53 protein-coding genes and 3 pseudogenes (1 of these 56 cut by a window edge) are annotated in these 57,034 nt (G+C 70.0%); 45 read left to right on the forward strand and 11 right to left on the reverse strand.

What is annotated here, in order from left to right:
- The 7 genes from AC07D6_RS30850 to AC07D6_RS30880 form a co-directional block, all read left to right on the forward strand.
- A partial coding sequence (locus AC07D6_RS30850) for a glycoside hydrolase family 15 protein (protein ID WP_479049875.1) occupies positions 1-404 on the forward strand: 404 nt, incomplete at its 5' end.
- Positions 405-517: 113 nt separating this feature from the next.
- Complete coding sequence (locus tag AC07D6_RS30855; protein WP_479049877.1) at positions 518-898, forward strand: hypothetical protein; 381 nt, start codon at positions 518-520, stop codon at positions 896-898.
- A gap of 141 nt (positions 899-1,039) precedes the next feature.
- Positions 1,040-1,954 (forward strand): endonuclease/exonuclease/phosphatase family protein, encoded by a 915-nt coding sequence (locus AC07D6_RS30860; RefSeq protein WP_479049879.1) that lies wholly within the window; start codon positions 1,040-1,042, stop codon positions 1,952-1,954.
- Positions 1,955-1,996: 42 nt separating this feature from the next.
- Positions 1,997-3,325, forward strand: coding sequence for an MFS transporter (locus tag AC07D6_RS30865; RefSeq protein ID WP_479049881.1), 1,329 nt, complete (start codon positions 1,997-1,999; stop codon positions 3,323-3,325).
- 98 nt (positions 3,326-3,423) lie between these two features.
- On the forward strand, positions 3,424-4,050 hold the full coding sequence (locus AC07D6_RS30870; RefSeq protein WP_479049883.1) for a helix-turn-helix transcriptional regulator: 627 nt from the start codon (positions 3,424-3,426) through the stop codon (positions 4,048-4,050).
- A gap of 271 nt (positions 4,051-4,321) precedes the next feature.
- The gene (locus tag AC07D6_RS30875) at positions 4,322-5,065 is read left to right on the forward strand and encodes a helix-turn-helix transcriptional regulator (RefSeq protein ID WP_479049885.1); all 744 of its coding nucleotides are present in this window, start codon (positions 4,322-4,324) and stop codon (positions 5,063-5,065) included.
- 157 nt (positions 5,066-5,222) lie between these two features.
- Positions 5,223-5,861 (forward strand): SMI1/KNR4 family protein, encoded by a 639-nt coding sequence (locus AC07D6_RS30880; protein WP_479049887.1) that lies wholly within the window; start codon positions 5,223-5,225, stop codon positions 5,859-5,861.
- Positions 5,862-6,046: 185 nt separating this feature from the next.
- Here the strand turns inward: AC07D6_RS30880 and AC07D6_RS30885 are convergent, their stop codons facing one another.
- Both AC07D6_RS30885 and AC07D6_RS30890 read right to left on the reverse strand, forming a co-directional pair.
- On the reverse strand, positions 6,047-6,475 hold the full coding sequence (locus AC07D6_RS30885; RefSeq protein ID WP_479049889.1) for a hypothetical protein: 429 nt from the start codon (positions 6,473-6,475) through the stop codon (positions 6,047-6,049).
- 416 nt (positions 6,476-6,891) lie between these two features.
- Complete coding sequence (locus AC07D6_RS30890; RefSeq protein WP_479049891.1) at positions 6,892-7,218, reverse strand: hypothetical protein; 327 nt, start codon at positions 7,216-7,218, stop codon at positions 6,892-6,894.
- A 112-nt stretch (positions 7,219-7,330) separates the two neighbouring features.
- On the opposite strand from AC07D6_RS30890, the gene AC07D6_RS30895 reads away from it, so the two are divergent.
- Positions 7,331-7,633: a hypothetical protein gene (locus tag AC07D6_RS30895; protein ID WP_479049989.1), complete on the forward strand. Its 303-nt coding sequence runs from the start codon at positions 7,331-7,333 to the stop codon at positions 7,631-7,633.
- 39 nt (positions 7,634-7,672) lie between these two features.
- On the forward strand, positions 7,673-8,068 hold the full coding sequence (locus tag AC07D6_RS30900; RefSeq protein ID WP_479049893.1) for a hypothetical protein: 396 nt from the start codon (positions 7,673-7,675) through the stop codon (positions 8,066-8,068).
- Between the two features lie 807 nt (positions 8,069-8,875).
- On the opposite strand, the gene AC07D6_RS30905 is transcribed toward AC07D6_RS30900, so the two are convergent.
- Together AC07D6_RS30905 and AC07D6_RS30910 are read right to left on the reverse strand one after the other, a co-directional pair.
- On the reverse strand, positions 8,876-9,760 hold the full coding sequence (locus AC07D6_RS30905) for a glycosyltransferase family 2 protein (protein ID WP_479049895.1): 885 nt from the start codon (positions 9,758-9,760) through the stop codon (positions 8,876-8,878).
- Entirely contained in the window at positions 9,757-11,109 is a 1,353-nt protein-coding gene (locus AC07D6_RS30910) for a tetratricopeptide repeat protein (protein WP_479049897.1), read from the reverse strand. Before AC07D6_RS30910 ends, AC07D6_RS30905 begins: the two co-directional genes overlap by 4 nt.
- Positions 11,110-11,541: 432 nt before the next feature.
- Between AC07D6_RS30910 and AC07D6_RS30915 the strand changes: the two genes are divergently transcribed.
- The 8 genes from AC07D6_RS30915 (at position 11,542) to AC07D6_RS30950 (ending at position 19,952) form a co-directional block, all read left to right on the forward strand.
- Complete coding sequence (locus AC07D6_RS30915) at positions 11,542-12,006, forward strand: rRNA adenine N-6-methyltransferase family protein (protein WP_479049899.1); 465 nt, start codon at positions 11,542-11,544, stop codon at positions 12,004-12,006.
- Positions 12,007-12,026: 20 nt separating this feature from the next.
- Positions 12,027-13,250: a class I SAM-dependent methyltransferase gene (locus AC07D6_RS30920; RefSeq protein ID WP_479049901.1), complete on the forward strand. Its 1,224-nt coding sequence runs from the start codon at positions 12,027-12,029 to the stop codon at positions 13,248-13,250.
- A gap of 83 nt (positions 13,251-13,333) precedes the next feature.
- Positions 13,334-14,050 carry a uracil-DNA glycosylase family protein gene (locus AC07D6_RS30925; protein ID WP_479049903.1) on the forward strand — a complete coding sequence of 239 codons (717 nt, stop codon included), beginning with the start codon at positions 13,334-13,336 and terminating at the stop codon, positions 14,048-14,050.
- Positions 14,051-14,144: 94 nt separating this feature from the next.
- Positions 14,145-14,921 carry a nucleoside 2-deoxyribosyltransferase gene (locus tag AC07D6_RS30930; RefSeq protein ID WP_479049905.1) on the forward strand — a complete coding sequence of 259 codons (777 nt, stop codon included), beginning with the start codon at positions 14,145-14,147 and terminating at the stop codon, positions 14,919-14,921.
- Between the two features lie 162 nt (positions 14,922-15,083).
- Positions 15,084-16,814 carry an AMP-binding protein gene (locus tag AC07D6_RS30935; RefSeq protein ID WP_479049907.1) on the forward strand — a complete coding sequence of 577 codons (1,731 nt, stop codon included), beginning with the start codon at positions 15,084-15,086 and terminating at the stop codon, positions 16,812-16,814.
- The gene (locus AC07D6_RS30940; RefSeq protein WP_479049909.1) at positions 16,811-17,944 is read left to right on the forward strand and encodes a beta-ketoacyl synthase N-terminal-like domain-containing protein; all 1,134 of its coding nucleotides are present in this window, start codon (positions 16,811-16,813) and stop codon (positions 17,942-17,944) included. Before AC07D6_RS30935 ends, AC07D6_RS30940 begins: the two co-directional genes overlap by 4 nt.
- A complete protein-coding gene (locus tag AC07D6_RS30945) occupies positions 17,941-18,909 on the forward strand; it encodes a beta-ketoacyl synthase N-terminal-like domain-containing protein (RefSeq protein ID WP_479049911.1) in 969 nt (322 codons plus the stop codon). The genes AC07D6_RS30940 and AC07D6_RS30945 overlap by 4 nt, the downstream gene beginning before the upstream one ends.
- A gap of 41 nt (positions 18,910-18,950) precedes the next feature.
- The gene (locus AC07D6_RS30950; RefSeq protein ID WP_479049913.1) at positions 18,951-19,952 is read left to right on the forward strand and encodes a thioesterase domain-containing protein; all 1,002 of its coding nucleotides are present in this window, start codon (positions 18,951-18,953) and stop codon (positions 19,950-19,952) included.
- 77 nt (positions 19,953-20,029) lie between these two features.
- Here AC07D6_RS30950 and AC07D6_RS30955 read toward each other — a convergent pair whose 3' ends face one another.
- Positions 20,030-20,419 (reverse strand): hypothetical protein, encoded by a 390-nt coding sequence (locus AC07D6_RS30955; protein ID WP_479049915.1) that lies wholly within the window; start codon positions 20,417-20,419, stop codon positions 20,030-20,032.
- 598 nt (positions 20,420-21,017) lie between these two features.
- Here AC07D6_RS30955 and AC07D6_RS30960 point away from each other — a divergent pair.
- From AC07D6_RS30960 to AC07D6_RS31020, 13 genes and pseudogenes are all read left to right on the forward strand, one after another.
- A complete protein-coding gene (locus AC07D6_RS30960) occupies positions 21,018-22,034 on the forward strand; it encodes a phosphotransferase enzyme family protein (protein WP_479049917.1) in 1,017 nt (338 codons plus the stop codon).
- Between the two features lie 517 nt (positions 22,035-22,551).
- Positions 22,552-24,570 (forward strand): ABC transporter ATP-binding protein, encoded by a 2,019-nt coding sequence (locus AC07D6_RS30965; RefSeq protein WP_479049919.1) that lies wholly within the window; start codon positions 22,552-22,554, stop codon positions 24,568-24,570.
- A gap of 41 nt (positions 24,571-24,611) precedes the next feature.
- Positions 24,612-25,211, forward strand: a pseudogene (locus AC07D6_RS30970) (phosphotransferase); the annotation flags it as partial.
- Between the two features lie 37 nt (positions 25,212-25,248).
- Positions 25,249-25,614: a hypothetical protein gene (locus AC07D6_RS30975; RefSeq protein WP_479049995.1), complete on the forward strand. Its 366-nt coding sequence runs from the start codon at positions 25,249-25,251 to the stop codon at positions 25,612-25,614.
- A gap of 86 nt (positions 25,615-25,700) precedes the next feature.
- Complete coding sequence (locus AC07D6_RS30980) at positions 25,701-27,176, forward strand: NUDIX domain-containing protein (RefSeq protein WP_479049921.1); 1,476 nt, start codon at positions 25,701-25,703, stop codon at positions 27,174-27,176.
- Positions 27,173-27,952, forward strand: a complete 780-nt coding sequence (locus tag AC07D6_RS30985; RefSeq protein ID WP_479049923.1) for a class I SAM-dependent methyltransferase — start codon at positions 27,173-27,175, stop codon at positions 27,950-27,952. The genes AC07D6_RS30980 and AC07D6_RS30985 overlap by 4 nt, the downstream gene beginning before the upstream one ends.
- Positions 27,953-28,050: 98 nt before the next feature.
- A pseudogene (locus AC07D6_RS30990) lies at positions 28,051-28,647 on the forward strand (MFS transporter); the annotation flags it as partial.
- Positions 28,648-28,774: 127 nt separating this feature from the next.
- Positions 28,775-29,260 (forward strand): MFS transporter, encoded by a 486-nt coding sequence (locus tag AC07D6_RS30995; protein WP_479049925.1) that lies wholly within the window; start codon positions 28,775-28,777, stop codon positions 29,258-29,260.
- Positions 29,250-30,500, forward strand: coding sequence for a protein-L-isoaspartate O-methyltransferase family protein (locus tag AC07D6_RS31000; RefSeq protein WP_479049927.1), 1,251 nt, complete (start codon positions 29,250-29,252; stop codon positions 30,498-30,500). The genes AC07D6_RS30995 and AC07D6_RS31000 overlap by 11 nt, the downstream gene beginning before the upstream one ends.
- Entirely contained in the window at positions 30,497-30,850 is a 354-nt protein-coding gene (locus AC07D6_RS31005) for a class I SAM-dependent methyltransferase (RefSeq protein ID WP_479049929.1), read from the forward strand. The genes AC07D6_RS31000 and AC07D6_RS31005 overlap by 4 nt, the downstream gene beginning before the upstream one ends.
- A gap of 153 nt (positions 30,851-31,003) precedes the next feature.
- On the forward strand, positions 31,004-31,300 hold the full coding sequence (locus AC07D6_RS31010) for a barstar family protein (RefSeq protein ID WP_479049931.1): 297 nt from the start codon (positions 31,004-31,006) through the stop codon (positions 31,298-31,300).
- A gap of 75 nt (positions 31,301-31,375) precedes the next feature.
- Positions 31,376-31,831, forward strand: a complete 456-nt coding sequence (locus tag AC07D6_RS31015; RefSeq protein WP_479049933.1) for a hypothetical protein — start codon at positions 31,376-31,378, stop codon at positions 31,829-31,831.
- A 72-nt stretch (positions 31,832-31,903) separates the two neighbouring features.
- Positions 31,904-32,737 (forward strand): transposase family protein, encoded by an 834-nt coding sequence (locus AC07D6_RS31020; protein ID WP_479049935.1) that lies wholly within the window; start codon positions 31,904-31,906, stop codon positions 32,735-32,737.
- A gap of 255 nt (positions 32,738-32,992) precedes the next feature.
- On the opposite strand, the gene AC07D6_RS31025 is transcribed toward AC07D6_RS31020, so the two are convergent.
- Positions 32,993-33,166, reverse strand: a complete 174-nt coding sequence (locus AC07D6_RS31025; RefSeq protein ID WP_479049937.1) for a hypothetical protein — start codon at positions 33,164-33,166, stop codon at positions 32,993-32,995.
- Between the two features lie 129 nt (positions 33,167-33,295).
- On the opposite strand from AC07D6_RS31025, the gene AC07D6_RS31030 reads away from it, so the two are divergent.
- Complete coding sequence (locus tag AC07D6_RS31030; RefSeq protein WP_479049939.1) at positions 33,296-34,060, forward strand: transposase family protein; 765 nt, start codon at positions 33,296-33,298, stop codon at positions 34,058-34,060.
- A 126-nt stretch (positions 34,061-34,186) separates the two neighbouring features.
- On the opposite strand, the gene AC07D6_RS31035 is transcribed toward AC07D6_RS31030, so the two are convergent.
- Both AC07D6_RS31035 and AC07D6_RS31040 read right to left on the reverse strand, forming a co-directional pair.
- Positions 34,187-34,420 (reverse strand): hypothetical protein, encoded by a 234-nt coding sequence (locus AC07D6_RS31035; protein WP_479049941.1) that lies wholly within the window; start codon positions 34,418-34,420, stop codon positions 34,187-34,189.
- 358 nt (positions 34,421-34,778) lie between these two features.
- Entirely contained in the window at positions 34,779-35,501 is a 723-nt protein-coding gene (locus AC07D6_RS31040) for a hypothetical protein (protein WP_479049943.1), read from the reverse strand.
- Positions 35,502-36,047: 546 nt separating this feature from the next.
- On the opposite strand from AC07D6_RS31040, the gene AC07D6_RS31045 reads away from it, so the two are divergent.
- From AC07D6_RS31045 to AC07D6_RS31055, 3 genes are read left to right on the forward strand one after another with little or no spacing between them, the layout of a single operon-like run.
- Complete coding sequence (locus AC07D6_RS31045) at positions 36,048-36,266, forward strand: hypothetical protein (RefSeq protein WP_479049945.1); 219 nt, start codon at positions 36,048-36,050, stop codon at positions 36,264-36,266.
- A complete protein-coding gene (locus AC07D6_RS31050; RefSeq protein WP_479049947.1) occupies positions 36,263-37,165 on the forward strand; it encodes a sigma-70 family RNA polymerase sigma factor in 903 nt (300 codons plus the stop codon). The genes AC07D6_RS31045 and AC07D6_RS31050 overlap by 4 nt, the downstream gene beginning before the upstream one ends.
- Complete coding sequence (locus tag AC07D6_RS31055) at positions 37,162-38,007, forward strand: hypothetical protein (protein ID WP_479049949.1); 846 nt, start codon at positions 37,162-37,164, stop codon at positions 38,005-38,007. The genes AC07D6_RS31050 and AC07D6_RS31055 overlap by 4 nt, the downstream gene beginning before the upstream one ends.
- Positions 38,008-38,079: 72 nt before the next feature.
- Here AC07D6_RS31055 and AC07D6_RS31060 read toward each other — a convergent pair whose 3' ends face one another.
- On the reverse strand, positions 38,080-38,520 hold the full coding sequence (locus AC07D6_RS31060; RefSeq protein WP_479049951.1) for a DUF6086 family protein: 441 nt from the start codon (positions 38,518-38,520) through the stop codon (positions 38,080-38,082).
- 386 nt (positions 38,521-38,906) lie between these two features.
- Between AC07D6_RS31060 and AC07D6_RS31065 the strand changes: the two genes are divergently transcribed.
- Positions 38,907-39,326: a hypothetical protein gene (locus AC07D6_RS31065; protein WP_479049953.1), complete on the forward strand. Its 420-nt coding sequence runs from the start codon at positions 38,907-38,909 to the stop codon at positions 39,324-39,326.
- 253 nt (positions 39,327-39,579) lie between these two features.
- Positions 39,580-40,224: a hypothetical protein gene (locus AC07D6_RS31070; RefSeq protein ID WP_479049955.1), complete on the forward strand. Its 645-nt coding sequence runs from the start codon at positions 39,580-39,582 to the stop codon at positions 40,222-40,224.
- Positions 40,225-40,885: 661 nt separating this feature from the next.
- Here the strand turns inward: AC07D6_RS31070 and AC07D6_RS31075 are convergent.
- Positions 40,886-41,206: a hypothetical protein gene (locus tag AC07D6_RS31075; protein ID WP_479049957.1), complete on the reverse strand. Its 321-nt coding sequence runs from the start codon at positions 41,204-41,206 to the stop codon at positions 40,886-40,888.
- 104 nt (positions 41,207-41,310) lie between these two features.
- On the opposite strand from AC07D6_RS31075, the gene AC07D6_RS31080 reads away from it, so the two are divergent.
- From AC07D6_RS31080 to AC07D6_RS31100, 5 genes and pseudogenes are all read left to right on the forward strand, one after another.
- Positions 41,311-41,826 carry a winged helix-turn-helix domain-containing protein gene (locus AC07D6_RS31080; protein ID WP_479049959.1) on the forward strand — a complete coding sequence of 172 codons (516 nt, stop codon included), beginning with the start codon at positions 41,311-41,313 and terminating at the stop codon, positions 41,824-41,826.
- Positions 41,823-42,398, forward strand: a complete 576-nt coding sequence (locus tag AC07D6_RS31085) for an IS630 family transposase (protein WP_479049961.1) — start codon at positions 41,823-41,825, stop codon at positions 42,396-42,398. Before AC07D6_RS31080 ends, AC07D6_RS31085 begins: the two co-directional genes overlap by 4 nt.
- 97 nt (positions 42,399-42,495) lie before the next feature.
- Complete coding sequence (locus AC07D6_RS31090; protein WP_479049991.1) at positions 42,496-43,617, forward strand: IS630 family transposase; 1,122 nt, start codon at positions 42,496-42,498, stop codon at positions 43,615-43,617.
- 54 nt (positions 43,618-43,671) lie between these two features.
- Positions 43,672-44,526, forward strand: coding sequence for a viomycin phosphotransferase (gene vph, locus AC07D6_RS31095; protein ID WP_479049963.1), 855 nt, complete (start codon positions 43,672-43,674; stop codon positions 44,524-44,526).
- Between the two features lie 294 nt (positions 44,527-44,820).
- Positions 44,821-45,003, forward strand: a pseudogene (locus AC07D6_RS31100) (CorA family divalent cation transporter); the annotation flags it as partial.
- Between the two features lie 352 nt (positions 45,004-45,355).
- Here AC07D6_RS31100 and AC07D6_RS31105 read toward each other — a convergent pair.
- Positions 45,356-52,762, reverse strand: coding sequence for an SDR family NAD(P)-dependent oxidoreductase (locus tag AC07D6_RS31105; RefSeq protein ID WP_479049965.1), 7,407 nt, complete (start codon positions 52,760-52,762; stop codon positions 45,356-45,358).
- 159 nt (positions 52,763-52,921) lie between these two features.
- Between AC07D6_RS31105 and AC07D6_RS31110 the strand changes: the two genes are divergently transcribed.
- The 4 genes in view from AC07D6_RS31110 to AC07D6_RS31125 are tightly spaced (each overlapping or abutting the next) and all read left to right on the forward strand, a layout consistent with a single transcriptional unit that may run on beyond the window.
- Positions 52,922-53,941 carry a 3-oxoacyl-ACP synthase III family protein gene (locus tag AC07D6_RS31110; RefSeq protein ID WP_479049967.1) on the forward strand — a complete coding sequence of 340 codons (1,020 nt, stop codon included), beginning with the start codon at positions 52,922-52,924 and terminating at the stop codon, positions 53,939-53,941.
- On the forward strand, positions 53,935-54,885 hold the full coding sequence (locus AC07D6_RS31115; RefSeq protein ID WP_479049969.1) for an alpha/beta fold hydrolase: 951 nt from the start codon (positions 53,935-53,937) through the stop codon (positions 54,883-54,885). The genes AC07D6_RS31110 and AC07D6_RS31115 overlap by 7 nt, the downstream gene beginning before the upstream one ends.
- Complete coding sequence (locus tag AC07D6_RS31120; RefSeq protein WP_479049971.1) at positions 54,876-56,453, forward strand: AMP-binding protein; 1,578 nt, start codon at positions 54,876-54,878, stop codon at positions 56,451-56,453. Before AC07D6_RS31115 ends, AC07D6_RS31120 begins: the two co-directional genes overlap by 10 nt.
- Positions 56,450-57,034 carry the 5' portion of an NAD-dependent epimerase/dehydratase family protein gene (locus tag AC07D6_RS31125; protein ID WP_479049973.1) on the forward strand. The gene runs 423 nt beyond the window's last position, so 585 of the gene's 1,008 nt are visible here — the first part of the coding sequence; it begins with the start codon at positions 56,450-56,452; the stop codon falls past the right edge of the window. Before AC07D6_RS31120 ends, AC07D6_RS31125 begins: the two co-directional genes overlap by 4 nt.

Here is a 57,034-nt window from a genome sequence, read left to right on the forward strand (position 1 = left end):
AGCTGTCCACCCCGGACGGCTTCATCCTGCGCTACCCGACGCAGGGCACCGACGAGGGCGTGGACGGCCTGCCCGGCGACGAGGGCGCCTTCCTGCTGTGTGCGTTCTGGCTCGTGGATACCCTGGCGATGATCGGCCGTACCGGCGAGGCCCACTCACTGTTCGACAGGCTTCTCGCCCTGCGCAACGACCTGGGGCTGCTCGCCGAGGAGTACGACCCTCGCACCGGCCGCCAGCTCGGGAATTACCCGCAGGCGTTCAGCCACATCGGGCTGATCCTCGCCGCCGTGCGGCTGGAGCAGGCAACCGCTCTGGCCGTGCCCGGGCAGCGCAGTGCGGAGCCGGACCTTCCCGCGGTCTGTCTGGACGCGGCGGCCGCCGGACGGACCGGGGACGAGCCGTGAGCAACGCGCGCGCCGGGAGGGGGTTGCATGCCGGTGCGCGGTGGCTGGCGGTGGCGGCCGGGTATACCCGGCCCTCACCGCGCCACCACCCCTGGGTGGAGTCCGGTGACCACATGCCCGCGGAGATACCCCTGGGCCGGGCCTTCCACGTCGTGCGGGTCCCTCTGGACGTGGGGCAGCGCGCCCTGCACTACCTGGAGGAGACCGGTCACAGAACCGGCCCGGTGATAGGACGCACTTTCCACGCGGACTTCCTGGTGCCCACCAGCATGGTCGACGGGCGGGACGTCCCCGGCGGCCTGCTCCTCACCGGCATCGACGCACCCCACACGATCGCCTGTCCGATGCCGGGCGGGCGTTTCCCGGGCCCGCCGCACTGGCTGGTGCAACCCGACGGCACAGGCCACGGCCTGACCAGGCCGGCGGATCTGGCCCAGGCCCTTCGCCACTCCCGCTACACGCACTCCTTCCTCCGCTCCCTGAAACACGGCTGACACCAGGCCCGTACCGGCCCCCTTTCCGCGATGACACGCCGGGGGCGGCAGGGCGCCCGGCCGCGGAAGGCCGCGGCCGGGCTGCCGAGAACAGGCCCGCCACGACGGGGGCACAACCACCACCATGAGAGGACAGCCCCAATGAGCCGCACCCACGACAACACCTTGACGCTGCTGTGCTGGAACTTCGAACGCAACGGCAAGGGAGACCCCACCCTGCGCCAACGCGCGTATGCCCTGCTCAAGAGCCTCGCTCCTGACGTGGTCTTCCGTCAGGAGCTCCCCGACGCGGAGGGTGGCGGCCGGCAGGTCTTCTACGAGATGGAAGAGGCACTGGGCCTGCGTGGCAAGCTCGGTCCGAAGTCGTGCACGGCCGTGTTCTATCACCCGGAGCGGTTCGGGGTCGTGCGGGACTGGGACGAGGGCCTCAGCCCGGCCTGGGTGCTGCCGCCCACCGCCCTGACCGTGCGCTACCGGGCGGCCGGCCCTACCGCGCTTCCGCTGATCCTGGTCTCCTACCACCTGGCCTACGCCAGCTCGACCCAGCGTCTGATCGAGGCCGAGTGGCTGACCACGTACGCCGACAAGGGCTGGCAGAGCAGCGGGCAGTGGACGACCCTCCCGGCGATCCTCGCCGGCGACGCCAACTCCTACCCCGAGCCGGGTGCGGTGGGTGAGCCGGCCCTGCCCGAGATGGAGGCGATCGCCAACCGCCCGCACCGCCTGCACCGCTCCTACCCGGCCGCGGACGCCACCCGCCGGATGGACACCCGGCCGGACGCCACGCTGCGCACCGCCGGGCTGGAGGATGTGGCCCGCTACTGGGCCGCCGCCCCGCACGGCGACCCGAGCACGCTGGCCCGCACGGTCAATCGCAGCCTCAGCCATGGCCCGGACAGCCGGATCGACCGGGCCTACCTCACCGGCGGCCTGCTCCCGGCCGTCACCGGCGTCGACGTCATCGAGGTCGACGAGGACCTGTCCGACCACCACATCGTGCGCATTACCCTCGACGGATCCTGCCTCGCCGACATCCTCACCAGCCGCGCCCGATAGCCGCGACGCCGACTGCGAGCCCTCAACCCGCGGGAACACCCCATGCCCTCATCCACTGATGCCCAGCCGCCCGGTGCCCTGCTGCGCCGCGACCGCTCCTTCCGGGCGTACTGGGCGGGCCAGGCCGTGAGCCTGGCGGGCTCCTCGCTGCACGCCGTCACCCTGCCGGTGATCGCCGTCGAAGCGCTTCGGGCCACCGCGGGGCAGGTCGCCGCGCTGGCCGTCTGCGCGTCGCTGCCCGCGTTTTTCCTCGCGTTGCCCGCCGGCGTCCTGTGCGACCGGCACCCGAAAAAGGTGATCATGGTGGTCACGGATCTGGCGGCCGCCGCGGTGGTCGCCGCGGTGCCGCTGTGCTGGGCCACCGGCGCGCTGTCGGTGCCGGTCTTGTACGCGGTGGTGTTCCTGCTGGGCGCCTTGACCGTGCTGCACCAGGCCGCCGCGATCGCGGCCGTGCCCGAGCTGGTGGAACCCGCGCTCCTACCGGCGGCGAACGCCCGCCTCTCGGCGGCGCTGTCGATATCCGGCTCCGCGGGCACGCACGGCGCCGCCCTGGTCATCGCCTGGGCCGGGGCGGTGACCACGCTGCTGCTGGACTGCCTGTCCTATCTCGTCAGCGCCTGGTGTGCCGCCCGGATCCGCCCGACCCCCCGGGGCCGTCCCCCGTCCGGGCCGCGCCGCCCGATGACCACCGAGGTCAGGGAAGGACTCTCCTACGTGATGCGCCATCGGCTGCTCAGGCCCCTGGTCCTGGCGCTCTCGGCAACCGGCTTCGGGTTCGGGATCATCGGCACGTACTGGGCCTACTACCTGCTCGTCCACCTCGATGCCGGCAGCACGGGCCTGGGGCTGGTGATGGGCGCGGCCGGCACCGGCGGCCTGCTCGGCGCCCTGGCCGCACCCCGGCTGGCACACCACTTCGGCCCCGGCCGCCTGATCCTGACCGGCTCCCTCACCTCCCTGGCCACCTGCATCCCGCTCCTGGCCGCCCCTCCCGGGCCGGTGTGGCTGGGCGTGCTCATCGTCTGCGAGGCCGTCTCAGCGGCGGTGGCCGCCGCGGCCGGGACCACCCAGCGCTCGGTGCGCCAGCAGGTGTGCCCGCCGCGCATACAGGCCCGAGCACAGCAGACGTCCCTCTGGCTGAATCTGGGGCTGCGGCCCTTCGCCGCCCTGACCGCCGGCGCCATCGCCACCGCCTTCGGAGTACGGGCGGCGCTCCTGACCGGGACCGTCCTTCTGGTGGTGCCGGTTGTGCTGCTGTGGGCCTCCCCGGTCAGGCACCTGACCACCCTGCCCGCCAGCGCTCCCCCACCTCCCGGGCAAGCCGCTGGTCGGCCGTCCTGCCTACGGAAAGGGGACAGCCCTGTCCGGTGAGCCTGCCCCCGCCACCGGCAACCCCGACCGGCCGGAGCGGCCGCCAGCCCCTCTATCCGCCTCGACCGCCTGACCTCTCGATCCACCAGGACCTGAAGATGACCACCCTGACCGCCGATCCCACCGCGCCCCTGTCCCCCGCGGCCGAACGTGTCGCCGCGCGCCTCGTCCACGGCGACAGCGACGCCTTGATCGCCGCGCGGCTGAACCTGTCGGTGCACGGCGTGAGAAGCCAGGTGCAGGCGGCACGCAAGCACCTGGGATGCCCGACCGGCGTCTCCCGAGCAGTACTCGCGCACGCGCTCCTCACCGCCCGGCATGTCGACCCGCCCGCGTGCGGCAGGCCGGCCCCGCACCTCACCGACACCGAACGGCGGCTTTTGCACGCCCTCACCCGGCACTCCCACAACGCCGACCTCGGCGCGGCCATCGGCGTCCCCGCCCGAGACATACGGGCAGACATCGGCGCCCTCCTGGCCACGGCGGGCGCGCACAACACCACCCATCTGGTGGGCCTCGCCCACACCTGGAAGCTCCTCGACGACCCCGCCCCCTGCCCGCCTCGCCCAAACCGAGCCGGCCCCGGTTCTGGGAGCCAGGCGGTGAAGGCGTCCACCACCACCCCTGCGGCCAGCACGTGGCGCAGCGGTGTGAGAGCGGCCGGACCGGCGTGCGAGGTACGTCCGCTCACCGCGCACAGCATCGTCCCGGTCTCAGCCCGATGAACCACCGCACTTCCCCTTGTCGTGCGATCGAGGGCACCGAACCACAGGAAGCGACCACACGATGACACAAGCACCGAGACGGTTTTCTCTTCGTCTGACCGATCCGCCCAGCCAGGGCTGGCCGCTCGCCACACCGGGCTCCGCGCGGCCGTGGATCCCGCGCTCCCGCACGGTCGCTGTCGCATGCGGCCGGTACTTCCACGCAGTCCGCGTGCGCGCCGACATCGCCGCGCCAGCCCTCCGGAGCCTTGGAAGCGGCACCGGGCCCGTCTTGGCCAACGACATCCTGCGTGCCTGGTGGTTCCTCCTGCCACTGGAGCAGATGCAGTACGAGTCGTGGGGCTCCGGGATCCGGGTGCTGCGCCCCGGCACGAGGATCGGCATCCCGCCCTTGCACATCACCGCCGGAAAGGACGTGCGCTGGGTGGTCGCACCGGGCCACGGCGACACCTCCCCCGACCAACTCCGCGAAGCCCTGACCACCGGGGGGACCCCTTCCCGCACCCCAGTCCGCCACGAGACCTGCCAATCCTCTCGCCCACAGCAGCACGGCAGCCCGCGCCCCCTCACCCCCGCGCAACTGCGCGTCGGCAGACACCTCCTGGCCGGGAACACCGATCACGAGACGGCTGCCGAGCTCGGCCTGTCCCTCACGACCGTCCGCGAGCACTTGGCGAACATCAGCGACCGGGCCGGCGGCACCACCCCCGCGGGCCGAGCCGCCGCCCTGCTCACCGGACGGCACCTGCCCGCCCCGTCGGCCGACACGCTCACCGTCCCCGAGTTCACCGCGCTCGACCTCGCGGTCCTGCGCGTGCTCGCCGAAATCTCCCCGAAGACAACCCTCCCCGAGGAACTGCGCCCCCAACGCGCCTTCAAGGCTCACGCTACCTGCCTGCGTCAGCAGGCCGGCGCCCGGACCGACGCCCACCTGGTGGGCCTGGCCTACGCCTGGGGCCTGCTGGAACCCGCGGCCCAGCTCACGCCCGCACAACACGAAAGGCAGCTCCCGTGATCGGTGGCCTGCGCGTCGTCTGTTGGAGCGTCGAGGAGAACTGTCCGCGTACGCATCGGAGTGCTCGGGCAGGCACGGATGAACGTGCTCAGCTCGACGTTCGGTAACGCGGGGGCTTGGAGGACTTCGGGATGCCATGGAGTGCGACAATCTGGCCGTGTCTGAGGAGTTGTCGCGCTGGTATCGAGGCCGCCTGGTCGTGGGGCCGTTCCGACCGTTCGAGGTCGGTGAAGTCGAAGGTCTCGAACGGGAGATCGGGCTGCCACTGCCGCGTTCCTACCGCTCGTTCCTGGAGACGGCGGGCGGGGGAAGCCTCACGTACTCGGTCCGATTGCCGGCCTGCGGGCCGGAGCCGTTCCAGAGTTTCGACGACCTCTATCAGCTCGGCCGTGACGACGATGGTCAATACGGCTGGGGCACCCTTCTGGGCGAGTACCGTCGCAGCCGTGATGGGCGGCTCGCCCATCAGGTCTCACTGGTCGGCCTTCTTCCGATCGCCCGCAACGGCGGGAGCGACACCCTGTTCCTGGACCTGAACCCGGCCACTCATGGCCAGCTCCATGCCTTCGTGCATGGCATCCCTCACCCCGGCTACCTGCCGAAGGGGGTCTTCACCAAAGTCGCTGACGACTTCGACGCCTACCTCGACAGCCTCGTCGTCGATCCGGACGTCGCCGAAGACACCTGGGCCGATGTCGTCGACCACGACGCCACCGACCCTTGGCGACAGACCGTCGAGGAATGGCTGGACAAGGAACTGCCGGGCTGGCGCGCCGAGCCGTGGGCGGCGGCCTGACCGCGCGGGCTGGGCGATTCCTCAAGCGACGTCGGTGTCGCGGCTGTACTGATCCGGCCGGAGGCCAAAGAAAGGCTCAGGCAGTCCGGGACTGCTCACGCGGCCGCGTGGCACTTGGACGTCGAGGGCTCGCGGGTGTCCGCAGGGCCGCTGGTGGCTCAGAGCGCCTTGCCCGGTTCGGCCCGTCAGTGGGCGTATTCCTTCTGGGTGAGGTCCACTGCCAGGCGCCAGCCGTTGCCGTCCGGTTCGAAGAGGAAGACGTGGGACGACACATACGGGATGGTTGGCCGCGGTTCGGCGCCGGAAGGGCTGGTGGTGTAGGGCGTGGTGAAGTTGCTGGCCCAGATCTTGGCCCGCTCGCCCTGCATCTTCACATGGTCCACGACGGCCTTCGCCTTCGCCTCGCCCCAGATGCGGCCCGCCGGCGCCGGGGTCTCCCGCCACGCCGGGGCCGTGTCGGCCGTGCGCTGGAAGATCGCCTCGGCGGCGACACGCAGCGACTCCCGCTCGGCCTGCTCCTTTTGCTCCTGCCGTTCCTGTACCGCGTACACGGCCGAACCGGCCGCGATGACGAGCGCGACCGCCCCTGACAACATCTTGTGGCTCTTGCGCATGGTTCCCCCTGTGTCGACCGGTGTCGGATCGCAGCGTAGCCGGGCAACATCGACCGAGCACTGTAGGTTCTCACACTCCGTGTCATCTTCTCCGTCGCGATGCCATCGGACTGGCCGAACTGGCATGGGATCGAGGATCACCACTCACTGCCACCACTCGTTCGGATGGCCTCGCTTCAGGTCCGGGGTGGGAGCCTCACGCGGATGCGACCGTAGCGCTCGCGAAGGAGGCCGCCGACGTTCCGGAGGTGACGCATGGCGGCAGCGGCTCTCGCGCTTCCTCGCAGCGCGGCCCTATCCCACCCCCACCGAAGCGAACTTCGGAGAGCCGCGTTTGAACGCGCGGAACGCGGAAGGATCATGAACCTGATCCTCTTCGGTGAGAAGGTCGTGGCAGCCGCGGTCACAAGGTCATGTCAGCCCTGATGCTGGGCGTCATCGGCCTCGAACTGCGAGCTGATGTTGTTCCACATGAAGCCGTCCTTCCAGCCCGTCTCGTCGGCCGCCCAGCCGAGCATGGCGGTCAGGACCTTCTCCTGGGAGACGGTCCGTGTCTGATAGTGCTCGGCGGCGATCCCGTCCCGGAATTCGAGTTGGTACGTGTTGTCGTCACGAAGCAGCACCTGGACATACCAGCTGCCTTCCTTGTCCTCCTCCACGCGTTCCAGGACCAGATGCGCGTTGCCGCGCTGGAGGCTGGCCAGCATCCTGCCTATGGCCGGCTTCGAGGCTCTCTTCACCACGCGCCCTGCCTCATCGGTTGCCATTAGCATGGCGCGATCCTCCACCACAGCTCTGACATCGGCCCGAGGAGAGTATGGAGGACTCCGTCATCATGGGCTGGTGACGACATGGATGCGCTGCTACTGGGACGAGGAAGACGTCTGGTTCTACTTCGAGGTCGACGCCGAAGGCTGGGTGACCCGGCAGATCGAGATCCAGGGTCCTGAGCTGACTCCGATCGCAGCAGCCTCGCTCGACGAATGGCAGCGGGCCCGCGACGCAGGCCGCCTCGATGAGTACGCCAGCAGATTCGGGATCACCGCCGAGCTGCCCGTCTCGGAATGGGAAGGCCACGACCCCGAACACCTCACCTCCGAGGAGTTCGAGGAACTCTGGCGAGCTGCCCGCCGCCAGATCGCTTCCCCGCCCAGCTGACCTCTCGCCTCCGCGGGCGCTTCTTGGCATCATCGCGGCATGACCCCGACCCTTCCCCGCACCGTCCGAGCCGTCGACACCGCTCAGCTCCTGGACCTGGCCCAAGAGGCCGCCATGCACGGCTTCAGCCAGCGGCTCCCGGTCGACTGGCTCCGAGAGCACCTCGCCGCGCAGGCGACGCACTACCTGCTCCCGACAGTCGTGCAGCGGCTCACCCACCGCCCCGAGACGCCGCTGCAGTGGAGGTGCCGGCAACTGCTGACCGTCAGCACCGGCGAACAGCTCTGGGGTCTGCTCGACGTCCTTCCCGATACCTTCGACAAGATCCCGGAGACCTTGGACACGGAGTCACAGAAGGACATCGTCAACCGCATCAGGCAAGCAGTAACCGTGCGCGAGTGGATGGAACGGATGGCTGCCGATGCAGGCTCGTGACGCCCCGGGGCAGCGTTGCAGTCTGCTGGACAGTCCCAGGAGATGACACCGTTCTGCGACAGCCGCCTGTCGACACGTCGTGAGACGGAAGGGGAACGTCCAGGCACAGCGGCGACGCCTGACCCGAGAGTGAGAACCTACAAGTACAACGCAGGTGCGAAAGCCCTCCGGCAGGAAAGACCGCCACCGTCCGCAAAACCCGCGCCCGGCCACGAGGTGCCTCGGCCCGCGGGCGGCACCGAGGAACGTGACGGCGGGGCGGCTCTCCCGTGCCCGCGGCGCGCGGCGCGGAAGAGGGCGGCGCGCGTCTTTGAGGGCTCCCTTTGAGGCTGTGTGTACTGCAAGAGCTTCCTCAAAGGGGCCCTCAACCGGTCGGCGGAGAGTACGGCGCTCCCTGCCTGGCGTTCGGCCTTAGCGGATCCACTCGTAGTCGTCGTCCGCGTCCCATCCGGCATCGCGGTCGTCGCCGTTGAGCAGGTCGTTCATCTCGTCCTCGGTGAGTTCGCGTACCTCGTCCATGCCTTCAGGATGCCCCGGCCACCGCCGTGCGCGCCATATGCCACGGGCAGTGCCGCGAAACCGGTCTCCCTCCCGGGGTGGGGTTGAGGGATGGGTCTTCTCGGATGAGGGGGTGGGCACGGTGGGTCTCTCTCCCCGGCCCAGGTCAAGTGGGCGGTTGGGAGCGTGCCATGTCCGTGGCGGTCGTCTGCTGGTTGGAGCTTCGGGAGGGGCGGTCCCCTTCTTGACCGGTTCCCTTCTTGTTTCGGCGTCGCACCGGCGGAAGGGAGCCGTCGCGTAGGTCCGCGGTCAGATGACGGGTGGTCGTCCCAGTCGGGTCATGCGCCACACGGTCCGCCACCGGATGGGGTGTCTGGGTGGGCAGGGGACTCGGAGCCCTTCGAAGAAGCCGGCCCACCAGGCGCGGATGCCCCACCAGGGGTGGCGCTGGGTCAGGGTGTAGGCGGCCCAGGTGGTGAGGTAGAGCGGGATGAGGAGGGCGGGCAGGCGTCGCCGGGCCAGCCAGACCCGGTTGCGGCCGGTGTTGCGGTAGAAGACGGTGTGCCGGGTGGCCGGGGTGCGGGGGTGGCGCAGAATCACGTCGGCCCGGTAATGGATGTCCCATCCGGCGTCCAGGGCGCGCCAGGCGAAGTCGGTTTCCTCGTGGGCGTAGAAGAAGGCGGCGGGGAAGGGGCCGACTTCGTCGATGACGGTGGTGCGGATGGCGTGGGCGCCGCCGAGGTAGGTGGTGACGGGGCCGGAGCGCAGCGGGTCGGTGGCTCCCAGGCGGGGGATGTGGCGGCGCTGGGTGTGGCCGTTGTCGTCGACGATGCGGAAGCTGACGATGCCGAGGCGGGGGTTGGCATTGAAGGCTTCGCGCAGGAGGGGGAAGGTGTCGGTGCGGGGCAGCAGGCCGTCGTCGTCGAGGATGACGACGAGGTCAATCCCGCCGTGGTCGCGTAGCCACTGGACGCCGGCGTTGCGGCCGCCGGGGATGCCCAGGTTCTCCGGTAGTTCCAGCGGGACGGCTGGTGCGGGCAGGGGTGGCAGGGGGGTGCCCTGGCCGACGACGACGATGGTCGCGGGCGGGCCGTCTTGGGCCGTGGCGGAGGCGATCAGCGCGTTCAGCTCTCGGGGGCGGTCGCCCATGGTGAGGATGACGACGCCGATCCTCAGGGCCGGGGTGTCGGTCATGTGCGGCTCCGTAGGAGGTCGGTGGCGCGCTGGGTCAGGGCGGCGGCGCCGGGCACACCGCGGCGGGCGTAGCCGACGCAGGCCGCGCGGATGGTGGTGATCTGCTGCCTGGTGCGGTGGGAGTCCAGACCGTCCATGACGTCGATGCACCGATGCCACAGGCGTACGGCTTCCTCGTGGCGGTGCTGGGCGGCAACGGACTGTCCGAGGTTGACCAGGGTCAGGGCGTGGCCTCGTTGGTAGGGGCCCGGGGCGCGGCCGGCGAGGGCGGTGCGGTAGTGGCGTTCGGCGGCGGGATGCTCGCGCATCGCGGTGAGGGTCTTGGCGGTGTGGGAGGCGACGGTGGCGGTGATGGGACCGGAGCCGGCGGCGTAGGGGGAGACGGGGTCGCTGGTGTCCGCTGCGGCTTGTTCGGCGCGCAGGAGGGCGGCTGCGGCCTTCGCGCTCTGGCCGGCGGCGCCGTAGGCGCGGGCGCAGGTCACCAGGAGCAGGGCCTCGGTTCGTCGGTCGACCTTGCCTTTCGCCCGGCGCAGGGCTTCTTCCGACAGCTCGACGCAGGAGCCGGGATGGCCGAGGTCGAGCGCCTGGTGGGTCATGGCCCGCAGCATCCACGCGGCGTGCCCGTTGGGGTCGGCTTCGCAGGCGAGCTGGTAGCCGAGCTGGTAGTAGCGCTGGGCGGCGCCCTCGAGGCTGAGGTCGTGGTGTTTCCAGCCGACCAGGCAGGCCAGCTGGGCGGCGGCCCCGTACGCCTGCCTGCGGAGGTCCTCGGAGGGGAAGCGGGCCTTGAGCAGGGGGCCCACGGTGTCGGTGAGGTAGGTGGTTGCGGTGGTCAGGCCGTGTCCGCCGCCGAGCTTGTCGTCGGCGGTCCTGAACATTTCGGTGATCTCGCGGACGGTGTCGATCTCGCCTGCCCCCACGCTCCCCTGGCGGGCTGCGGCGTGCAGGGTGGCGGCGACGGCTTCGTGGTCGTAGGTCAGGGGGAGGGCGACGGCCGCGGTGGAGAAGGCGGAGTGGAGGAAGTCTCTGCGCCGGAGCATGACGTATCTCCCGAGGTCGGCGACGGCGGCGAGCGGATCGGCCGACATGGCCCATCCGGTGCCTGCGGAGCCTAGACCGATTTCATCGACCGTCACCGTCCGCTTCATCCTTCGGGTGAGCGCCTCGGCGATGTAGGACGGCGTCTGGCCCGATGGTGTGCCGCCGGCCACCCAGTAGGCGACGGCGGACGGCCGAGTGCCCAGCCGCTCTCCGGCTTCGGCCGCGACAGCGCGGATTGCGCAGGCCAGCGCGTTGTAGGTGATGCCGGCCTCGGCGATGACGGCGGCTAACTGCGCGTTGGGATCCGGCATGCCCGTCCTCCGGTGAGTGATCTTGAACGAGTTGAACGCATCCGCGGGTCAAACACCGTACCCCTCTTTCACTCACCGAGGGTTCAATCCTCACAACGCTCCGCATCGCCCAGGCGGTCATCACTTCACCCGGGTCGCCCAGGGCCAGGACGCATCGCACCGTCAAGGAGGTACAGCACGCAGCCGCCCCACACCTCCCTCTCGCCCCTGTGGTGGTCGGGGATCGATGATTCCGCCCAATCACCTCACCAGCGCGCCGCGTCCCCCGCTGTTGGCGCTTTGGTGCTTCTTGAGCGTCACCCGTAGCCGGACACGCCTTGAAGGGGAGATCGCCATGCGGTCGACAGCGCCGGCCCTCGCGGCCGCGCCTGTGCTTGCGCCCAGATCTCGCCGCGATGCCGGCTTCGGGTACCTCGTGAAGGGACTTTCCTCATGATCAACAATTCGTCAACGCTCGAGATGAAAGACGCGACCTACCACTACGCGGCGCGCGGCTTTCAGACGCGGGTCGACCTCGGGCAGCACTTCCTGCGGTCGCCGGAGTCGACCCGTGCTCTCTTGGACCGAGCGGGTATCCCTGCCCACGCGCAGGTCGTGGAGGTCGGAGCCGGTCTGGGAACCTTGTCAGCGGCAATCGCGCAGGCCGGCCACCGCATCTGGGCGGTGGAGAAGGACGTGCGGCTGCGCGCGCAGCTGACGAGCCGACTCGCCCCGTACGGGAAGCGTGCCCGTGTCACCTTCGCCGATGTGCGCCGGCTCGACCTCGCGGGGGGCCTGAAGGCGGGCAGCGCCCTGGTGTCGGTGTCACCACGGAGGATGCCCGTGAAGGTGATCACCCGCTTGGTTCTGCAAACCAACAGGGGGCGCAGTGCAGCCGGGGGACAGAGGCCCGCATGAGTCCAAGCAGTGCCCACTGGATGAACTACGCCATTAGCGTCGCAGAAAAGGCTCCATACCAAGGTCGGCGTGTCGGCGTCGCCCTCGTTTCCGAACACAATGAGTTGATCTGCTCCGCCTTCGAGGGCGAAGCAGCCGGCGGATCCTGGTATCGCATCCTGCGGAGCAAGATTCAGGAACTCGGAACGCCCAGCGTTCATAGCGCATATCTGACGATCAACACCCTGTCAGCAGACGGCTCGTTCGAGCTCGGCGAACTCTTGAAGGAAGTGCGCATTGACAGGGTCTACGTCGGTCTGCCAGACCCTGCGCTGACGACGTACCTCGACGACGATCCCGTCACTGCGCGAGGCCATGTCCACCGCTTCTCCGACGATTTGCAGCGTCAGATCCTCAAGCAGAACCACGACCTCTACGCAGCGAGCGAGCAACGTATCGACTGCAACCCCCACTACTCCACACACCGCATCAGTGAAGCCGTCGCCGCCCGGCTGACGTCGAGGGGGTTCGCCCTCACCAGGAGTGATGTCAACGCGAACAGGGGAAGGTTTGCGCTTGCTTCTCTCATTCGCCAGAGGTATGGGATCGATCCTGAAGAGGCTGATCGCGCCGTAGGCGCCGCCCTGTCCGAAGCGTTCGATGCGAAGTACGGCGCCTATGACCACGTGTACGACGCTCGCGCCGCCAACGCGAGGTGGATGGACGACTTCATGTCGGTTTACCGACAGTCGTCCACACGTTCGCTGCCCAGCGTCAGCATCCTCAACGTCGGTGTCGGGGCCGGCCACGAAGCGGTCGCCCTGTTCTCTGATTGCCCGCAAACAACATTTGTTGACATCGCAGAAAGCGGCCTTGCGAACATAAGTCGACGTATTCCCGCGTCCAGAACGGTCGTCTCCAGCGCCGAAGACCTGTCCGCGCTACCGGAAGACAGTTACGATCTTTACGTCTCCTTGAGGACGTACAACTCCTCGTTCTTCGACACGTCCGCGGCAGCCTCAGAAGCCCACAGGGTGTTGAAGCCCGGCGCGGTGATCGTCGTCTCCGTAGCCAACGGGTTCTTATATACTCAGCGGGGCCGCATCGTGCCAGGATTGATCATCCCCGGTACCGAGTTCGTCGACCTCTACCGTGGAATGGACACGGCCAATCTGATTGGCGCGGAGTTCGAAAGGGCCGGCTTCAAAGACATTCGAATGCGCCCGACAAGCACCGAGATCTATCTGTCGGCTGTCGCCACCTGACGCCCCCCAGTCGGCCACGTCCGGCGACGGCCGGGGGCGACCGGACTGTCCAGAGCGACCAGTGAAAAGGAAGGACTTCTGCAATGAACGGGCAAACGACCGTTGCCGACCGGATCCTGCGGTTCAACCAGGAACTTGCGGAGACGACACTTGAACTGCCGCCCGGATTCGCGGTCCTCAACCCGTTCAGCGGCCCCCAGAAGGAGCGCGTCCACGAGGTGACGACCGCGTTCTACCGCAAGTACTACGCCGACGACAGGCCGCGCCGTCTGGTGCTGGGGAGCTCGCCCGCCCGACGGGGCACGGCCGTGACCGGGGTCCCGTTCGAAGACGCCAAGCTCCTCGAAAGCGAAACGGGAGTCGATGTCGACGGCTATGCGGTAAGCCGGCCCTCCGCCGGATTCCTGCACGACGTCATCAGGCGCTACGGGGGCCGGACAAGGTTCTACGCCGACTTCGTCATGAGCTTTGTGTGCCCTCTCGGACTGGTGAGAACGAACCCCCAGGGAAGGGAGGTCAACTGCAACTTCTACGAAAACAAAAAGTTGCTGGAGCTTCTACACACATTCCTCGTGGACTCCCTGGAGCGTCAGGTCACATTTGGAACCGACACCTCGGTGTGCTACTGCATCGGCAGCGGCGAGAACTTCAAGTTCCTCTCGAAGGTGAACGAGGGCCAGCGCTTCTTCAAGAAGATCGTGCCTCTGGAGCACCCGCGCTTTATCACGCAATACAACGGGGCGAGAAAAGAAGAATTTGCCGAGAAGTACCTCAGTGCTTTCCGCGGAGAAGGCGACTAGCTGTGCCGCCCTCCGCAGCGCCTCTCTCGGCTGATTCCCCGCAGGCTGACGGCTCCCAACGCGACGGATCGAAAAGAAGGAGAACAGCACAGTGGTGACAGAAGGCAGGGTCCTGGTCCACTTCGGTTCGGAACGCGTCAGCGTCCACCGCTTCCAGAGCGGCGAGCTGCAGCTGCTCGCGAGGGAGCGGCTTCCATTTGGAGCTGGCCTCACCGGCGTGGCGCTCGCGGACAGCGTCGGCGAGTTCTGCGCCGGGCTCAAGGAGTTCACCGAGGCCGTTGACAACAAGAGCACGCGGGTGCACGCCACCGGGGTCTTCCAGCAGCTCCCGCAGCCGGAAGCGGCCACGCTGGTCAACAGCTTCTACGTCGACACGGGCCTCTACTTCAACATCGTGAGGCCCGAGCTGGAACGGTTCTACCTGGACACGGGCATGTCCGCCTGCGGCTCGAGCGACATGGTGGAAGGTTTGATCCGGCGGGAGTTTCGGACGGCAGTCGTCTGCGGCAGCTTCCAGCAGTCCCTGGGGCACATCGAGGGCACCATCACCCAGCTGCGTAAAACCGGCACTCAGGTGCTCAGCCCCCGCAGCACCAGGATCAAGCCGGAGACCGAGGGCACCGACTTCATCCTCTTCGACTACCAGGACTTGCTGAAGAACGAACGCGACACGTGGCGGCACAAGTACGTGCACATGGACGCCTTCAGGCAGGCCGACGCTGTCGTCGTGTGCAACCCGGGCGGTCGCGTCGGAAGCGGCACCGTCTTCGAACTCGGCTTCATGTCCGCCCTCGGTAAGAGGGTCATCTTCACGGAGGAGCCCCTGGGCGTGTCTGTCTCCTTCCCCTGCGAGGTAGGCCTGGGCGCCTGAGCAACCCGCGGAGGACTGCCGCACCTCATCCCGTTCCCGCGTCTTCGCCCGGATCGGGTCTCGGTGAACGGCGCAGTCCCCGCGCGCAGGCCGCCTGCTCGTTTTCTCTACCCACCCCGATCCCGCTTCTCGGCTACGAAGATCCGGAAAGGACTCCCGCCGGTGGAACACATCGATATAGCGCGCGACAGACTGCGAGAGATCGTGGCGTCTGTCCTTGAGGTGGAAAAGGAAGCCATCGCGCCTGGTGCTCAGTTCTATGAGGAACTCGGCATGAGTTCCCTGGAGAAGGTCGAGGTCGTGGTCGCGGTCGAGCGCGAGTTCGGAGCCCTGTCCGCGCAGGAAGCGGCAGCCTTCACCAGCCTGGACGCCGCGGCGGCCGTACTCGGCGAGCGGGCGAAGACCCTCCGGGATGTCGACCTGATCGACCTCTTGGTGGCGGGCCATGTCTGCGCTGGCCGGGGTGACCGAGCCAGCTACCTCGACCCCCAGGTCGGGGAGATCACCTACGCGGGCCTCTTGGAGGCAGCCCGCGGGCTCCTGGTCGCCGACGACTCCGTGGCGACCGTAGTCGCCGTCCTGGGCTTGTGGTGGCACGGCTGCGTCCCGGTGGTGATCAGTCCGGCGCTCACGGACGACGAAGTCCGTTACGTCGCCGACGACTGCGCCGCCGCGATGGTGCACCTGGACGCGGCCTCCGCGCGGCAACGCGCCCTGGAGAAGCTGTTCGCCACGACCCCCCGGTTCTCCGGCGCTGACGTCCGCGCTGCTCTGGCGACGGCCAAGGCCGGCCTCGCGCACCGCCCGCAGGAGGCCGGGCTCCCCGCCGCGTGGAGCGTGGGCCGTGAGGCGCTCGTGCAGTACACCTCCGGAAGCACCGGCATGCCCAAGGGGGTGCGGCACTCGGCGGGCGCGATCGCGGCCATGGCCGACGGCATCGGCACCGTACTGGCGCTGACTTTCGAGGACACCGTGCTGTCCAGCGCCCGGATGAGCTTCGGCTACGGCTTCGGTGCTTCCGTCCTGTGCCCGTTGGCGGCCGGCTCCCGCGTCGCGCTCATCCGCGGCCCGGTCGATGTCCACTCCCTCACCGCCGCGATGCAACGCCACCGGCCCACCGTGCTGTTCTCCGTCCCACGGCTGTACGCCGCGCTGCTGAACTCCCCCGAGACGACGGCGCTCGCCTCCGACTCCGTGCGGCTGTGCGTGGCGGCGGGCGAGAACCTGCCGGGCCCGCTCAGCGAGCGGATCCGCACCGCCTTCCAGGCCGAGCTGCTCAACGGCCTCGGCGCCACCGAGGTGCTCCACATCGTCGTCGGCACGCCGCCGGGGAACGGGCGTCCGGGCACCTTCGGGATCCCGATGCCCGGGATCACCGCGACCGTCCGCGCCGCGGACGGCGCGCCCGTCGCCGACGGCCAGGAGGGCCGCCTGCACATCGCCGGGCCGACCGTCGCCCTCGGCTACATCGGCCGGCCGGAGGCCGCAGCGCTCACCTTCGCCGACGGCGGTGCCTACACCGGCGACGTGGTGCGCCGAGCGCCGGACGGCACGTTCACCCATCTGTGCCGCGTCGATGACGTGCTCAACCTGGGCGGCTACAAGGTCGTGCCGAGCGAGATCGAGGGCGTCCTGCGCGATGTGGAAGGGGTTCAGGACTGCGTGGTGGTCGGCGGCCGCGACGCCGACGGCCTGGAGCAGGCCGTGGCGTACCTGGTGGCCCGGCCGGGATCCGACTTGGCCGTGGTGCGGCGCGCGGTGCTCGCCGCGATCCGTGGCGGTCTTGCCGCCTACAAGCGGCCCGCCCGTCTGGAGTTCCTCGACGAGCTGCCGACCACGTCGACCGGCAAGCTGGCCGCCTTCGAGCTCCGGAAGGCGGCGGCACAACCGTGACCTGGGACATCACGGGCATGGCCGCCGTCGCCAACATCGGCGCCAGCCCCCAGGAGATCTTCGCCGCGCTGTGCGCGGGCCAGGAGAGCCGCAAGCCTCTGCGAGCGTTCGACCGGGGCAAGTACAGGGCGGCCTACGCCTACGAGATCGATGACCGGCCCGAGGGCTGCGACATCCCGCGGCGCGCCACCCGCTGGCTCACCACCGTGGTCCGCCAGGCGGTCGCTGACGCGGGCCTGGGCGAGGACCTCTCCCAGGTACCCGTGCTGGTCGGGACCACCATGCGCGAGCAGCGCAGCCTCGAACTGTGGTGGCGTGACGACGCGGGAGTCGGCCTCGAAGACCTGCACTTCGGCACCGCCCTGAAGAAGACCTTCGGGGCGTCCACCACGTACACCTTCGCCAACGCCTGCTCCGCCACGCTGTACGCGCTCGGCATGGCCACCGACATGATCGAGATCGGCATGGCCGACACGGTCGTCGTCGCCGGCACCGACGCCGCCACCGAGAGCGGCTTCGGCACGCTCGACCGGGTGCAGAACGGCATCCCCGACGCGCTGCGCCCCTTCGACGCCACGCACAAGGGCATGCTGATGGGTGAGGGCGCGGCGGCCGTCGTCGTCCAGCGCGCCGACACCGGGAGCCGGCCCGTACACGCCCGGGTGCGCGGTGTGTCCATGAACTGCGACGCCCACCACGCCACCGCGCCCGACTCCGACGGCATCACCCGCGCGGTCCAGGACGCCTACCGCAGAGCAGGGGTACAGGCGCAGGACATCGACTTGGTGATGCTGCACGGCAGCGGCACCCCCCTCAACGACGCGACGGAGTCGAGCGTCCTGCGCCGCATCTTCGACAGCGCCGGACCCGGTCCGCGGATGACCGCCATCAAGGCGATGACCGGCCACACCCTGGGCGGCTCGGGACTGCTCAGCCTCCTGATGGCGGTGCTCGCCATGAAGGAAGGGACGGTACCCCCGGTCCTGGGACTCACCGACCCGATCCCCGAGGCCACGGGGCTGGGCCTGGTGCAGGGCTCCCCCGTCCCTGGCGACCTGGCCATCGCACAGATCGACGCGTTCGGCTTCGGAGGGATCAACGCCGTCGCGATCGTGGAGGCAGGTCGATGAGTATGACGAGCACCGCGCACATGAGGAACCCGAACGTCCGGGAGGTCGTCGTCACGGGCATCGGACTGGCGCTCCCCGGTGTCGCGACGTACGGCGACCTCCTCGGGCCGCTGCCGGGTGAGGGCGGCTTCGACCCGGCAACAGGACTCAGCGGACGCGGGATGCGCCACAAGGACCGTGCGTCCCGGCTCGCTCTGCGGGCCGCCGAGTTCGCCGTCCACGACGCGGGCCTGACCGACGCCGACGCCACGTTCATCGGCGCGGCCGATGCGTCCGCCGTCGTGGTCAGCACCAACCTGGGCAACGTGGACAGCGTCTGCGCGGCCGCCGACACGATCGCCGAAGAAGGCGTGCGGGGCCTCAGCCCGCTGGGCCTGCCGCAGACGTCAAGCAACGTCATCGCCGGCTGGGTGGCCATCCGCTACGGGCTGCGCGGCCCCAACCTCACCGTCTGCAACGGCGTCACCAGCGGTCTGGACGCCCTCGCCTGGGCCCGGAATCTCATCGTGTCCGGGCGCGCCGAAGCGGCCGTCGTCGTCGGCGTCGAACCAGCCAACGACGTGGCAACGAAGCTGCTCGGTGAGCAGTCCACCGACGCGGCGGTCGCCGTCGTCCTCGAACCGGCGGACGCAGCCGCTTTCCGTGGCGCACGGCCGCGCGCCACGATCGCCGGGTATGCACGGGCCTGGGACCTCGCCGCGGCGCTGACCTGCGCCGGTGTGGCAAAGGGGGAATCCGTCGGATTGTGGCTCGGGGACGAGGCGGGTACCGGGGCGGGCCAGCTGCTCGCAGCCACTCGCCGGATCGACCTGGAAGCCCAGCTGGGCCCGCTGTCCGGGGCGCTGGGCGTCTTGCAGTGCGCCGCTGCGGCTGCCCACTTCGAGGGCGGCACGACCGGGAATGTGCTCGCCGCGGCCGGAGGCCCTCGCCACGACGCGGTAGCCGTCCTCCTGCTGACCCCTTGACCGACCACTCGTCCATCCACGCAGGAGCCGGAGGAAGACCCATGACCAGTGCGACCGTGAACATCGAGGATCTCCGTGCCCTGATAGCCGGCGTCCTGGAGATCGAACCCGAGGAGGTCACCGACGAGGCGCTCTTCACCGACGAGCTCGACATCGACTCGCTGCTGATGCTCGAGATCTCCACCCGCGTGGAGAACGCGTACGACGTCCCGGAGAACACCGTGGTCGTCAGCGGTGCCAGGACGCTCGCCGAGCTGCACACCTATCTCGTCTCCAAGCTCGTCGGCGAGACGCCGGCCGGGCCGGTCATCCGCCCGAGGCCGCTGAGTGACCCAGCGGCGCGCCTGTTCCTGTTCCACCACGCCGGCGGCTCACACCTGCTCTACCGGGGCTGGGCGAAGCACTTCCCCCAGGACTGGGAACTCTGCCTCCTTGAGGCCCCCGGCCGAGGCCACCTGCAGACACTCCCGCTGATCGACGACTGCGACCGGCTGGTCGACTACTTCCACAACGCCATCGCTGCCCTGCTCGACCGTCCCTTCGGGTTCTTCGGCCACAGCCTGGGCGCCCTCATCGCCTACCAGCTCACCCGCCGACTCCACCACGAGGGGGACCCGCTGCCCACCTGGCTGGGTGTGTCCGCCTATGGCGCGCCGCGAAGCGAGGCCGGCACCGACGACCGCCCGCACCTGATGTCCGACGACGAACTGCGCGGCTGGCTACGGAACGTCGGCGGCAGCCCACCGCGGCTCCTCGACAACGACGCCGTCTGGCCCACGTTCGCCCCGGTGTTCCGCAGCGACTTCAAACTCCTGGACACCTGGGCGCCTCCCCACGACCCCGAGCCGCTGCCCGTTCCGCTCTCGGTGTTCGGGGGCCGCCGCGACAAGCTGATCGGCGAGGACCGCCTGCTCTCCTGGCGAGCGTTCACCACGCACTTCCGCGGACTCGAGCGTTACGAGGGCGACCACTTCTACGTGATGAACCACCGGCAGCCTCTCGCTGCCGCCATCACGGCCGCGATGCGTTCCGCCGCTGCATGAGCTCGCCTTCACGACCACGCCACCCGCTGGATGATCACGTCCAAGAGGGTGCCCGCGACGGGCACGGGGGCGGGCCCTCAGGCGTCGGGGTCGACTTCGGGGTGCGTGAACCGCACGGGCCTGCCCAGCAACCGGGCGTAGGCGATCTCGGCCCGGGTGCTGTCTCCGATGTAGTCGCCGACCACGAGCACCTCATCGGCGAGCAGGATCTTCGACCGGTGCAGTTCGTCGAGTCGAACCTTCAGCGCCTCAGCCTCGACAGGATCGGACCAAAGCTCGTGCGGCGACTTCAGATCACAACCCGGCTTGACGACAATCCTCCCAGCCTTGGTCTCCCGCACATCGGCCTCGGCCATCTCGGCCATGAAGCGAGTGGAGCCGCAGATCGCGACGATACGCGGGAAGCCCAGCTGCCTCTTCGCCTCGGCGAGCATCTCCTCGCCGGTGATCACTTGCGGGGACGACACGGGTTCCTCCTGGTGGTGCGGCCCGAGGGGTGGCTGCGGAGACGAGAACGAAGGCACCCAAGATCATCCCTTGGTGAACGACGTGGACACCCGCGCGCCCGCACTCTATGCGACGAGCACCCCTACCTGGTGCCGCGCCGCCCGCCGGCCAGCCCTACGCCCCGCCCATGCCATGCCGAACCGGTCACCCTCACCACGAGAAGCCGATCTCGGTTACCGCGTTCAACGCCTCGATCAGCCGATTCACGCGACAGGGCGCCGCGGTATCGGCTCGGCCGGCCGGTCCCCCGTTGGCAGCTGGTGGTAGTGCCGGGTCGGGCTCAGGCACTGCCACAACCCGAACGAGGGTGGCGCAATCAGATGACCGCCTTGACGGAGCGGTGTCCGCCGGCGGCCTTGCGGCCCCGCTGCACCTGGCGCGGCCCGCCGCAGTTCATGCCCGCGTCCTGATCGAACCGACCGCCAGTCGCCCACTCAGCATCTGAGCACTTCGCTGCGCTTCGACGAGGAGACCATGTCCACCCCATCTCACCAGCCCGCCTCCCAGCCTGTCGCCGCGCCTTCCACACCCGGCCGTACCGCGGAGGGGGAGCAGATCATGGCGGTCGCCGACACGCTCGTGCTCGCGTACGGGCTGCACCCGGCAGACATCACGCGCATCCCGGAGGGCACCGCGACAGACAACTACGCAGTCGTGGACCAGACGGGACGGCGGCACTTCGCCAAGGTCTACCGCACGCGAGAGCACTTGGACCTGGAGCTGGCGTCGGTCGAACTGTCCGAGTACTGCGCCGACGGAGGTGTCGCGACCGCGCGGGCAACCCGCACGCGCGAGCACGAACTCATCGCGACCCACGGCCGCCTGCCAATGTCCCTGTGGTCGTACGTGCCGCACACCGCGACGGCCGAAGGCGACCTGAGGGGTGCACGGTGGGCAGCGGTCGGCACAGCGATGGGCCGCCTCCACAGCCGGCTCGCCGCTCACCCCGCCGCCGCACCCACCCGGGAACCTGGTGCCGCGGTGTGCGACGTGGCCGCCTCACGGGATCGCTTCGAGCGCCTGATCCATGCGTACGAGCACAGGCCCAGGCTCGGGGAGTTCGAGACGTGGGCGCTGCAGGCGGCGCGCGAGCGACAAGCCATCCTGGGGGACGTCGAGCGCACCCTCGCTTCGCTTCCCCAGCTGACTGTCCAGATCCTGCACGGCGACACGGCCGGCCCCAACGTTCTGTTCAAGAACGACGAGGTCGCCGCGATCGTGGACTTCCGACCGCCCGCACCCGGGTACCTCGCCTGGGAGATCGCTCGTCTGGGCTGCGACCCCAAGAGCGTGCTGGACAACAGTGCGGAGAGCTGGCTCACCGGATACACCGATCTCACCCTGGCCTACCGGGACGCCAACCCGAAGGCGTCCGCGGACGACCTCGTGTCCTCGCTTCGTGTCGGCTGTGCAGCCATGCTCTGCTCGGCCTTTCCGCTGTCGGTACCAGTGGAACGACCGCACATCGTCGACGCCGCAATGGAGGCCTACGGGCGGGTGCGGCACGAGGCAGCTCTGATGCTGCTGGACCGGCTACCTGTCATGGAGGAGGCCCTGCGTGACGCTCTTCGCTGAGTTCATGCCCCTCATGGCCGGCGCAACTCACGCAAGACCCGTGGGTCATCCGCCTGCTCGCGCCTTCACCGCGGAGGCCGGCAGCGGACGCGTCACCGCCGTCGAAACCGACGCCGCCCTCGGGGCGCCCACCCACCTGGTATCGCGCGGCGACCAACGGCGGGGCGCCTGCAGATCTCCTGCCGCCGCATTGTGCGAGCCTCGGCGTTTCGGCCACCCCCGCCATCCGCCCGGGCCCCTGTCCCGCACGGATCGATGCACCCCACACGAACGGACTTTCGCCCGATTCCGGGGTTCGAACGCCGTCCGAATCACATGTGCTCGCTCCGCCGCCCCGCCTCGTTGAGCCACCCGACGCACCCCCTACCCGACCCACGGAGACCGTGATGCACCCCCTTCCTCTTCCTCCTGTTCCTGCCCAGGCCATTCAGGTTCGGCCCGGAAGCGCCCGGGCCACCGTCCCGCTCCCGGCCCACGTCTCGCGTCGCACAGCACACCCGGATACGAGGTGGGGGGCATGACGAACAGCGACGATCCGCTGGCGGCCTCCGCGGAGCACACCTCGGAATCCGAGAAACTACTGTTCGGCGGGGAGCTCACCTACGACTACGGGTGGGGCGCCCACGACGGTGCCTGGCTGAAGTTGGGACTGCGCACCATGGCGGCCTCGCTGCCGAAGCAGGTGGCGGTGGCCGTCCGACTGGCCCGCGAGGCCGACCCGCGGGCGTTCACCACGATCGCCGTGAGCGAGATTGCCCGCGGGATCACGCAGGCTGTCTCCCTGATCGCGGTCAGCGCCCTGCTCGTTGAGCTGCTGGCCGGCGGTGACATCACCGGCCGGCTTCGCGCGGCGCTGCCGTCACTGGTGCTGGTGGCGGTGCTCGCGGCGGTCGGTTCGGCGTGCCGGTCGGCTTCGTCCGCTGCCACGGGGATCTTGGAGCCGAAGGCCCAGCGGGTGGCGACCGAGCGGTATCTCGCTCTGGTGGCGCGGGTGGAGCTGGAGGCGATCGAGGACGACGCCTTCCACAAGCTGATGGACTCCGCCCAGTGGGGCGCGGACTCGGCGCGGCGGATGGTCGGCTACTGCACCGCCGTGGTCACCTCCGCCATCTCCCTGGTCGCCGCCGCCGGCGTGCTCACCGTCCTGCACCCGGTCCTTCTGCCGCTCCTGGCCTTCATGGCGCTGCCCAGCGCGTGGGGTTCGCTGACCATGGCCCGCCACCGGTACATCAGCTGGCACCGCTTCGTCCAGCATGTCCGGGCCGCCAAGCTGATCGGCCAACTGCTGGTCAACCAGCAGGCCGCGGCCGAGATCCGGGTCCACGATGCCGCGCCGTTCCTGCTCAGGCACTTCCGGCAGATGGCCGAGACCAGCGAGCGGGAGCAGACCCGGCTCGCGTGGACCGGCGCCCGTACCAGTGTGCTCGCGGACTCCGCCCGCGGCATCGCGACCATCACCACCTACGGCGTCCTCGGACTGCTGTTGTGGCACGGGCAGATGAGCCTGGCCGTCGCCGGCACGGCGGTGCTCGCGATCCGGACCGGAGCGTCGAGCATCACCGACCTCGTCCTGCGCGTCACCGACGTCCAGGAAGAGGCTCTGTTCGTCGCCGACCTGGAGACGCTGTGCACGGAAGCGGTACGACGGGCCATCCCCGCCGGCGGGCTCGACGTACCCGAGAACCCCGACCAGATCCGGTTCGAGAAGGTGACCTTCACCTACCCGGGTGCCGACCGGCCGTCCCTGCATGAGGTGGACCTGGTCATCCCCCGGGGCCGGACCGTCGCCCTGGTCGGCAGGAACGGCTCGGGCAAGTCGACGCTGGTCCGGCTGCTGAGCGGAGCCCGGCTTCCCGACTCCGGCCGGGTGCTGTGGGGCGGGGTGAGTACGGCTGAGGCCGATCGCGGGCAGGTCTTCGACCGCGTCGCCATGGTCGCCCAGGACTTCTTCCGCTGGCCGTTCACCGCTCGGGTGAACATCGGCATCGGCCGCAGCAGCGCCGTCATGGACGACGCGACGATCCACGCCGCGGCGGCGTACGCGGGGGCCGACGAGGTGATCAAGGGTCTCCCTCGGGGGCTGGACAGCCTGCTCGCCCGCGGTTACAAGGGCGGCCAGGAGATCTCCGGCGGACAGTGGCAGAAGATCGGCCTGGCCCGGGCCCGGCACCGCAACGGCGCCGTCCTCATCGTCGACGAGCCGACCAGCGCGCTCGACCCGGCGGCCGAGCAGCGGGTGTTCGACCAGATCCACCAGCTGGCCGACACCGGCCAGACCACGATCCTGATCACCCATCGCCTGCACAGCGTCCGGCACGCCGACCTCATCTACGTCCTGGACGAGGGCCGGGTCGTCGAGCACGGGACCTTCACCGAGCTCATGGACCCAGCCGGCGGGGCTGGTGCGTTCCGGGAGATGTACGAACTGCAGGCCCGTCAGTTCCTCAACCCTCCGGTGCCGACGCAGCCCGCTCCCGTGGACACGCTCCCCGTCGAGCCGGCCAACGCCATCGGTGAGGAGCAGGCCCTGTCATGACACCGTCCGACTCCGAGACACGGATCTCGCTGGCGACGCTCATGCTCGCCTGCGACTTCGGCATCATCCCCGCCTCGCTCGAAGAGGGCCCGCCGGGGACCGCGACGCACAACTACATCGCCACCGGTGCCGACAGAACGAAGTGGTTCGTCAAGACCTACCCGGCCGACACTCCGCTGGGAATGGTTGACGGCGCCGCCCGGCTCAGCGAGTACGCACGCCTGTGCCGGGTGCCGGTCGCCGCCGCCCGCCCCACGACGGACCAGAACCGTCTTGTCGCGGCGCACCAGGGCCTGGTCATGACGGTCACCCAGTACGTCCCGGACACGGTGACCGCGGCAGAGCGGCTGACCGGACGCCGCTGGGAATCGGCCGGTCAGGCCGTCGGGCGACTGCACCGGGGTCTGGCCCGGCACGAACTCGGGCCGCCCCGCACCGGCCCGAGAGACAAGGCCATCGACCTCACCCGGACCGTCGCCAGACTCGAGGACCTCATCGCCCGATACGAGGCCAAGTCGCCAGACACCGCGTTCGAGCGGTGGGCGCGCGACACGGCCCGCGAGAAGCTGGCGCGGGTTCCCGAGGTCGAGCAACTCCTGGGCCAAGTCCCCCGCGCGATGGTGTCGCAACTGGTCCACGGGGACCTGTCCGGCCTGAACGTCCTCTTGCGCGGGGACGGTGTGGCGGCGCTCGTCGACTTCCACCCGCCGGTCCGCCGCGGGGGCCGTCTGGGAGCTGGGTCGCCTCGCACTCGACCCGCGCACCGTCCTGGCCCAGCCGGACTGGCCCGAAGGGCTGGGCCGACTGGCCTGTGCCTACCACTGCCTTCACCCCGTCGTACCGGTGGAGGAGTTGGTGAGCGTGGTGCGGGTGACCGCCGCCGCCCTGGCGCTGTCGCTGTATCCGCTCAACGCGGTCCACGACGACCTGGGTCCGGTCACCGCCTCACTGGAGCAGTACGCCCGCGACCGCCACCAGGCCGCCGCCGTACTGCGCGCCCGGCTCGAAGAGGCCGAGGAGACCTTGCGTGACCACCTCCGCTGAGCCGCATCCCGCCCCCTATGCAACGCCGGCCGCCGCCCGGGCCCGCGCTCTCAACCGTCCGCCTCACCAGCCCGCGAGGTCCTGACATGCCGCCCGCCCTCCCCCACATCCGCACCCTGCTCACGGCCTACCTGAACCGGTACCCCGGTGAACGCGAAGCCCTGACCGAGCTGCTGACCGCCCTGGACACCGACCGCGACCCGACCAGCCGCTCCACCCTGCCCGGCCACGTCACGTGCAGCGCGGTGGTGATCGACCGGCACCGGCGTGTCCTCCACATCCGCCACAAGGCAACCGGAGGACTGCTACTGACGCCCGGCGGACACGTCGAAGCCGCCGACAGCACGCTGCTGGCCGCGGCCCTGCGTGAGATCGAGGAGGAGACCGGGATCCCCGCCTCCGCCCTCGTCCTGACCGCCGAGTTCAGGGGCGAGCCCATCGACATCAACGTCCACGACATCGCCCCCGACCTCACGAAGGGCGAACCGGCGCACCAGCACTACGACTTCCGCTTCGTCTTCCACCTCGCCGACAACGCACCCGAGCTCGCACTGCAGACCGAGGAGGTCACGGACGCGGCCTGGCTTCCGTTCGACGAGATCCCCTCTCCCACGCTGCGCGACAAGCTCACCCTCTCCGCTCTGGACGGCGTCATCGTGCCGGTGAACGCCTCCGCGATCATCCATGACGGAGCCGGCCGGTACCTGCTGCATCTGCGGGACGCCAACAAGCCCGACATCTGGGAACCGGGGTGCTGGTCACTGCTCGGTGGCGGCCGGGAACCGCAGGACCACACCCTGCTCGACACGGTCGTCCGCGAGCTCCGAGAAGAGGCCGACCTCACGGTCACCGGCCTGGAGCCGTACGCGGTCGAGCACGTCACCGGCACCAACGGAACAGGCGTGCCGATCCAGCTGTTCACCGGCCTGTGGAACGGCGACCCCGCCTGTCTGCCACTCACCGAGGGCGTGATGCTCGCCTGGGTGCGGCCCGAGAAGTTCCCGCACATGACGATGCTGCCCTCGACCCGGGAACTGCTGGAGCGGCACGCCGCCGAACACCCCCTGCCCGCCGACGGTCCGACGGCGCCCGCAGGGACCGCGCAGGTGAAGGCACCGTCCGGGACCGTGCTGAACGTGGTCGGCGTCCACCTCTACCTGGAGCGGGACGGCCATGTCCTGCTGGGCCTACGGCATCCCGACTCGGCGTACGCGGGCGGTTCCTGGCACGTGCTCGCGGGCCACTGCGAGGCGGAGGCCGCGAGTGCCTGCCTCGTGCGCGAGGCGGACGAAGAGGCGGGACTGGTGATCGAACCGGCCGATGTCGAGCTCGTCCACACCGTGCACATGCGGGAACGGCCCACGGACCCGCCCCGCGTCCAGCTCTTCTTCCGTGCCCGCCTCTGGGAGGGTGAGCCGAAGCTGCGGGAGCCGGACAAGTGCGTGTCCTGGCGGTGGTGGGACGTGAAGGACCTGCCCGAGCCGATCGTCGACTACACCCGAGCGGCCATCGAGGGCGTCCAGGCCGGCCGGATCTACACGGAACTGGGGTGGGGGCGGTGACCGCGTTCGACTCGGTGGGTGCCGCGTACGCCGCCCACTCCGACAGCGCGCGGGGCCGCCTGCGTCACGACCTGGTGGAACGCCGGCTTCTCGCCGAGCTCCCGGCCACGCCCGCCCGGATTCTGGACGTCGGCTGCGGGAACGGCGAGATGACGCTGCGCCTCGCCGCGGCCGGGCACCAGGTGACCGGTGCCGATCCGGCCGCCACCATGCTGGCGGCCGCGGCCGACCGTCTCGCAGCCCGGCCCGAGCTCGCCGACCGCGTCCGGCTCGTCGACGCCGGCTTCGAGTCCCCCTCCTTGGACGGGGAGCCGTTCGACGCGGTGTGCTGCCACGGCGTGCTGATGTACCTGGACGATCCCGGTGAGGCTCTCGCCCGTCTGGCACGGCTCGTCGCGCCGGGCGGCCTGCTGAGCATCCTCGCCAAGAACCGCCGGGCCATCGGCGTACGCGAGGCCATGGTCGGCGACTACGAGACCGCGCGCCGGCTCATCGTGTCCGGAGCGGACCGGAGCGTCGGCAATCTCGGCCGGGAGACCCGCGGTGACGACCCCGACGCCCTCGACCGGCTCGCCGCCGAGCACGGGCTGATTCCGCAGCCGTGGCAGGGCGTGCGGATCTTCCACGACCACTTCGACGACGCCTGGGCTCCGGATCCGGCCGCCTACGCGGCGGCACTGGAGCTGGAGTGGGCCGCGTCCTCGCGCAGCCCCTACCGGGACATGGGTCACCTCGTGCACACCCTGGCTCGCCGACCGGAGCGGGGCCGATCGTGACGCCCACCAGCACAGTCCGCGACGCGGCTGCGGAAGGTGTGGCCGCCCTTCCTCTGCGCGCCAACCGGTCCTTTCGGGCGTACTGGGTGGGCGAGGCGGTGACCCTTGCGGGGTCATCGGTCCACGGCGTGGCGCTGCCGGTGATCGCGGTGCTGGAGCTGGAGGCCTCCCCCGGCCAGGTGTCGCTGCTGGCCGCCGCGGCGACGGTGCCCGCGTTCGTTCTCGCGCTGCCCGCCGGGGTGGCCGGCGACCGGTACCCGAAGAAGAAGATCATGATCGGCACGGATCTCGCCGCGGCCGCGGTGGTGTCCGTGGTGCCGGTCTGCTGGGCCGCGGGAGTCCTGTCCGTGCCCGTGCTCTACGCGGTCGCCCTGCTGCTGGGGGTACTGACCGTGCTGCACCAGGCCGCGTCGATCGCCATCGTGCCCGAGATCGTCGACCGCGCCCACATGCATCCGGCGAACGCGCGGATCGCCGGCGCGTTCTCCCTGGCGGACACGGCCGGTACCTACGGCGGCACCCTCGTCGTGGGCCTGCTCGGTGCGGTCCGCGCCCTGTGGCTGGACTCCCTCTCGTACCTGTTCAGCGCCTGGTGCGCCTCCCGGATCCGGCCCAGCGCGGCGCTACGGGTGGTTGACCGGCCCGCGCGGATGGGCGCCGCGATCCGCGAGGGGGTCCGCTACGTGATGCGCGATCCGATACAGCGTCCCCTGGTGCTCTCGCTCGCCGGACTCGCGTTCGCCGACGGGATCGTGACGAACCTACTTCGCGTACACGCTGCTGACCCGGCTCGACTCCGGCAGCACCGGTCTCGGCCTGGTCATGGGCGTCACCGCCGCCGGTGGCCTCGCGGGAGCAATGGTCGCCACCCGTCTCGTGGACCGGTTCGGGCCGGCGCGCGTGATGCTGAGCGGGTTCCTCGCCTACGCCGTGTGCGGCGCGCCCCTTCTCCTCGCCCAGCCGGAACCGGTGTGGCTGGGCGTGATCGCGACCGCCGGCGCGCTGAGGACGGCGGCCGCGGTCACGGCGGGCACGACCCAACGGTCCCTGCGCCAGCAGCTATGCCCTCCCGAGCTGCACTCCCGCGCGCAGCAGACCTCCGTCTGGCTGGTCACCGGACTGCGTCCGGCCGCCGCCCTCACGGCCGGCGCCATCGCCGCCGCCTCCTCCGTGCACGCCGCGCTGATCGCCGGAACCTTGCTCTACCTCGCGCCGGCAGCACTCCTGTGGGCCTCGCCTGTCCGCCGCCTGACCACCATGCCCACTGCCGCGCCCACTCCCGTAAAGGACTCCGCTCATGCCTCTTGACCTCCGCGAAGCGACGAGCCGTCGGCGCGCCAGCATGGTCGACCGGCTCACAGCCGGCGGTGTCCTGACCGACCCGCTGCTGCGTGACGCGCTGCTTCGCCTGCCGCGCGAGGTCCTGCTCCCGCACGCGTACGTCCGGGTCAGCGGCCCGGGCGCGGACCCGATCGACTGGCGCCTCCTCGACGGCTCCCACCCCGACGACCAGGAGGAGTGGCTCGACCTGATCCACAGCGACGAGTCGATCCTGCTCCAGCGCGACGGCGAGCCCCTCGACGCACTCCCCCGCGGCCCGGTGACCGGCGGCCACATGACGTCCATGTCCACCTACACCCCCACCACCGTCGAAGCCCTCCAAGCCCTGGAACTCAGCCCCGGACTGCGGTATCTGGAGCTCGGGCCGGGCCCCGGGGTCTCTCTCGCGCTCGCCGCCGCCGTCACCGGCCCCGGCCTCGCCGTCGGCGTCGAACGGGACAGCCACGTGGCCGCCTTCGCCCAGCACAATCTCGACCGGCTCGGTCTGGGCGCGACGGTCGTGGAGGGCGATGCTCTCGACGGGCACCGGGCAGAAAAAGCGTTCGACCGGATCCACTCCGGCATCGGCGTGCCCTGCGTCCCGTCGGCGTGGGTGGAGCAACTCGCGCCCGGCGGGCGGCTGCTGACGACGCTCACCACCCGCACCCCGAGCTGGCCCGGACAGCTCCTGGCCACCCGTACCCAGGCCGGTGAGATCGAGGCAGTTCTGCGAGGGCGGCCGCGCGGATACCGGCCCATGCTCGGCTACCGGTGGCTCAACGCGGTGCCGATGCGGCCCCGGATCAAGGCCGACCCTGGCGTACCGCGGCCGTCCCGGCTTGCGCCGCCGCCGGACGACGCGTACGGCTTCTGGCTCGCGGCCGCGTACCTGGCGCCTGGGCTCGTCCGCGACTTCCAGGCCGAGACGATGACAATCACCGCCCCCGACGAGGACTCCTGGGCGGTCGCCGGTCCCGGCGAGGCGACCGTCCGCGTCCACGGGCCCCGGGACGTGTGGGCCGAGCTGGAGGACGTGCACGCCCGCTGGGTCCTGGCCGGACGGCCCGACAGATACCGGGTGACCGTTCCGGAAGACGGCGGGCCACAGCACGTCACCTCCGGCACCGGGCTGCGCGCCCTGACGTGGGCGCTTCCTCCGCTCGCGCCGGTGCCCCACCAACCCGCCGCCCCCTGCCCGACCGAGCACCACACGGAGAAAGCCCTGTGAGCCTCTTCCACGCCACGGCGGACGCCTACGGCCGGCACCGCCCCGGCCTCCCCGACAAAGTCGTCCACCTGCTCGCCGGCACCCTGCGCGGCGTCCGTCGCCCGGCTCTGCTCGATCTGGGCACCGGGACCGGCCAGGTGCCAGCCGCCCTGCTACCGGTCTTGCCGCAGCTCGCCCGCCTGGACCTGGTCGATGCCGACCGGGACATGCTCCACCAGGCCGATCTCGCCCTCCGCCCTCTTCTCGCGGGCCGGGTCGCCGCCTTCCATCCCGTCCGGGCCGAGGAGTTCACCGCGCCCGAGGAGGGGTACCGGGCTGATCTGGTCACCTGCGCGCGTGCCTTCCACTGAGCCTCCGCCAACCTGAAACCGCAGGTCAAGGGGCTGGTGTGACCGGTCCGTGGGGTGCTCGTGCTGGTCGTGAGCGGGAGTCCACGGAGCAGATCATCCGTCAGCACGGCTGATGCTGAGCCTGGCCCTTCGACTTCTGGTTAGCCTGCTGCGATGACAAAGAGCGAGCTGATCGTTGACCTCCGTGGTCAGGCAATCGTGACACTCAACGACTTCTGGGACGCGGTGAGCGAGCCCTGCGGTCTGCCAGCGTGGTTCGGCCGGAACCTGGACGCATGGTCGGACACGATAGAGACCCGGGGCATCTCGGAGGTGATCGACAGCCACGACATCCTGATCGTGCACGTCGACAAGCAGGGTCTCTTCGACGGGCGCCGGCACGCGGCCAACATCTTGGCCAGCACCTTCGACGGGGAGCAGAACCGGCTTGTCGTCCACGGGCTGGCCTGACGGGGGCGGCACACAGGGAGCTGAATCGTCCCGTTCTTGCGCGCTGTGGTCCGGCAGCCCTCTACGATCCGATCCATGCTGGATCCCGAGCTGCTGGAACGGACCACCGCGCGTCGTGCGGAACTGGATGAACTCGAAGAGCAGCTGGCCAAACAGCTTGCGGAGGTGCGGGCCGAGCGGGACGAACTCGCCGTCGCCGAACGTGTCCTTGAACGGATGACCGGTCAGCTCGCCGAGGAAGGTCTCTCACTCAGGCCGGTGCCCGGGCAGGTGGGCGGCCGGGCGGTGATGCTGATCCCGCACCGCGAGCCGGGCTCGGACGAAAGCATGCTCCCGCCGGACTACCGGCGCATCATCGCCGCCGTGCGGCAGGCTGCCGGACCGGTCATGGCCCGTGAGGTCGGCGAGGTGGTGGGGGTGGACGTCAGCGTGAAGGCCAGGCTGGAACCGTTGCGCAGCAAGCTGGTCAGACTCGTCGATCGCGGCTGGCTGCGGAAACTGCCTGACGGCCGATTCACCACCCGCCTGTGACCAGGAGCACCGGCACTCGGAGCGGCTCGGTACGGGCGTAACCGGGTTGCCCCCGGCGGCCGTTGGAATTGTGTGACGAATATCAAAGAGCGCGCCGAGGACACCTGCTCGCTTGTCTACCTGTGCCGTCTGTCGCTGTCCACGCGCACTGTCAACCACCTCGCCGATCTACTGCGGCGCCGTCTGAAGGCGATTCGGTCAAGGTGGCGGATCCTGCCGCCGGGGAAGATCGCGGTGATCGTCCTGGCCGTGCTGCGTCATGACCAGCGTCTGGCCGACATGGCCGGCGGAAACGACGTGTCCGAGTCCACCGTCCGCCGCTGGCGCGACGAGCTGATCGGACTGCTCGCCGCCCAGGCCCCGCGCCTGGACCGCGCCCTGAAGAAGGTCACCAAGCAGGGCGCGGAGGTGGTTTTGATTGATGGCACCCTCATCCGCACCCAGCGTCGCACCGGCAAGGCCGACCGGCGGAACTACTCCGGCAAGCACCGCAGTCACGGCCTGCACTTCCTCGCCCTGACCGACGAGAACGGGCGCCTGATCTGGATATCCGCCGCCAGACCCGGCCGCACCCACGACAACACCGCCGCCCGCCACGACCACATCCTGCACCACCTGCGCGCCGTCGGCCTCGGAGCGCTGGCCGACCTCGGCTTCCACGGCCTGGACAACGACATCCTCGACCCCGTGATCGTCACCGGCTACATCGCCACTCGTACCCACAAGCTCACTCGAGGCGAGAAGGAGGCCAACCGCGTCCTCGCCGTCGGACGTGCACCGGTCGAGCACGGCTTCGCCCACCTCAAGAACTGGCGAATCCTCACCAAGCTCCGCACCGACCCCGCCCGCGCCACCCGTCTCCTGCGCGCCCTGCTCGTCCTGACGAACCTCGAAATCAACCGCTGACAGATGATCTTCTCCACAGACTCCCGCTTACGACCAGCACGAGTACCCCAGGGACCGGTCACACCAGCCCCTTGACCTGTGGTTTCAGGTTGGCAGAGGCTCATTGATGGAAGGGATCTCCTGTCGCCCTCGGTACGGGGGGGCAGACCGCGCCACCAGCACTCCGGCAACCCTTGTCCGCCCAGCCGCCCATGTATCAGCCCAGCCACCAAGCTCTGCAGTCAGGTTGTATGAGGTTCAATGGTCGCTAGAGGTTCAGCTTGAGGACTTGCGGTCCGTGAACCAGAGGGCTGCTCCCGCTATGGCAACGGCGAGGCCCAGAAGCAGGAAGGGGAGGCCGGGGCCGGGGAGAACGTACATCGCTGCTCCGACCAAGCTGAGGGCGACGCCGATCAGCGTCACCACAACGCCGGCGCGGGACGGGGACATGCTGGCTCCTTCTTCTTGCTCATCGAGCCCCCGACTCGATTGCAAGCTCGGGGGCTGGGCTGACAACGTGGTGAAGCCCCTGATAGATGGGTTTTCGACCAAGAGAACCGTCTCCACCAGAGGCTTCACATGCTTGTCTACCCGTCGGGCGTCGACGTGTCCAGCTCCGCCCTCCGCTTCCTCACGCAGCAGCTGCGCCGCCACCGCCGCGCGATCGGCTCCCGATGGCGGCGCCTGACCGCGGGCCGCCAGGCTCTGCTCACCCTCGCCCATCTGCGGGTGGGACATACCTATGCCCAGCTCGCGGCCGGATTCGGCATCGGCACCACGACGGCCTACCGCTACGTCACCGAGGCCGTCGAGCTCCTGGCCATTCTCGCCCCGAGCCTGGCCGACGCGGCGCGGGCCGCGTCGGTGAAGGCACACCTCCTCCTGGACGGCACGCTCCTGCCCATCGACCGCATCGCCGCGGACCGGCCGTACTACTCCGGCAAGCACAAGAAGCACGGTATGAACGTGCAGGTCCTCGCCGGCCCCTTCGGTCGGCTGCTATGGGCCTCACCGGCGCTGCCCGGCGCCATCCACGACGTCCGCGCGGCCCGTGAACACGGCATCGTCGACGCCCTGGCCAAGACCGGAATCCCGTGCTGGGCCGACAAGGGATACCGAGGCGCCGGCGACACCGTCCCCATCCCGTGCTGGGGACGGTGGAAGACCCTCTCCACAAACCAGCAGGCAATGAACCGGTCCCACGCGAAGATCCGGGCCCTCGTCGAGAAGGCCGTCGCCACCCTCAAATCCTGGCGACTCCTTCGCAAGCTCCGCTGCTCGACCACCCGGATCACCGGTCTCGTCCAGGCCGTCCTCGCCCTGCATCTGGCCAGCTCAGGATGAGGATGGAAAAGGCTCAGTGTGTAGGGCGCGTTCGGCATCGAAGGCGGATCGGTCCGGAACGAAGAGCGGGCACCAGGGCGCGCCGTCGCAGTCGGGGGTGAGCCGGTGCAGGTGGTAGTGGGCGGATCAGTCGGCAACGGGGCCGTGCTCGCCGTCGTCGAGGGTGAGGACGACATCGACAAAGCCGGCGCGGCCGGCCAGGACCTCCTCCACCGCCCGATCGGCGGCCTCGAACACCATCTGGTGTAGGCCGCGTTCGCCGGTCGAGCCGACGTACACCCCCGGTCGCTTCTGCATGGCTTCCAGCCCCTCCAGTACCGGGATGTGGGCGGAGTCGTACCCGGTGGCTTCCTCACGCACGAAGTGCCCCCCTTTCTGAGGGTACCCGGTGAAGGTCCCCAGCCTAGGCCGATCTTCGGAAAACACCAGGTCAGAACCATTTCGCTGGAACCATGGAAGGGTGGATGGGTACTCGTCCGAAGACGGCCGGCCCAAGGGGCGGTCCACCGCGCCCGCCGTACGGCCAAGGCCCGCCCAGATCCCGCACGGCCCCGCTCCCGGCAGCTCCACGGCCTCCAGTTCCCACTCTCGGCAGGGCCGCCATGTCCACTGCCGCACGCGGCCCTGCCCGACTGGTGGAGCAGGCGCTCCTGCCCCTGCCGACTCTTGAGCGGCCGCTGACTGCTTCCTCAGCCCCCCGCTCGATGGCGGCGTGATCTCAGCCTTGTGGACTGGCCTGGTAGAGGCCGCGGCCGGCGCGGTGGGCCCGGGAGGTGGCGACGAGGCGGTCGAGCGTGCTGCGCACGGCGTTGATGCTGCCGGGTGTGTCGTCGCGCTTCAGCGCCTGGTTGACGTCGCGGGCGCGGACAGGGGTGCTGCCCGAGTCCTTCAGCGCGCTCAACACCTGCTCGGTGAGTCCTCCGCCCGCCTCACCGGATGCGGCGGCGGTGGTCTTCTTCGCCGGTGGGGTCTTCGCGCGCTTGGCGGGAGCGGTCTTGGCGGAACGGCGCGTCTGCTTCTGCTCGGAGGTCTTCTTCGCGGGCGGCTTTCCCTCCGTGCGCGTGGTGGCCTTGCGCGGGGTGGGCCGGGCGGGGGTGTCGGTCTGCGGTGCGGCGGGGGTGTCGGTCTGCGGCGCGGGAGGGGTGTCCGCCTCGTCCGCGGGGTGCTTTTCCTCGTACGTGGTGGCCTTGGGACCGGTGGCGAGTTCCGCTTCCGTGCTCGCCGAGGGGGCGGGCTTGGTGTCGGACTCGCTGAGGGCGGAGGCCGGCTGCCGCACCGGACCGGTGGCGGACAGCGTCTGCAAGGCGGTGAGCGCGCCGCGGACGGACTCCAACCGGTCGGTGACGGCGACGAGTTCCTTCTCAAGGTCCTGCTGGCGCTCTTCCAAGCGGGGAAGTTCGGCCTGGAGAAGGGCGATGGTCGCCTCGATACTGCCCGGCATGCCGTTCGTAGAGCTCACAATGTCGCCTTCCATTTCCATGCTATGTGTTGCGGTGGTAGCCGTGTGGTTGCAGCGCAGCATAAGCCCTCTTACGTCACAACGTCCGTGCCCCGGACCGTGCTCTGAGCTGTCCTACGGGTTCTTCGGCTCTCGCCTGGCCGTAGCTAGGCCAGGCGAGAGCGATGACGCATGTCCCCATGATCGGCACAGGGGGCCACGCGCCTTCCCGGATGGAAGGCCGACACCGGAGGTGTCCCATCCATTGACGGGGGTTGTCACTGCGATTGCAAGGAAAACGAGGAACTTCCGCTCGAAGGGCCCCACGGCGCGCCTACTTGCGCGAACACCTGTTTGTGTCCCGTCTGGCAGCCCACGGAGCGCATTGTTCCGTGATTCCTTGATCACGTGGCGTGATGTCTATGGTTCGGTCCATGCTGAGGGTCCTCCCCAACGGCGGTGCGGCACCCGCCTGTTGCGGAGTGCTCCCGGCTGTCCTCCCGGATGGGGTCGTCGGGCATCGAATCGGGCTGACATCTCGGAGGGTTTATGAAGCCGATGCAGATAGTGCTCATCGCCGTGATGGCGGTGGTCTTTGCCTGGAGTGTGTGGATGGCGGCGATCGGTCAAGCGGCCGCGATCGCCGGTCTCGCCCCCGTACTGGGCATCACCGTGCAGCAGATCCTCAGCACCGCTCGCTCGCACACCCCGCCCGTGTCGGGAAATGGCGTGGCGCCGGTGCCCGACGAGGAGGACAACGTCCGGTGACCACGCCCTTCGAACCGCCGGACCCGGCCGGCAGGCCGGGGCCGGCACGGCCCGGGCGCAAGCTCGGACCCATCGCCGACCACGTGCGCAGCACCCACCGCGCCTGGCTGGAACCGACACGCGAGGCGTACCTCAAGAGCGGTCTGACCCTGAACGAGCTCGGTACCATGGTGTGCCTGGCCAAGTCGAAGCTCTCGGAGCTGCTGCGCGGCACGGGCCTGTACCCGCGGTGGGAGATCGTCTCCAGCCTGTCTGCTGCGCTGGGGATGGCGCAGTGGCCGCTGTACCGGTTGTGGCGGCAGGCCGCGCTCGAGGCGCACAAGACCCGCGAATGGATCGAACGGTCCGGTGAGAAGGCCGCCGTGACCGCGGACCCCTCCCCGCCGCTTGAGCACCGCGCGTTCCGCGAGACGGTCCGCGGCGACTACCTGCTCTACGCACAGGCGTTCCTGCCCGACGAGCAGCGCGATGCGGCGGTGGCCGACACCTTCGACATCCTGTGGCTGTCCTGGAACGACGCGCTCGCCAGCCCCGACATCCGCAGCTTCGCCTGGAAGACGCTGCGTGCCACCGTCATGTCACGCACCCCGCACGTGGATGGCCGGCCCGAGCTCGGAATCGCGGCGTTCGACACCGTCGTCCTGCAGTCCCTGACCGACCCCACCGACCGGATGGACCAGGTGGCCGAGAGCCTGCAACTGTTCAAGGCGATCAGCCGGCTGCCCGACCACCAACTCGACGTCATGGTGCTGCGCTACCTGTGCGGACACACCGCCGAGGCGGCCTCCGCCCTCCTGGGCGTCCCATTGGCCACCGTGCGGTCCGCCGAGCGTCATGCCATCCGCGTTTTGGAGAGCGTCTTTTGCCCGCCGCCCGAGACCGAAGGACCCACCCAATGACATCCATCCACGACATCCTCGCCCGAGCCCTGCTGGTCCGCGACCGCACCGTCCCCCACGACATCGTCCCGCCCACCACCCCCACACCGGCCATGCGAACAGCCGCCGACGCGACGGACGCACCACCCAACGCCGCGGCCGAAGACCTGCGCGCCCTGTGCGAGACCCTGGTCACCCACACCCCCGCCACCGTCGTCGCCGACTTCGTCACCGACCAGCTACCCGAACCCCGCAGCGCGCTGATCTTGGCCTGCGTCCTGCAGCTGACCGACACCGACGACGGCGCCCGGTTTTGGTGGCAGTACGCCGCCGGTGCCGGCCAGCCCGCCGCCGCCTACTGCCTCTACCTCCACCACCTCGCCCTGGGCGAGGACACCGTGGCGGACTGGTGGCATCGCCAGACCGACAACGTCCAGCCCTCACCAGAAGGAGACCCCGCAGAACAACAGCCCCCACGGCCCGCCACCACCGCATGGCATCCGGCCGGCCGCAGGATCACCGACAGTCCCACCTCTACCGTCCTGCGTGTCCTGCGCCACCTCGCGAAGACGTCCACCCGGCCCCGTTCGGCCGTGGTCGACGAGCTCATGGCCTACATGCCCACCGCCGTCGCCACCGGTTACTTCCGCGAACCCGACCTGGAGATCCCCCTGCCCGGCCCCGACTTCGCCAACCGAATCCAGAGCCTGCTGACCGCGGCCGCCTCCCGGCCAGCCGTCCCTCGCCGGCTACCCGCACGCCACCACACCCGTGAACGCACCCAGCACAACGCCGCCCCAGCCCCCTCCCGTCCCTCCACCGAAACAGCCCGGCCATCCGTCGAAGAGACCGCGAAACGATGACCACCAACACCACACCGCCCGCGGAACTCAGGCACATGATCGAACCCGCACGGACGCCGCCTGCTGCCGGGTTCAGCGGGGCATGTGGTGCTCCAGCTCACGGGCCTTCTCCCGCAGCCCCCACGCCCAAGTCCCGCCTTCCACCGGCAGGAGCACCCGGGGGAGGGCTAGGACCTGCACATCTTCGAGCGGACCCTCTGGGACAGTGCCGAGCCGTTCCCAGTCCACCTCGATCCCGGCACGCTTCGCAAGGACGAGGACTGTGGCGGTGAAGCCCTCGCAAAGGGCCAGCACAACGGCGTGACTCGTTCTTCGGTGCCGCTCCAGCAGCGCGTTGACGAAGGACTCGAAGGCGACGGGGTCGATCTGGCATTCGTCGTTCTCCACCGGCCCGATACCCGAGGGCAGCCCCAGCTCCGCCTCGAAGAGCGCCACTTGGCGCCGGAAGATCCGAGAAGCCCCGTTGGACGGGTTCCACAGGGTCTCCTCGCCCATGTCGAAGTACTGACTCACCCGACGCCTCCTTGATCACGGCAGGCCAGCGTACCCAGGCGGTTCCTCCCCGTCTTCGGAATACGCCCTGACCAACTGGCGGTGGCCGCCATCTTCACCGACACCTACGGCCTTGCCAACCCGTGCCCACCCCCGAGTCCCCCGACGGCACTCGCGGCACCCAGGTAGCGGAACAGCGCTGCCTATCGGGGGAGTTCAAAGACTTCCGGCGCAGCCCCGGCTCCAGGCCGTTTGCGGGCACAGGAGAAATCCCCCTGCGCTGGCAGCCTGCCCGGCAACCACGCCCGCCTGCTCCCGCGCACCCGCCGGCCGTTAGGCTGAACATGTTCAATTCACCTGGGGGTGGCATGGGGTCGAAAGCACACCGTCTTCTAGGTCTGGGGGCCGTGCTGGCGTGGGTGTGTGTCGGCTGCACCGCGGGAGGGGACGCGACGCCGATCGACCAAGCGACGGTGGCGGGCCGCTGGACGAACGAAGCCGGCGCACAGCTCAGCCTCGAAGCCGACCGGCGTGCGACCGGTACCAAGCTGCACAGCGCCCTGCTGGGAGGGACCTCCTGCCCCGACTCGGTGGGTGGGGAATGGAACTTTTTCAGCGCCCCCACGGACACGGGTTTCAGCGCTGTCGATCCTGCGCTGGCAAGCGGTGACACCATCTCTATCCGCATCACCAACGTAGAAGACAGTTGCCTGCTGTCGGCGCAGGTCCGATGGGACGAGCAGGGGTTCAACCTGTGCCTCGTCGAGGACCCCGACTCGGCATGCTCTGCCAAGGAGCTTCTTCGCCCGGCCCGCGAGCCGCAGTAGAGCCAGTAGCACCGCATCACATGATCAGCGACAGGCCCCTTTCAGGTGTACGCGATTGAGTACTTTCACAGGTACGCCGACACCGCCTCCAATCGTGCGCTGATCCAGCGGCAAGGCCAAGACCGACAGCGTCCCGTACTACACCCTCGGGCTGGAGGAGGCATGGCCGCTGCTGGTGCACTGTTGCACCCATGACCGCGGGCACGAGGCCTGCCGGTTCTGGGGAGCCGCGGCCCTGCTTGCACTGCGGTTGGTGGCCGACGGTTGGTTGGAGCCGATACTCACCGCGCGCGGCTACGACGCGTGGAAGACCACCGACTCCGGACCCTGGCAGGAGCAGCTCGACGCGCTGCTCGCGGCCATGCCGCCAGAAGCGCACGTCCACGCGGTCTCGCCCTCCTCCGCGGGTTGCGGGCCGTCCATGAGCAGCCCCGGTCATCTGCTGTCCGAGTTCTGCGATGCGATAGCCGACTTCCTGTTCCGCTCCCCCGGCGGTCGGGCGGCGTTCGCCGGCCGCGCTCCCCAGCACGTGCCACACCTGCGCTTGGCCAGCCCCCGCATGGCCGGCCAGCCCGCGCTCGGCGTGCGGCTGTCGCTACGCCTGGAGCTGGATGCCGACACCACCGCGACCGGGGTCCGCGCGGTCGTCCAGGTCCACGATACGGCCGGCGAGCACCGGGTCGCGGACGCCGAGTCCCTGTGGCGTGCCGTGCCCTCGCCCGGGACACCGGATGTCACCCGGCAGATGGAATCCCTGCTCGCCCTGCGCCGCGCTGCCCGTGCCCTGCCGCCCCTGCCCGCACCACCGACCCAGTCGGCCAGGCCTCTGCTTGAATCCAGCGATCCCGCCCACCAGCTCCTGGCCGCGCGGCCGCCGACCGCGCGGCCGGCCTGCTGAGCCAGGCCCTGCGGCGCCGCCGAAACCCGCTCGTCGACCCCATCAGGCGGATGACATCCGAGCAGGACGCGGCCAGGCTGGCGGCCTACCGCAGCTCTCTCGAAGGGGCCTACCCACCGCCTGACCCCCCTCTGCCCGTGGTTGCCACGACTCCCCTCATACAGGGCAGAGAGCACCCGCTGCGGGCTCTAGACTTCGGGCATGACCAGGCGGGCGGCTCGGGGCCACGAGCGCCACGGACCCGCCCGAGCGACAGCCCGCCATCCCCATCGGCCTGCCCTTGCCCTGGAACTCGGGCGTCGTCGAAGGACATGTCAACCGGGTCAAGATGCTCAAACGCCAGACGCTCGGCTGCGCAGGCCTCGGATTCCTCCGTGAATGCGTTCTGCTCGCCTGGAAGGGCCGGGTTCCAGCGGGGTCTACTCAGGACTCCGATCGCGAGTCACGCATGCGGCTGCCGCCTGACCGCCTCTTACTCCCACTGGTTCGATCCTAGGACCTCGGGTGCCCCGGCGACACCTGTTGAAGCGACGGAGCGAGCATTTCACGTCCTGATCGACAAGGCTAGAACCACAGCCAGCCGTAACGCACAGTTCACGATCCACAGAACCTGAGAACGGACAGCACCTCATCGCACCCGCCGCACGTGCAGGCCAAGGCCTTACCCCGTCGAACCGTCGTCCCGGATCTTCGGGCCTCCCCACCGATTCCAGAGTGTGTGATGCCATGCGTCGGCGTCCGGACCAGGCAGCTGCACTACAGGAACCGGGCCGGGGCTGGTCTCGATGAGGTGTAGCAGCGTCCAGGCGACGCCATAGCAATCATCCGGGCCGAAGCAGCTGGCCAGGGACTGCGCTTCATCGGCCGTGACGGGTTGGGAGATGGCTCCGAGCTGCTCGACGCGCCGGTCGATCTCGTCCTCATCAGCGTCCCAGCTGGGTAGCGGGCCATCAGCGACGAAGGCTTGGACTTCGGGTCTCATCTGTGAATGATCCGCTGCCACGAACGAGACGAGCAAGGTCGGCCCTACTGATATTTTCGTTAGTTCTGTGGGTGTGGCGGGCTCGTTGGTGGGACCCTGGGCTCGTGTCTTTCAAGCCTTCGTCTTTCGGTTCCGAGCCTGTCGTTCCCCCTTTGACACGGCCGCAGTTGGCCGAGGCCCGGCGGGTGCGGGCGGCTGAGTTGTTCGATCAGAGGCGTTCGGGTGCCGAGATCGCTCGGATGCTGGGGGTCAGCGAGGAAAGTGTGCGGCGGTGGAAACGGGTCTGGGAGGAGGGCGGCGTTGACGCCTTGCGTCGGCGTCCGGCCACCGGTCGTCCGCCCAAGCTGGACGATGCCCAGGTTGAACAGGTGCGGACCGCGCTGGAGCAAGGCGCTCAGGCGCATGGGTTCGAGGCTGATCTGTGGACGCTGGAGCGGGTCGGCCTGGTCATCGAGCGGGTGACCGGAGTAGTCCTGTCGCGGGCGTCGGTGTGGCGGTTGCTGACCGGCCGGCTCGGGTGGAGTCCGCAACGCCCTGAGCGGCGGGCGGTGGAGAGGAATGAGTCGGAGATCGCCCGCTGGATCGCTCATGAGTGGCCGCGGATCAAAAAGGGGCGGTGAACACACGTGCCTGGATCGTCTTTCTCGACGAATCAGGAGTGTCGCTGCTGCCGCAGGTCCGCCGCACCTATGCACCCTGCGGCCGCACACCTCTCCTGCGGCACCGGCTGAACTGGAAACGCGCTTCGATGGCCGGGGCCCTGGGCTACCACTCCACCGACCCCGATCGAGGTCCTCGGTTGTGCTTCCACCTCAAGCCCGGCAGCTACGACACCGCCGGCCTCATTGAGGTCCTGGAGCAGATGAAGGTGTTCTACCGCGGCGAGCGGGTGGTGTTGGTGTGGGACGGGCTGTCGGCTCACTGGAGCCGGGACATGCGGGCCTGGGTCACCGAGCAGGACTGGCTGACCCTGGAGCGATTACCCGCCTACGCACCTGAGTTGAACCCGGTGGAACTGCTGTGGTCCTCGCTGAAGAAACGCGAGCTCGCCAACCTCGCCGGCGATCACCTCGCCGATGTCGCCGATGCCACCGAACAAGGTATCCGTCGCATCAACGACAACCCGCAACTGCCCTGGTCCTTCCTCACCCACACCGGCCTCACCATCCACCCACCAACCCCACCCAACTAACGGAAAGATCAGTAGTGCTGTGACCGAATAGGTTCGCCGGGTTGGTAGTTGGAGCGGTTGGATGGGCGGTGAAGTTCGTTCCGAACGTGGGGGTGTGGTGGCCAAGCCTGTCCGTGTGCGCAGACTGACCGACCAGGAAGGGCAGAAGCTGCAGCAGATCGTGCGCCGGGGCAGCACCAGTTCGGTGCGCTACCGTCGCACGACGATGCTCCTGGCCTCCGCCGGCGGGAACCGTGTCACGGTCATCGCCCAACTGGTGCAGGCCGACGAGGACACCGTCCGCGACGTGATCCACCGGTTCAACGAGATCGGCCTGGCCTGCTTGGACCCTCGCTGGGCGGGAGGCCGTCCCCGTCTGCTCAGTCCTGACGACGAGGACTTCGTCGTCCAGGCGGCCACCACCCGCCCGACCAAACTCGGCCAGCCATTCACCCGCTGGTCTATCCGCAAACTCGCCGCCTACCTGCGGAAAGTCCACGACCGGGTGATCCGGATCGGCCGTGAGGCGTTACGGTGCCTGCTCGCTCGCCACGGCATCACCTTCCAGCGCACCAAGACCTGGAAAGAGTCACCGGACCCCGACCGCGACGCCAAGCTTGACCGCATCGAAGAGATCCTGGACCGCTTCCCCGACCGTGTATTCGCATCCGACGAGTTCGGGCCACTCGGCATCCGCCCCACCGGCGGGTCGTGCTGGTCCGAGCAGGGCCGCCCCGAACGGCATCCCGCGACCTACCACCGCACCCATGGAGTTCGCTACTTCCACGGCTGCTACTCCATAGGCGACGACACCCTGTGGGGCGTCAACCGCCGCAAGAAGGGGGCCACGAACACCCTGACCGCACTGAGGTCGATCCGGGCCGCCCGTCCGGACGACGCCCCGATCTACGTGATCATGGACAACCTGTCCGCCCACAAGGGCGAGAAAATCCGGCGCTGGGCAAAGAAGAACCGGGTCGAGCTGTGCTTCACCCCAACCTACGCGTCCTGGGCCAACCCGATCGAGGCCCACTTCGGGCCGCTGCGGCAGTTCACTCTGGCCAACTCAAACCACCGAAGCCACCCCGTACAGACCCGGGCCATGCACGCCTATCTGCGGTGGCGCAACGTCAACGCCCGCCATCCCGACGTCCTGGCCGCTCAACGCCGAGAACGGGCCCGCATCCGCAGCGAGAAGGGCATTCGCTGGGGCGGACGCCCGCTCGCTGGCGCGGCCTGACAGCACTTCGTGCACATCGCCTCCGACCCATCGAAGGATCCAGAGGACACACTCGTGAGCATCCGTACGACGCACCGCGCTCTGCTGAGCCGTCTGCTGCCCGACGACAAACCGGACGACCTTGCCGTATGTCAGGGGCAATTCCACGACGTGGTCATTGGCTCAGACCGCGTTGTGTGCCTGCCTCGCACCCGGGCAGCGGCCGCCCGGTTGCCCCAGCGGGTGGCCTTGCTACACGTACTCGCCGGCCTCGACCTCGGCTTCCGCACACCTGAGCCGCTGCTCCAAGGCGGCGCCGACGAGGCGCCGTTCTTGGTACTCAGCCGCATTCCCGGGGAACCGCTGGAGATTGACGCCCTCAACGATGCCCAGGTGCTCGGCACCGTGGCGGCGCAGTACGCCACGCTGCTGTCCGGTCTGGCCCGTGCTGGCACCGACGAGACGGTACGAGCAGTTCTCCCTCAGGCAACAGAAGGCCGGTGGCGGCGGTTCGTGGAGAACGTGCGCGCGGAACTGTTCCAGCTAATGTCCGAGAGTGGGCGCCTGCGGGCCGAGAGGGAACTCGAAGCAGTCGACAGCCTTCCCCACCTCACCCGAGCAGTGGTGCATGGCGACCTCGGTGCCGAAAACGTCCTGTGGGAGTGGACGCACGGCCTGCCGCATCTCTCCGGAGTACTCGACTGGGACGACGTCACGCTCAGCGACCCGGCCGAGGACCTCGCAGCCATCGGTGCGAGCTACGGCCCTGAGCTCCTGGAGCGGGTGCTCGCCCTGGGCAACTGGTCAAACCACGGACTCTTTACCCGCATCGCCGCGATCCGCGGCACATTCGCCCTGCAGCAAGCCCTCTACGCGATCCGCGACGGCGACGAAGAAGAACTCGCGGACGGCCTGGCCGACTATCGCTGACACACACCGGCACATCCGCTTCATCGAGCACTTCGCAGCAACAGCAACCCGGCGAATAATCTATGCGGTCACAGCACTAGGCAGCCCCTCCGATGCGCTAGCCTCCGCGCCACCACCGCCCGCGGCGGCGGCACTTCCTGGGGAGAGTCTGGGGAGTATGGACGGCGCTGGGGAGCATGTGGGGAGAATCGACCGCGTAACGCGGCACAGCCCTGAAAGACGCTGAAAGACTCATCCACGCAGGTCAGGGAGGTATGCACCCTCATCGACGCAGGTCAGCGCCACCAGGTGGACACCTTCAAGAAGATCTCCTCGTGGGCTGCCATTCTCTTTGCGCCCACGTTGGTGGGAACCATCTACGACATGAACTTCGACCACATACCGGAGCTGCACTGGGCGGGCGGCTCCCCGTTCACGATCCTGCTGATGGCAGCAGTGCGCATGAGCCTGTACGTGATCTTCAAGCGGCGAGACTGACTGTAGGCTGCAGCGCGATTCCATCAATTTTCTTCGCAAAAGCGAACTCCTAGGAAGGGTCGTTCCGGGGCCCTGGGGGGATCCGGGGAGAACGCGCGGTACTGGGGAGCGGGCGTTCCCCTCCCCTACCTGCTCTTCCGCGCCCCGCTACGGCGCGGCGGCAGTGGACGGCCCGTCCCCGGACGGACAGGTCCGTGTCTTCGACGCCCGCGCCGACGGCTGCGTACGGGGTGAGGGCGGCGCGTTGGCCGCCCTCACCCCCGGTCGCAAGCGTTCATGGGCCGCGCGCGGAGCGGAGCGCCCCGCCCTCGTCCGGGTGAGCCGGGTCCCCGCGATGTCCCGCGGCCGGCCGTCACGCGGAGACGGAGTCGGCCTGGGCCGTTCCCGCTCCTTCCGCCTGACTCGCGGTGTCCGCGGTGAGCCGCTGGTGGATCAGACGGGCGAACTTGTGCAGCGTACGGCCGGTGGACAGGTCGGCGGGTGTGATGCGGATGGCGAAGAGGTCACGTACGCGGACCACGAACTGCGTGCCGAGGAGGGAGTCGAGTCCGAAGTCGGTGAGGTTGCGGGCGGGGTCCAGGTCGTCGGGATCGGTCTGCAGAACAGTTGTAAGAAGCTGGACGAGGATGCTCGTGATCTTGTTTGTGGCGTCGTCCGCCGGAAGGCCGGCCAGTGTCTTCAGCAGCTCGTCGCGGGCGTCCGGAGAAGCCGCGGAAGACGGGGCGAGACGGCTGAAGCGGGGGGTGGCCAGGGACGGCAGCAGGTGGCATGCGGTGTCCCAGCGGTAGCGGCCCGCTCCCGCGACGTCCGCTCCGGCGGGCAGGAGGTGGGCGGCGGTGGCCAGGGCCTGGGCGGGTGCGAGGGGTTCCAGGCCTCGTTCGGACATGGCGGTTTCCATGCCATAGCGGGCGACGTACCCCGTTTCACCGATCGGCCCCCAGGCCAGTGCCGTTCCCGGCTTCCCTCGGCTGCGCCGGTCCCGGATGAGGGCTTCGAGGTAGGCGTTGGCCGCGGCGTAGGCGGCCTGGCCGGGCGTCCCGATGCTGGCGGAGACGGAGGAGTAGGCCAGAAACAGGTCCAGGTCGTGGTCGGCGGTGAGGCGGTCCAGCAGTGCCACGCCTGCCGCCTTGGGCGCGAGGACGGCGGCGAACCGGTCATCGGTGAGGTCGGACAGCGGGGCGTCGTCCAGGTGCATCGCGGCGTGGACGACGCCGCGCAGGCGGAGGCCGGTGGCGTCCACCCTCTCGATGACACGGCGCAGGGCCGTCTCGTCGGTGACATCGGCGGCGTAGGCGGTGGCGTTCACTCCGCGTGCGGCGAACCGGCTCAGCAGCGCGGGTGCTTCCGGGGCGTCGGGACCGCGGCGGGAGAGCAGGGCCAGGTGCCGGGCGCCGTGGTCGGCCAGCCAGTGGGCGGTGGCGGCGCCGAGTCCGCTCAGGCCGCCGGTGATCAGATAGGTGCCGTCGCCGTCGAGAGCGAGCCGTCCGCAGGCGGGCTCCACACGGGCGGGCTCGTCGAGCGGGTCGAAGGAGATGACGACCTTCCCGGTGTGCCGGGAGTGCTGTAGGAGCCGGAAGGCTTCGTCGACTCGGGCAGCGGGGTGCACCGTGTGAGGCAGTGGCCGGTAAGCGCCCTGGGTGACCAGGGCCACGACATCTTCCAGGAGGCGCACAGCACGCACCTGGTCGAGCAGCACGGCGTCGAGGTTGAATCCGGTGAAGGTCAGACTGCGGTGGAAGGAACGGAGCGGCAAGGTGTTGTCGAGGAAGATGTCATTCTTGCCGAGCTCGATGAAGCGTCCGTTGGGCCGCAGCAGGTCCAGGCTGTGGGCGATGGCCTCGCCCCTGAGGGAGTTGACCACCACGTCGACGCCTTGTCCGCCGGTGAGTTCCCGTACCCGGGGTACGAAGTCCAGGTTGCGGGAGTTCAGGACGTGGTCGGCTCGGAGGGCGTGCAGCAGGTCTCGTTTGGCGGGGGTTCCCGCAGTGGCGATGACCCGGGCTCCGCGCAGACGAGCGCATTGCAGAACGGCCAGTCCCACCGCTCCGGCTCCCCCGTGCACGAGCACGGTCTCACCGGTGCCGAGGCGTGCCTGGTCGACCAGCGTGTGGTGGACGGTCAGGAAGGCGACGGGGAGGGTGGCCGCTTCGGTGAAGCTCATGCCGTGCGGGATGCGGGCCAGCGTTTCGGAGGGGGTGGTCGCATGGGAGGCGAGGGCGGCAGGGAAAATGCCGAAGACCCTGTCGCCGACGGCTACCTCGTCCACGCCCGCGCCCACGGCGTGGACGACACCAGCGCCGTCGGTGCCCAGCCCCCGGCTGGAGGGGCTGTCCTCGACCGCTTCGGGTGGCAGCAGGCCGTTGGCCCGCATGGCGTCACGGTAGTTCAGGGCGACGGCCCGCATCTCGACGACCACCTCGCCCGGTCCGGGCTCGGGGAGGTCCGTCTGCGTCCAGACGAGGCGGCGCTGCAGGCTCGGATCGCGGACCTCCAGCACGAACGGCCGGTCACCGGCGGCGGCGGGAGGTTCGTTCGCCGGATGCTGGACCTGCCGGGGTACGAAGCGTCCCTGCGCGGTGAGGACGATCTCGTCTTCCCGGTCGCCTTCGCCGTCGGTGGGGGTGAGCAGCTCTGCGGCCAGGCGGCGCGCGTCGGCCTGCGGGTCGCCGGTGCGGTGGCAGGAGACGCGGCACAGGGACAGGTCGGGACGTTCGTTGGCGAGGGTGCGGCAGGCCGCCCAGACGGCCGCGTCGTCCGGATGTGTGGGCTGCTCGGGAACCGGGAACAGGCCGGTCGGGCGGGTGACCAGCCACACACGCGGTTCTGCGCTGCCCGGAAGGGTCTCGCAACCAGCAGCCAGGGCGCGCAGCAGGGCGGCGCGGCGGGTGGTCCGCTCCACGGTCTGCCCCGGTCCGGATTCGGCGAGCAGCAGGACGATACGAGGTCCGGTGTCCGCGGGCAGTGCAGTCCTCCAGGCGGTGGCCTCGTCGGGTGCGGGGACGACGGCGGCCGTGTCGAGGAGAGCGGCGAGGGCCTGGGCGGTCGGTGTCTCGGTGCCGTCCTCGACGGCGACCAGCCACCTGACGCCGGGGACGGGTCGCGGCAGACCGCTGTCGGCGGCCGGGCCGGGGTCCGTCGCGGCGAGGAGGACGGATCGGTCCGCCGGGCCGGTCTGCTCCACGGCGGGAAATCCGCACCGGTGCAGCAGCGGAACCCACTGTTCGCGTGCGAGGACGCGGCAGGTGGGACGCAGGGTGCGGTCACCGCGCTCCCAGAAGTCCTCCGTACTGCCGAACAGCACGCCATGGAGCTGTGCGTGGTGCGGCTCGGTGGCCAAGAGGTGTCCGCCGGGCACCAGCAGGGTGCGCAGGTGGCGCAAGGTGGCTTCGAGGTCGACGGTGGTGTGCAGGGCGTCACCGGCGAGGATGAGGTCGAAGCCGGCGCGAGGCAGGTTCTGCTCGGTCGGCTCGGTGTTCAGGTCGAGGACGCGGTAGTCGACGAAGCCGTGGTCGCAGAAGCGGTGTTCGGCTCGGGTGAGGACGCTACGGGTGGTGGTGGCGCAAGTGTAGCGGGTCCGGTCGGCCGGCAGCACGGGCAGCGCCGCCGCCGTCAACGCGCCGGTCGTGGCGCCGACTTCCAGGACGCGCAGCGGCCGGTCGGCCGGCCAGCGGGCGACGACGTCGCCGAGCAGGGCCTGCACGACACGGTGGGTGAAGCGGTGAGCGGGACTGGTCTCCCGCAACTGCTCGTACGTGGTGTCCCCCTCCGGCATGAGATCGCGCGCGTCGACGCGTCCGCGGAGCAGGTCGGGGAGGTGGCGCAGGTAGCGGTTGAGGAGGAGCGTCTCGGCACCGAACGCGGGGTGGTCCTCCACCAGGCGTCGCAGCAGCGTTGTTCCGTCGGCTTCGACGTCGGTCAGTCGCCATGCGTCGGCTTCCGCCCGGGCGAGCCGGTGGGTTTCGAGCAGCGGCATCATCAGCCGCACCAGCCGCCGGTGGCGGGGCTGCAGTCCGTCAGCCACCAGCTCGCGCGTCGAGAAGGGGCGGGCGGGGGCGGAGAGAAGTCCGCGCAGCGTCTGCGCCCAACAGTGCGCTGCGGCCTGTTCCGCCGCGGCGGTGAACCGATGGTGGCCGCTGTCGTTCAGGGCGGTGCGGGCGGTCGTGATGCGTGGTTCGGCCGCCCGGACCAGCTCGGCGGGGGCGGGAAGCGGCGGGGGTGGAAGGGGAGGGCCGGGCACGGGCGCGGCCTGTAGGACGGTGCGCTGGACGGTCAGGGGTGTCAGTTCGAGGAAGCGTCCGCGGCGGGTGCGGCAGCCGTCGATCTCGATGGTGACCGTACCGTCGTCGTCGGCGTAGGTGATGTCCCAGCAGTTCTCGTTGTCGCTGCGGTGACGGCGGCGCAGGTGGACGATGCCGGTGGGCGCCGGGGTGCGCCACACGCGTACCGCCCCGAAGACGGTGGGCAGGAAGGGGATGGGCTGTGACATCTGCTCGGAGAAGGCAGCGGTGGCCTGGAGCGGGGCGTCGAGCAGGACGGGGTGGACGGTGTGGCCGTCGGCGGCGTGCTGGAGCCGGTAGGTGAACAGCAGCTCCTCGTCACCGACGTCCAGGCGGTCGATGAGCTGGAAGGCGGGGCCGTAGTTCAGGCCGACGGCTCGGCAGGTGCGGTAGAAGTCCGCGCCGTCCAGGCACCGGTGGCAGCGTGCGGTGAGCGCGCCGATGTCCAGAGGGGGTGGTGCCGTGCCGAGCAGGGTGCGGACCCGGGCGCGGACGGCGGGCCGGCACTCCCCGTGGTGTTCTTCGCGGACGCTGATGGTCAGGGCGCCGTCGTCGGGTGTGACCGCGGTCTGCAGGGCGATGGGTGTGGGGTCGGGCCATGGCAGGGTCAATGGACGGCTGATCTCGAGGTGGCGGACCTCGACCGGGCGGTCCATGGCCCTGCGGCCGGCGCTCAACGCCATCTCCACGTAGACGGCGGCCGGCATGAGCACGTCGTCGCCGATCTGGTGGTCGCCCAACCAGGGAACCAACTGGGGTTCGACGGTGCCGTGCCACACCGGGTGGGGCGCGGGCATCCGTTCGCCCAGCAGTGGGTGGTCCAGCGCGCCGGTGCCGCTGGTAAGGAAGATCAGATCTCCGGGGGTGCCGTGCCAGTGCCGTTCGTACTGCCACGGGTAGGCGGGCAGGTCGACCACCTCACCGGGGTGGGGGAAGTGGTGCCACCAGTCGGTCCCGACGTCGGCGGCGAGCAGGGCGGCGACGGCGGCGGTGACTTCGCGGGGGCCGTCCCCGTCGCGGTGCAGGGTGGCGACGTAGGTGGCGTCGGTGCGCCGCAGGTAGGGGCGCAGTACCGGATGCGGTCCGATTTCGACCAGGATGCCGGCGTGGTCGGTGGCCAGGCGGGCGGCGGCCTCGGCGAAGCGGACGGGCTCACGGACGTTGCGCCACCAGTATCCGGCGTCCAGTTCCGGCCCGTTCAGCGTCGTACCGGTGACGGTGGAGACGAACGGGATCCGCGCGGCGGACGGGGTGAGGCCGTCCAGGGCGGCGCGCAGCGGTTCCTCGATGGGGTCCATGGCGCGGCTGTGGAAGGCGTAGGCCAGATCCAGCTCGTGGAAGATGACGCCCCGGTCGGCGAGTTCGGCGCCCCAGACCGCCAGCGCGTCGGCGGAGCCGGCGACGGTCACATCGCGTTCGCTGTTGACACCGGCGATCTCCAGGGCTCCGTCGTAGCGGAGCAGTTCCTCGCGTGCCCGTTCCTCGGGCAGGCCGACGGCGGCCATGCGGCCCCGGCCCGCCGTCGCGCCCTGGGTGTGGCTGCGCTCGGTGATCACCAGCGCCGCCTGCTCCAGGGTCAGAACTCCGGCGGCGTGGGCGGCGGCGATCTCTCCGACACTGTGTCCGGCCACCGCCCGCGGCCGCAGACCGTGTGAGGCCAGCAGCGCGGTCAGGCCCATCTGCACCGCGAACAGGGCCGGCTGGGCGACCTCGGTGCGCTGCCAGGTGGAGGGCGAGGGCCGGGCCAGCTCCTTGGCCACCGACCAGCCCAGACGCGGCGCCAGGGCCGCGTCGGCTTCTTCGACGGCCTCGCGGAAGACGGGTTCGTGCCTCAGCAGGTCGGCGGCCATGCCCGGCCACTGGGAGCCGTTGCCGGAGAACACGAACGCGATTCCGCCCCGCTCGCCGCGGCGGACGGTCGCCCCGCGGGCGGCCTTTCCCGCTGCCAGCCGCTCCAACTGCCGGGCGGCGTCCTGCGGGTCGGTGGCCAGGACCGCGGTGCGGTGCGGATGTGCGCTGCGCCGCACGGTACTGGTGTACGCCAGGTCGTAGAACGCCTCGGGCGGTGACTCCCGCAGGCGTCGCGCCGTGCGGGCCGTCAGCTCCTTCAGCGCCTTGGGGGACCGGGCGGAGACGACCAGCGGCAGCGGGCCCATGCCCGGTTCCGGCCGGGAGGGGGACGGGGCGGTGGCGGGTGGCAGGGTGACGACGGCGTGGGCGTTGGCCCCGCCGAAACCGAAGGAGTTCACGCCCACCGCGGCGTTCTCCCCCACGGTGAGCGGGACGGGTTCGACGGTGGGAGTCAGGCCCAGGCCGTCGAAGTCGATCGCGGGGTTGAGCGGGAGGGCGTGCAGCGAGGCCGGTGCCAGCCGGTGGCGCAGCACGAGGACGGCTTTGAGCAGGCCCGCCATGCCGGAGGCGGGCTCCAGGTGGCCCAGGTTCGTCTTCACCGAGCCGACCGGCAGCGGACCGCCGCGGCGGTGCCGCGCCAGTGCCCGGCCGATGGCCCGGGCTTCCGCGGGATCACCGACCTGGGTGCCGGTCCCGTGGGCCTCGAAGTACACCAGGTCGTCCGGGCTGATACCGGCTTCGGCGTAGAGCGCGGTCAGCAGTGCCTCCTGCGCCTCGGCACTGGGGACGATCATGCCGGTACTGCGGCCGTCGGTGTTGCTGCCGGTCGCCTGCAGCACGGCATGGACGCGGTCGCCGTCCGTCTGCGCGTCGGCGAGCCGCTTCAGAACGAGGACCGCACCTCCTTCGGCGCGGACGAAGCCGTCGGCGTCGGCGGAGAACGCCGCACAGCGACCGCGGCGCGACAGCATGCCCGCGTAGGAGAACCCGGCAAAGGGGTAAAGGTTGATCAGCACGTTGACGCCGCAGGCCAGGGCGACGCGACTGGTGCCCTCGCGCAGGGTGCGGCAGGCGCGGTCCAGCGCGACCAGGGCGGAGGAGCAAGCCGTGTCGACGGCCATGCTCGGCCCGCGCAGGTCGAAGGCGTACGACAGCCGGTTCGCGGTGAGGGACAGCGCGGCGCCGGGCATCGTGTGCGGACTGGTGTGGTCGTGCCGGATCATCATGCTCGTGCCGTAGCCGAGCTCGGAGACGCCCACGTAGACACAGGTGTCCGACCCGGCCAGCGACTCCGCCGGGATGGCGGCGTCGTCCAGTGCCTCGGCGGCCATTTCCAGCAGCAGCCGCTGCTGCGGATCCGTGTGCCGGGCCTCCGCGGGGGACATGCCGAAGTAACCGGCGTCGAACGAGGCGATGTCGGACAGGAAGCCTCCGGCAGCCGTGTAGCTGTGCCCCGGACGCACCGCTCCCGGGTCGACCACCCGGTCCCTGGGCAGCCGGTCGGGCGGCATCTCGCCCACCATGTCCCGCCCGTCCCGCAGCACCGCCCACAAGCCGTCCAGGTCCGTGATCCCCCCGGGAAGCCGACAGCCGACACCCACCACCGCTACGGCACGCTCACGCTGCTGCATCGCCATCTACCCGCCATTTCGCACTGGTTGAAGGGCTTAGTACGGATTGAACCGGGTTGAGAGGGCCACAAAGGGGGAAATCAACGCGACTCACTCATTGGAGTGGTATAGGACCGTTTTCCGGTCCGGGCATGGTCACGTCACCGCTACGGTGGCCCGGTGCCCGAAGCCACCCGTGCCCGTGTCATGGCCGTCGCCGCTCACCTGCCGCCCCGTTACCGGACCCTGGACGAGAGCCGCCTCAAGATCGCCGGTAGTGGTGTCTACGCACCACCTCCCGGCCTGCTGGAAGACCTCACCGGGGTGCGCGGTGTCCATGTGCGCGAGGACGGGGAGACCTCCTCGGACCTCGCCGTGGTGGCCGCACGCAGGGCGCTCGACGAAGCGGGGCTGCGGATCGGGGACATCGATCTGTTGCTGTTCGCGGCCACCTCGTCGGACATGATCGAACCCGCCACCTCACACCTGGTGGCGGACAAACTGAGCGCCTCCTGCCCCGTGTTCGACGTCAAGAACGCCTGCAACAGCTTCCTCAACGCCATGGAAGTGGCCGCGTCCTTCATCGCGGCCGGCCGCTACCGTACGGTCCTCATCGCCTGCGGCGAGGTGGGCTCCCTGGTCACCCGCTGGAACGTGCCCGACCGGCAGGCCCTGCTGCGTGCCCTGCCCGGATACACCGCCTCCGACGCCGGCGCCGCCATGGTCCTCACCGCCGCACCCGCGGCGGACGACCGCGGCATCCTGGACATGCGTTTCGTCAGCAACTCCACCGCCTGGGAATCCTGCACCGTGGCCGGCGGCGGCACCCTGCACGGGCGTTCCGTACACGACGACCACCTCACCCTGCGCCTGAACGGGAACCTGCGACAGAACGCGCTCGACCTGCTCCCCGAGATCCTGGAGGCGGCGGGAGACCTGCTCGGTGCCGCACGCGCCGGCGCTTTCGTCGCCTTCCACCAGATCGCCATGCCGCAGTACCGCGAGGTGATCGACACGTTGTCCCTGCCCGAGGACCGGTGCATGCCCGCGGTGGCCGAGCACGGCAACTGCGCGGCCGCCTCCCTTCCCCTGCAACTGGTCAAGGCCCGGGAGACCGACCGGATAGAGGAGGGGGACATCGTGTCGATGATCGGCCTGGCCAGCGGATTCAGCTTCGGCATGGCCCTCGTCCGATGGTGACCCACCAGACCGGCCGCGGCACGGCGGAACGGTCCGCGGTTCTGAACCGGACGATGCCGGGCTACCCGGACCCGCGCCACTGGCAGCGCGTACCGGCGACCGGGCAGCACTACCTCGACGTCGGAGCCGGTGATCCGGTGCTGTTCCTGCACGGCAACCCGTCGTGGAGCTACGCCTGGCGCAAGTTGGTCCACCGGCTCTCCCCGCACGCCCGGTGCCTGGTCCCGGACCTGCCGGGCTTCGGCCTGTCCCGGCACCTGCGGCCGGCCTCCGCGGGCACCGCCTTCCACCAGACGCAACTGGACCACCTGGACGTCCTCCACCGACACCTGGTAGGGGATCGAGGACTGCCGGAACAGGGGTGGACGTTCGTCGTGCACGACTGGGGCGGCCCGCTCGGCGTCGCCTGGTCCCTGCGGCACCCGGGCGTGATGGCCCGTCTCGTCGTCTGCAACACGATCGCCTTCCCCTGGCCGGCCGGTTTCCGGCTGCCGTTCTACCTGCGCTGGATCCGCGACAGCGCTCTGGTGGCCGACGCCGTGCACCTCACCAACGGCTTCGCCCGCACCGCCGTCCGCGTCGGTGTCCACCAGCGACTGCCCGCCGCCGAGCGCCGCGCTTTCCTCAGGCCCTTCGCCCGCCGGGCCGAACGCCGGACCGTCACCGACGCGGTGCGTTCCATCCCGCGCGACGGCTCCGACCCCGCCTGGCGGTTCCTCGAACTCCCCCGGGCCGGTACCGGCCTCGAATCGGTGCCCCTGCTGATCGGCTGGGGCATGCGCGACCCGGTGTTCACACCGCTCGTACTGGAGGAGTGGGCACGCCGCTACCCGCACGCCGCCATCCACCGCTTCCCCGACGCGGGCCACTTCGTGATGGAGGACGCCGCCGACCAACTCGGCGCCCGCGTCCGCGACTTCCTGCGAGGACCCCCATGCCCCTGACCGTGCTCGACATCGCCGGGTGCCTGGCCGACGAACCCGACGCCACCGCGCTCGTCCGGCACCGCAAAGGAACCGCCCGGACGACCAGCCGACGCCACCTGCTCGGTGCCTGCCACACCGTCGCGGATTTCCTGTACGACGCCGGTGTCCGTACCGGTCACAAGGCCGTCGTCATGACCCGCGACGCCCACGACCTCGCGGTCGTCACCTACGCCCTGGTCACCCTCGGTGCCGTTCCCGTCCTGATCGAGCCGCGCGCCGAGGTGGGCCGCTGCCTTCAGGAGGTCGCTCCGGACGTCTTCGTCGGCGAACCCCTGGCCCACCTCGGGCGCAAGGTCCTGGGATGGGGTCGCCCGCACGTCCGGACGCCCCTGGTCACCGGCCCGTCGTGGATCCCCTCGCGCAGGCGCCTGGTGACCGGTGTTCCGGCCGTCCGGGAGCCGTCGCCGCAGTCGCGGGAGCCCGGCGCCGACGACCTGGCCGTGATCGCCTTCACCTCCGGTTCCACCGGCCGCCCCAGGGGCGCGGAGTACCGCCACGCCACCCTGGCCGGACAGCTCGACGCCCTCACGACGCTGCTGTCCCCCCAGCCCGGCGACGTCCTCCTCGCCGGTTTCCTGCCGATCGCGATGATCGGCCCGCTCCTCGGCCTGACCACTGTCGCTCCGGCCGTGAACCACCTGGCCCCGGCACGTACACCCCCGAAGGAGCTCGTCGAGCCGGTCCTGAAGCACCGCGTCACCAAGATTCTCGCCTCCCCCGCCGTCCTGGGCCTGATCGCCGGCCACTGCGCCCGGCACGGCATCACCCTGCCCTCGGTCCGGCAGGTCCTGTCCTTCGGCGCCCCGCTGCGCGTCCACCTCGTCGACGCACTGCGCAGGGCCGTACCGGACGACGCCGAGATCCTCAGCGTCTACGGCGCCACCGAATGCCTGCCGGTCTCCGCGATCGGCGACCACGACCTGCGCGAGACGCTCAGCCGGCCACCCGCCGGTCAGGCCGGCACCTGCCTGGGCAGGCCACTGCCCGGCATCCACGCGCGGATCCTGGACGCCGACCGCACCGGACTCGGGGAGATCGCCGTCCGCGGCCCCACCGTCAGCCCTGCCTACCACGCACGCCCCGACGCCGACGCGGCGACCAAGAGCGCCACCGACCTCGGCGTGCTGCACCGCACCGGAGACCTGGGCCGGCTCGACGACCAGGGACGACTGTGGTTCCTCGGCCGCAGGGCCCACCTCGTCACCGGCCCCGGCTTCGCCCTGACCACCGAGGACATCGAGATCGTGGCGGACGCCGCACCCGGCGTCCGACGCACCGCCCTGGTCGGTGTCGGCCCGGCCGTGAGCCAGTTCCCCGTCCTGTGCGTGGAGGCCGCGCCCTCCGCGCAGCGGACCGCTGTCCTGGCCGCGGTCCGCGCCGCCCTGCGGAGCCACCCGGAGGGACACCGCGTCGGCGCGCTGCTGCTGCATCCGGGCTTCCCCACCGACCCCCGGCACAACTCCAAGATCGACCGTCTGCGGCTCGCCGGCTGGGCCGCCAAGCGCCTGCGCGGGAGGACACGGTGAGGGTACTGGTCACCGGGGGAAGCGGTTTCCTGGGTCGGGAGATCTGCCGCCAGTTGACCGCGCGCGGCACCGTCACGTCCTCCCTGTGCCGCCGCCCCAGCACCGCCCTGGAACAGTTGGGCGTACGGCAGCACCTGGGCGACCTCACCGACCCGGACGCGGTCTCCCGCGCGGTCGCCGGGTGCGACGCCGTCATCCACAACGCCGCCCTGGCCGGGGTGGGCGGCTCGCCGGGTCCGTACCGGGCCACCAATGTCACCGGCACCCGCCACGTCATCGCGCAGTGCCGCGCCCACCGGGTACGCACGCTCCTGTACACGTCGACCGCCAGCGTCGTCTTCCGGCCCGGCGGCCTGGAGGGCGTCACCGAGGAGGTGCCGTACCCGCCTCGCCACCTGGCCGCCTACCCGGCCACCAAAGCCCGCGCCGAAGCCCTCGTCCTGGCCGCCCACGGCGCCGGTCTGGCCACCGTGTCCCTGCGCCCGCACATCATCTGGGGCCCGGGAGACCCGCACTTCGTCCCCTCCCTCACGCGCGCGGTCCGGGCCGGCCGCCTGCTGATGCCCGGCGACGGAGCCAAC

Source organism: Streptomyces sp. NPDC045287 (assembly GCF_056432325.1).

Bases quoted from the DNA above. Each gene is read 5' to 3' on its own strand.
- AC07D6_RS30855 (WP_479049877.1), top strand. From the start codon at position 518: ATGCCCGCGGAGATACCCCTGGGCCGGGCCTTCCACGTCGTGCGGGTC.
- AC07D6_RS30860 (WP_479049879.1), top strand. From the start codon at position 1,040: ATGAGCCGCACCCACGACAACACCTTGACGCTGCTGTGCTGGAACTTC.
- AC07D6_RS30865 (WP_479049881.1), top strand. From the start codon at position 1,997: ATGCCCTCATCCACTGATGCCCAGCCGCCCGGTGCCCTGCTGCGCCGC.
- AC07D6_RS30870 (WP_479049883.1), top strand. From the start codon at position 3,424: ATGACCACCCTGACCGCCGATCCCACCGCGCCCCTGTCCCCCGCGGCC.
- AC07D6_RS30885 (WP_479049889.1), bottom strand. From the start codon at position 6,475: ATGCGCAAGAGCCACAAGATGTTGTCAGGGGCGGTCGCGCTCGTCATC.
- AC07D6_RS30895 (WP_479049989.1), top strand. From the start codon at position 7,331: ATGCGCTGCTACTGGGACGAGGAAGACGTCTGGTTCTACTTCGAGGTC.
- AC07D6_RS30900 (WP_479049893.1), top strand. From the start codon at position 7,673: ATGACCCCGACCCTTCCCCGCACCGTCCGAGCCGTCGACACCGCTCAG.
- AC07D6_RS30905 (WP_479049895.1), bottom strand. From the start codon at position 9,760: ATGACCGACACCCCGGCCCTGAGGATCGGCGTCGTCATCCTCACCATG.
- AC07D6_RS30910 (WP_479049897.1), bottom strand. From the start codon at position 11,109: ATGCCGGATCCCAACGCGCAGTTAGCCGCCGTCATCGCCGAGGCCGGC.
- AC07D6_RS30915 (WP_479049899.1), top strand. From the start codon at position 11,542: ATGATCAACAATTCGTCAACGCTCGAGATGAAAGACGCGACCTACCAC.
- AC07D6_RS30920 (WP_479049901.1), top strand. From the start codon at position 12,027: ATGAACTACGCCATTAGCGTCGCAGAAAAGGCTCCATACCAAGGTCGG.
- AC07D6_RS30925 (WP_479049903.1), top strand. From the start codon at position 13,334: ATGAACGGGCAAACGACCGTTGCCGACCGGATCCTGCGGTTCAACCAG.
- AC07D6_RS30945 (WP_479049911.1), top strand. From the start codon at position 17,941: ATGAGTATGACGAGCACCGCGCACATGAGGAACCCGAACGTCCGGGAG.
- AC07D6_RS30950 (WP_479049913.1), top strand. From the start codon at position 18,951: ATGACCAGTGCGACCGTGAACATCGAGGATCTCCGTGCCCTGATAGCC.
- AC07D6_RS30960 (WP_479049917.1), top strand. From the start codon at position 21,018: ATGGCGGTCGCCGACACGCTCGTGCTCGCGTACGGGCTGCACCCGGCA.
- AC07D6_RS30965 (WP_479049919.1), top strand. From the start codon at position 22,552: ATGACGAACAGCGACGATCCGCTGGCGGCCTCCGCGGAGCACACCTCG.
- AC07D6_RS30980 (WP_479049921.1), top strand. From the start codon at position 25,701: ATGCCGCCCGCCCTCCCCCACATCCGCACCCTGCTCACGGCCTACCTG.
- AC07D6_RS30995 (WP_479049925.1), top strand. From the start codon at position 28,775: ATGGGCGTCACCGCCGCCGGTGGCCTCGCGGGAGCAATGGTCGCCACC.
- AC07D6_RS31000 (WP_479049927.1), top strand. From the start codon at position 29,250: ATGCCTCTTGACCTCCGCGAAGCGACGAGCCGTCGGCGCGCCAGCATG.
- AC07D6_RS31010 (WP_479049931.1), top strand. From the start codon at position 31,004: ATGACAAAGAGCGAGCTGATCGTTGACCTCCGTGGTCAGGCAATCGTG.
- AC07D6_RS31015 (WP_479049933.1), top strand. From the start codon at position 31,376: ATGCTGGATCCCGAGCTGCTGGAACGGACCACCGCGCGTCGTGCGGAA.
- AC07D6_RS31025 (WP_479049937.1), bottom strand. From the start codon at position 33,166: ATGTCCCCGTCCCGCGCCGGCGTTGTGGTGACGCTGATCGGCGTCGCC.
- AC07D6_RS31030 (WP_479049939.1), top strand. From the start codon at position 33,296: ATGCTTGTCTACCCGTCGGGCGTCGACGTGTCCAGCTCCGCCCTCCGC.
- AC07D6_RS31040 (WP_479049943.1), bottom strand. From the start codon at position 35,501: ATGCCGGGCAGTATCGAGGCGACCATCGCCCTTCTCCAGGCCGAACTT.
- AC07D6_RS31045 (WP_479049945.1), top strand. From the start codon at position 36,048: ATGAAGCCGATGCAGATAGTGCTCATCGCCGTGATGGCGGTGGTCTTT.
- AC07D6_RS31055 (WP_479049949.1), top strand. From the start codon at position 37,162: ATGACATCCATCCACGACATCCTCGCCCGAGCCCTGCTGGTCCGCGAC.
- AC07D6_RS31075 (WP_479049957.1), bottom strand. From the start codon at position 41,206: ATGAGACCCGAAGTCCAAGCCTTCGTCGCTGATGGCCCGCTACCCAGC.
- AC07D6_RS31105 (WP_479049965.1), bottom strand. From the start codon at position 52,762: ATGCAGCAGCGTGAGCGTGCCGTAGCGGTGGTGGGTGTCGGCTGTCGG.
- AC07D6_RS31115 (WP_479049969.1), top strand. From the start codon at position 53,935: ATGGTGACCCACCAGACCGGCCGCGGCACGGCGGAACGGTCCGCGGTT.
- AC07D6_RS31120 (WP_479049971.1), top strand. From the start codon at position 54,876: ATGCCCCTGACCGTGCTCGACATCGCCGGGTGCCTGGCCGACGAACCC.